The sequence below is a fragment of the Zymomonas mobilis genome, from assembly GCF_006715975.1.
In the GTDB taxonomy this organism is placed as follows: Bacteria; Pseudomonadota; Alphaproteobacteria; order Sphingomonadales; family Sphingomonadaceae; genus Zymomonas; species Zymomonas mobilis_B.
On the sequence record NZ_VFOF01000001.1, the window covers coordinates 67,672 to 125,342 of the forward strand.

Below are 57,671 nucleotides of genomic sequence, written 5' to 3' on the forward strand. Positions count from 1 at the left end.
CGCTTGGGGAGAGCCACTCGATTAGCAGGTGCAGCAACCAAGGGCGCATTATCGCTCTCTACAATCGTCTTCCGATATTCATACATGGTTTGTGTTCTCTTGAATTAGCCTGATGGAATATCTGCTTAGGACTAAGCATTGAAGGACGATTCCGGCCATACGGCCCCTTTCACTTACGCTACACAAGCAAAACTATTTCTTATTTTGCTTAAAAAAACGACTATATAATTCGTTACTCGACTATCTTTGATAGTAAGGAACGACCGAATTTAATAGCCCTGTTCATAGGGTATTTATGCACATTATGGCAAAAATTTCACAATCTGTTTACTATTCAGAAGAATTATTATGAAATGATGTGTTACTGCAATAGTCAGACATTACAGAACATTTTCCTACATCTTAGGCCATAGACAGAACCAAAATAGCAGCCCATAGAGGCTTCCATTCCTAAGCTGATTTTCGAGTTCACCGTAGTTTAAGGCAGTAATCTAAAGTGATAAACGATCTACTGTTTTTGGCAGCAACCCTTATTTTGAGCTTTATAATAGACCATTATACCCTACCCTACGGCAGAAGAAGCTGTTGTGGTCTAACTCTTCATACTGGAGTTATAACGGCAGTATATAGTTTCTTTCTACTTTTATCAGGTAATGCCTTATTATCTTCGATTATTACTTTATCCATACAATCAGCTCTAATGGCTATCTCCAATGCAAAATATAAAATGCTAGGAGAGCCTTTAATATTTTCAGATTTTCTTGTTTTAGTATCTGTAGTACGTCACCCACGTTTTTATTTAACTGCACTTTCTTCTTTAACATGCTGGTTATTAGCAACAGTAACGCCCACCCTTATTATATTTTTTGTTATTTTTAATAATAGAGAATTTTCTGCACATCTAAGAGGATTTCTATTCTTTGTCATAGATGCGCTCGTTCTTTTGCTGATTTTCAAAATTCCACCTTTTAGTAAATTAGCCCCAGAGCCAGCGTTAGAAAAAGATGTAAAAAAAATGGGAATGGTTGCTGTCTTATTTTTATATTGGCAGCGATGGAGAGAGAGCCCAGATCCCATGCCTCTATCGCTCCCTCCCATTATTGAAGAGAAGAGAGAATCTTCGAAAAAACCCGAAATCGTTATAGTTATTCAATGCGAATCTTTCATGGATCCAGCAGACCTTACCCATGAAGGAGAAAGAGCCCCTTTGCCAGCCTTACAAGAGGCTCGTAAATTAGCATGGAAGACAGGAAAATTGCATGTTAACGGGTTTGGCGCATATACAATGCGAACGGAATATGGTGTTTTATTCGGACGAGAAGAAAAGGATTTAGGGTTTAGACAATTTGACCCTTTCATGACGGCAAAAAAAGAAATCACCTACGCCTTATCTGCCCGTCTAAAGCATGATGGTTATCATGCAATTTTCGTTCACCCCCATGACATGCGTTTCTATAACCGTGACGATATTATGCCTTCCGCTGGATTTTCTCGATTAGTCGGATTGGATTATTTTTCATCACCTAAAAAAGGTCAGCGTTACGTAGATGATGTAACGTTAGGTAAAAAGTTAACAGGTTTCATAGAAGAAAGCCGACAACCTACTTTTATTTATACGGTAACGATGGAAAATCATGGACCATGGGATGCAGATGGGAAAGCGACACCAGAAGCGTTACTGGTTTCCTATATCCGCCATGCAGAAAGCAGCGACAAGATGCTGGGGGATCTGATCGACTATTTCAAAAAAGCGAAAAAACGGGCTATTTTAGCTTTTTTTGGAGATCATCGGCCAAGTATTCCTGCAATCAGTATACCTAGTCCTGAACGCCATACGCCTTATGTCTTCCTTTGTTTTGATGAAAAAGGCGTCATAACCGCATCACAAGAAAAGGAAGAGGATTTGGCGCCCGCTGGACTGCACAGGCTCATTTTTCAATATAGTCATGAGCTTCCAGACAGAGAGGCATAGCCGCTTCATCATAAAAGATTTCGTTTATAAGGCTGGGGCAGGATTCAAGACAGGACCATCGGTAATAAATTTATGACCTGGTTGACCGTACAAAAAGCCATTTGCAAAAGAAGGCATTTCGGGATGCAGACTGGCTAAAATATCAGTTGCTTCCTTTGCCTCAATTTGCCCAGCCAAACATTTTCTGAATAGCTCTGCTGTTGCAACCATATCTCCTGATTGCGGGGAAAGCCGGAAGCTATGAATACCAACCTGCTGTAATTCAGGAAGCGCCTGTATTAAATTACCACAACCATAAGTTAGCGTTTGCATACCATTAACAGTGAGAAACGGTTGTTTTTCCAAAGTACTGATGGTCAGCCCGTCTTTATGGCTAAGACAGGCGAAACGACAATTGTCCTTGCTCCGCCCTTTGGCGCGGGCATCAAAACAACGTGCCGAAATAGAAATAGGTAAGCGACCAAAAGCAATAACTTCTAAAGGAATAGCGCTTCGTAAAGCGAGTTCTTTTATTACCGTGGCCGGAAGCTCTGGATTAAGGCAGACTTTTTCAGCACCTAATCGCGTTAAAAAATCAAGAGCACCTTCGTTATAGATATTTACAAAAGGCCCTAAATGATGAGGTTTACCCTGTAGTAAACGAACTAAACTAACATCATTAGCTTCGATAACACTTTGGGTATTTTCGACTAGTTCTTCCATAGCATGCACTTCATCGGCAGTTCCGACTAATGCCATGGAAGAATAAATTATTTTTTTACCGCCCCTATGAAGGCGGTCGGTAATTTCAGATAAATAGCGTTTTAAGAAGGGAGAGCGCTTTGAACAAATTACTTCCCCCAAATAAACGCTATCAACATCACCTTCATCCGCAATACGAAAATAAAAATCGCGCAGAAATCTTGCTGGCCACGGGAACATGACCGGGCCCAAGGATAAATGGTCGTTTTTTGAGTTATTCATCGCCACCCCTTCCGGTATGCACCGCGGGTTTCTTCACCACCCTCGGCCAATTTACGTAATCTGTTAAGAACATCCGGCATGCTCTCAACAGATTTTCCTGAAGCTTCCGCATCCAACAAGGCCCGAAAACAGGAAACGACTTCAGTTGTATAAAAACGACTGCGCTGCCGCCCTTCGATTTTAAATGAAGTAACACCGGCTGCTCGCAAACTAGCAATATACTCGGCAGCATTCAGGCATTCCGGTTTTTCAAAAAGATAAGAGGCCTCGCCTCCCTCCGGGATGTAGCGCCCTTTGCAAAGAGTCGGATATCCAGCGGATTCACCTTCGTTAAAACGGTTGATCATAAAATCACCCAGTTGCGAGACCAGAACGCCATCTTGATTTTTATAACGAACATGTTCAGCTGGAGAGCAAACGCCACATAAATTAGGTGACCGCCCAGTCGCATATGCAGAAAGGGCGCAGCGACCTTCTGACATTGGAGAGAGGCTACCAAAAATAAAGGTTTCTATTTCGATCGGAGCTTTTTCTTTCAAGACCGCGATTTCATCAAGAGTAAACATTCTTGGCAAAACCATGCGGTTGATACCAAACATTTCATAATAGAACTGAATTGCGGCAGGAGTAGATGCCCCAGCTTGGACAGAGAGATGTCGAGACAAATCTGGATAATGCTGACTGGCATAAGATAGCAGCCCCATATCTGCCATAATCAAGGCATCAGCACCTAATTCAGCTGCGGTATCTATTGCTTTATACCATGAATCCATATGTCCGGCAGCAGCATAAGTATTAATAGCAACATGGACACGCCGCCCTCTTTCATGAGCGTATTCCAAGCCGGCTTTCAGATCATCTCGACTAAAATTTAATCCAGGATAATTCCGCGCATTTGTTTCATCGCGAAAGCCAAGATAGACAGCATCAGCTCCGGCATCAACTGCAGCCCTTAATGCGGCAGGTGTCCCTGCTGGTGCTAATAACTCTATGGCTTGTTTTGGAGTTGTCGCAACGTCAGGCGTATTTTTGAGATGATCTGCTGTTGCAAAGACAGGACTGTCGCTAACTGAGGCTGCTTCTTTTAGGGAAGCCTTTTGCTGCAAAATATCAATCTCAGCTTGCATCGCAGCTAGATGTTCTGCGAGCCTAGTCGTTTTTTTCAAGAAAGGATCAATAATACGATCAAGACATCGATTGGCGATCCCTCCTGCACGATTGAACAAATGACGGAATGGTTCAGGCAGAGAAAAGACATCGCGTAATAGATCTTCTCCTACCCCATCCATCGCGTTTCGAAGAGCGACAACAACAGACATATCCCCATCGACTTTTAGATCGCGAGAAAAGAAGAGAGCATCACCGTCGCTTTCGCCATGCAACAAACGAAAAAAACTTCGAGTGAAGCTTCTAAATGCGCATCGATATCATCTCTTGTTGAAAAAAATTCGGGAGATGTTGCTGTTAAATGAGGGTGTCCATTTGAGAAAGATAATAAGAATCCGACAGTCAAATCTTTCGGTTGGATAAAAACTTTTTTACCATCAAGAGGACGCAGCCGGTCTTTCAGACCAGGGATACGATGCTCAAGTCTAGCAATTATCATCCGACATAAAGGATTGATCATTGGCCGTGGTAAGGCCGTTAATGCCAATGAAAAGAATAAGTCCTGTCGTTCTGCCGACATAGCAAAAAACGGAGAGGGTCGTGCCGATAACGGCAAATGTCGAGAGAGCAAAGAAGAGGCATCCATAAATGCGAATTCAGCCTTTAAAAATATTGCTTAAATTATTCTACGAAAAGCGCTTTTAGGCAAGACAGTGCAAGAATAAATTATCAAAAACAGTTAGATGGCCCTGAATTGGTTTTAGAATGTGGTTTCCTAACCAAAATTTTGGATCAGAGTTACTCACATTTAAAGGATAAAAAAAGGCGGAGAAATCTCTTCCTCCGCCTTAATCAATTCATCACCATCGAATGGATCAAGGATGCAAAGCTGTTTGAGCCATTAAACGGTCGGCAAGATATTTATCTTCCGACGTAGGTTTAACATCAATATTACATTCCAGACAGCGTGCCTGCATGGTTGATGACTGTGCAATATGTCTCATAGCGGCAACCATTTGTATCAGTTTCGCTTGGCTACTACCGGCTAAAGAACCGAAGGCATCCATGTTAGGATTTTGAGCCACTATTTTGGCATCTGAAGACTGATGCTGGAAAACATTCTTCAATATCATTTCAAAGAAAGACGGTTCCTCATCAATAAACTGCATATGCGTATGTGATGGATCAAGATGTGCCCTTTTAGCTGCATCTGAAACAGCATCCTGTAAAGAGCCATACTGATCAATAAGACCAATTTTTTGGGCATCCACGCCTGACCAAACGCGCCCTTCAGCAATTTCCCGAACTCTAGTCAAAGGTAAATGTCTGGAGGTAGCAACAATCGACGTAAAATGATCGTAGACCGTATCCACGCCGAACTGCATCAGTTGGTCGAACTCAGTTGTGGTTCCTCGGAAGACATCGGGCTGACCAGATAAAGGTGTCGTTTTTACCCCATCAGCAGAAAGGCCAATTTTGTGGAGTGTCTGCTGAAATGTTGGAATAAGTGAAAAGACACCGATAGAGCCAGTAATCGTGGATGAGTCTGCAAAAATTTTATCAGCGGGTGTCGATATCCAATAGCCACCGGAAGCCGCAACCGATCCCATTGAAACAACAACAGGTAGGCCTTTGGTTTTTGCGGCCAAAATTGCTGAACGCATTTGTTCAGAAGCCGAGACTGAACCACCTGGAGAATCTACTCTGACAACCAAGGCTTTGATATCGCCTTTTGTTACAGCATCAAGAATAAGAGAGGATATAGTAGAACCACTCACCTGACCAGATCGAGTCTCTTCATCAACAATTTCACCGGAAACTGTAACAACACCGATTGCACTTCCTGTGGAAGATGGCGGGTTCGCTCCGATAAAAGACGAAAGAGAAACGGCTTTAAAGCTCCCAGGCTGCTTATCTTTACCGACAATCGCAGCAACACGATTCCCAAAATCAATCGAATTTCCGACATGATCAATAATACCTGCAGATTGGGCAAGCTCTGCAAAGCTGTGACCCGCCTTTAGAAAGCTGGTCGGGTTAAGAGCCCATTCTGAAATATGAGCCTTGGGTCGAGCATGGCTTATATCTTGTAAAGTTGTTTGCCATAAGGAATCAGCCAGTGCTTGGTTAGCGGCTTTTGCATCTGGAGACTGATCCGTACGGGTAAAGGGTTCAACAAAAGATTTAAAACGACCGACCCGATAAATCTTGGTTTCAACACCTAACTTATCCAGCAAACCTTTATAATAAAGCTGGTTACCACCAACGCCCAATAAGGCAACTTCACCCAGATTAGGTAACCATATTTCACTACCATGTGCCGCGATCCTATAACGGGCATCATTATAGAAGCCCGCAAAAGAAAGGACCGGCTTGCCAGCGGATCTTACCTTATCCAAAGCGTTATCAACGGAGTTTATAGCAGCACGGCCACCGCCTGAAAAATCAGATAAATCAAGAACAACCGCCTTAATCTTAGGATTATGGGCCGCTTGCTCTAAACCGTAGACAACTTCCCTCAGAAGGATTTCGTTTTGGCTACCCTTGTCTTGAACAAGATCTAGAAAACTGGTGCCCTCCGTTTTTTCGACCAAGTTTCCGGAAAAATCTATCAGTAGAGCGCCATCAGCCGCAGCAGAGGCCCCTAGGTTTCGGTTCGAAATAGCAATATTTTTGTTGGTTAAGCATAAACCTATAAAAATAGTACCAAAAAATAAAACTAGTAGAATGAGGGCAAGCACATCTTTTATGCCGACCAGCATTTTCCAGAACAGCCGCAAGAATTTCAACGTTTGGGCTCCTTAAATTCAGCATTGTATGCTTTGTTGAGCCTGAGCCATAAAAAAGAGTCAAGCTTGATGACCAAAAATTGCAAGGCAAAATTTATACAAGCCTAGTAATCAGCATTTTGAATCACACATCGTAGATACACAGAATGATAGAGATATCCTGATTTTCAGAATTTAAATATAGCTGAGCATATATTGCGGGAATTCGGTCAGAGATTTGAAATAGAAAATAGAGGAATAATTTTCCTAAATTTTTTTTCTGGCCGCTTGACGTTCATAAATACTACCCCATATGTGGGACATTGGCACTTCACAAGGGAGAGTGCCAGAAAGAATTCCCCATACTTTTCGCAAGGGAAAAGGTGAAAATATGAATTTTCGTCCGCTACATGATCGAGTTTTAGTCCGTCGCGTTGCTGCTGAAGAAAAAACAGCTGGCGGCATCATTATCCCCGATACGGCCAAGGAAAAACCACAGGAAGGCGAAGTTATCGCCGCCGGTACCGGTGTTCATAGCGAAGACGGTAAAGTTGTTCCTTTGGACGTCAAAGCGGGTGATCGGGTTCTGTTTGGCAAATGGTCAGGCACCGAAGTCCGGGTTGATGGTGAAGACCTCCTCATCATGAAGGAAAGCGATATTCTTGGCGTTATCAGCTAAGATTCTTTTCTGACATATAGCAGGGCGTCGTTTAACGCTTACTTACTATTATTAGTATTCTTGTCATTTTGTTATGCATAGAAAAACAAAATCAGGAACGCTTAAGCTGGAGAATTTAAATGGCTGCGAAAGACGTAAAATTTTCGCGTGATGCACGCGAACGGATTATGCGCGGTGTGGATATCCTTGCAGATGCCGTTAAAGTAACCTTGGGTCCTAAAGGACGTAACGTTGTTTTAGACAAAGCATTTGGTGCTCCTCGTATCACCAAAGACGGCGTGTCCGTTGCCAAAGAAATCGAACTAAAAGACAAGTTCGAAAATATGGGCGCACAGATGCTCCGCGAAGTTGCATCCAAAACCAACGATCTTGCTGGTGATGGTACGACAACCGCAACGGTTCTGGCTCAGGCTATTGTTCGCGAAGGTATGAAATCCGTCGCAGCTGGCATGAACCCAATGGATCTGAAACGCGGTATTGACCTGGCAGCAACCAAAGTTGTTGAAAGCCTCCGCAGCCGTTCGAAACCCGTTTCCGATTTCAATGAAGTTGCCCAGGTTGGTATTATTTCTGCCAATGGTGACGAAGAAGTTGGTCGTCGCATTGCAGAAGCAATGGAAAAAGTCGGTAAAGAAGGCGTTATCACGGTTGAAGAAGCCAAAGGCTTCGATTTCGAACTGGATGTCGTTGAAGGTATGCAGTTTGACCGCGGTTATCTGTCACCTTACTTCATTACCAACCCAGAAAAAATGGTCGCTGAACTGGCTGACCCTTACATTCTCATTTATGAGAAGAAGCTTTCTAATCTGCAGTCCATCCTGCCGATTTTGGAATCCGTTGTTCAGTCTGGTCGTCCGCTTTTGATCATTGCGGAAGACATTGAAGGCGAAGCTTTGGCAACTCTGGTTGTTAACAAGCTCCGTGGTGGTCTGAAAGTTGCTGCTGTTAAAGCACCTGGTTTTGGTGATCGTCGTAAAGCCATGCTGGAAGATATCGCTATCCTGACCAAGGGTGAGCTGATTTCTGAAGACCTCGGCATCAAGCTTGAAAACGTTACGCTGAACATGCTTGGTTCTGCAAAACGCGTTTCCATTACCAAAGAAAACACTACGATTGTTGATGGTGCTGGTGATCAGTCTGCTATCAAGGATCGCGTTGAAGCCATCCGTGCTCAGATTGAAGCCACTTCTTCTGATTACGATCGCGAAAAACTGCAAGAACGCGTCGCCAAATTGGCCGGCGGTGTTGCTGTGATTAAAGTCGGTGGCGCAACCGAAATCGAAGTTAAAGAACGCAAAGACCGCGTTGACGATGCTTTGCACGCTACTCGTGCAGCTGTACAGGAAGGCATTGTTCCTGGCGGTGGTACGGCTCTTCTTTATGCAACGAAGATCCTTGAAGGTCTGAATGGCATCAATGAAGACCAGCAGCGTGGTATCGATATCGTTCGCCGTGCTTTGCAGGCTCCGGTTCGTCAGATTGCTGAGAATGCTGGTTTTGACGGTGCAGTTGTTGCTGGCAAGCTGATTGATGGCAATGATGACAAAATCGGTTTCAACGCTCAGACTGAAAAGTATGAAGATTTGGCTGCAACCGGTGTTATTGACCCAACCAAGGTTGTTCGTACTGCTTTGCAAGACGCTGCTTCTGTAGCCGGTTTGCTTATCACAACCGAAGCTGCTGTTGGAGACCTTCCAGAAGATAAACCAGCCCCGGCTATGCCAGGTGGCATGGGTGGTATGGGCGGCATGGGTGGTATGGATTTCTAATCCAGACACTATGTCGAGATGGCCTTCGATTGTCAGGCCATCAAATAAAAAGCCCCTGCGTTTTGCAGGGGCTTTTTTTATATTACCTACTCTTTGAATTAGGCCACGTGATATGTGGAATACTCTGGATGCCAATAGTAATCTTTTATAAGACTCAAAAGCTCTTTGTCGTCTTTTTTCTCAGCAACGTTATCCTCTACCGCAGCCTTAGCCACAGCTAAAGCGATAACATAGCTCACATCTTCGATATCATCGAAAGAAGGTAGTATTGCGGTGCCTTCATTACGAGCTGATGGTGCAGTATCTGCTAATGCATAAGCCGCAGCAACCATCATATTATCGGTGACCCTTGTTGCTTTAGAAGCTAAAACACCAAGACCGATCCCAGGGAAAATATAGGCGTTATTACATTGAGCAATTGGGAAGCTATTCCCACTAATAACGACAGGAGCAAAAGGGCTACCCGTTGCGACTAAAGCTTTACCATTCGTCCATTTGAGAATGTCTTCGGGGGTCGCTTCCATATGAGAAGTCGGATTGGATAAAGGCATAACAAAAGGCGCTTCACAATGAGAGGCCAGTGTTTTGATAACTTCTTCTGTGAACAACCCTTTTTGGCCGGAAACACCGACAAGAACAGTCGCCTGACTCTGCCTTACGACTTCTAACAAAGAAAAGCCGTGTTCACTAACTTCCCAATTTTTTAACTTACTAAGAGGTTGTGCCAATTTTTTCTGGAAATCAGGGATATCCTGCATATCATCGGTGATAAGACCGTTACGATCAACCATGTAAATCTGACCACGAGCAGTTATCTCATCAAGCCCTTCGGCAACCATTGCCGAAACAATTTGCTCTGCAATACCGCATCCGGCAGAACCAGCACCAAGGAAAACAATGCGCTGATCTTTAATAGAAGTTTTGCGCGTTTTACAAGCGGAGTAAAGCGTCGCTAGAGCAACCGCAGAGGTTCCCTGAATATCATCGTTAAAGCAGCAATACTGATCGCGGTATTTTTTGAGTAAGGGTAACGCATTTTTCTGGGCAAAATCTTCAAAATGCAGAAATATATCTGGCCATTGCTGCATTACAGCTTGAACAAATTGATCAACAAAGCTGTAATATTCATCGCCCGTTATACGTTTATGATGCCATCCCATATAAAATGGATCATTGAGCAATTTTTCATTATTGGTGCCAACATCGAGAACAATTGGTAATACTGTTTCTGGATCGATTCCGCCACAGGCAGTGTAAAGCGCCAATTTGCCGATGGGAATCCCCATACCGCCAACCCCGAGATCACCTAATCCCAATATTCGTTCACCATCGGTAACGACGATGATTTTGACATTATCCTGTTCGGTTTGTTTAAGGATTTCACCTATCTTATCACGGTCAGGATAAGCAATGAAGAGACCACGATTTTTCTGAAAAAGATGAGAATATGTCTGACATGCACTACCCACTGTAGGAGTATAAAGAATGGGCATCATCTCGGTAATATGATGGGCGGCAAGATAAAAGAAAAGCGTTTCATTTTCATCTTGAAGCGCACGCAAGAAAATATAGCGATCTAAATCAGTTTGCTGTTCTTTATACTGCTGGTAACAACGATCAGCCTGAATTTCTATCGTCTCTACTTGAGCCGGTATCAAACCATTTAATTGAAATAGGTCTCTTTCTTTCTCAGAAAAAGCACTGCCTTTATTTAAAAGCGGGTTACGAATTAAGGAAACTCGGTTCTCTTTTATCGGTCTATTTTGCTTTGACGGATGGGGCATAAAAAATTTTCCTTACAATAAATATAATAAAAATACATATATTTATTATTTAATGACTAAATATGTCATCATATCCTAGGCTGTATAACCGCGATGAATATTGATAAACAAAACGAATTGTCCGCACGCATTCAATCCGAAGAATTTGTTATTACTTTAATGCCGTAATAGACGACGAGCTTGAGCTCGGGCCTCATCGGTCACTTCTGCCCCGGATAGCATCCGTGCAATTTCTTCTTGTCTTTCTTCCCAATTTAATGATTTCACTTCCGTGCGGGTAGAAAATGCATTCTTGGAAGATAGCTGAGAGTGATGTTTGCGAATAAGCCAATGCTGCGCAGCACGTGCAGCGACTTGCGGGCTGTGAGTAATAACGAGCAGCTGGGAATTTTCAGATAGCCGAGCCAACCGTTCACCAATAGCACTGGCAACGGCACCGCCTACGCCTTGGTCGATCTCATCGAAAATAATCGTTTCAGTGCCTTCGGCACCGGCTAGCACGACTTTTAATGCTAACATAAAACGGGAAAGCTCGCCTCCGCTGGCAATTTTCATTAAAGGTGCAAAATCAGCACCAGGGTTTGTTGAAATAGTAAACTCAACACGATCGCATCCATCTGCACCCCATTGAGAAGCTTCCAATTTTTCGATCCGCGTCTGAAATTTCGCAGCCTCCATTTTTAAAGGAGGCAATTCATCCATAACGGCTTTATCGAAAAGTTCTGCCGATTTTTGGCGGAGCAAATGCAATTTTTCAGCAGCCTGCTGATAGTTATCTCGAGCTGATTTATTTTCTGCAAGTAAGAGAGCAATACCCTGCTCACCAGATTCTATTTGATCAAGCTTATCCTGTAAGCCTTTTGTAAAAGCAGGAAGTTCGTCCGGTGCTATCCGATGTTTGCGAGCTAAAGCGCGTAAATCAAACAGCCGAGCCTCGATACCATCCAGTCGAACAGGATCATTATCTAGCATCATCGCGGTATGTCCAAGCTTTTCGCTGGCATCCCCAGCCTCATTCAAAGCTTTATCAAGGGATTCAAGCGCCTCAGCTAAAGTAGGATGCTCAAAAGAAATGCGTCCGAGTCTTCGCCCCGCTTGCCTTAAGAGCGTCAGCGCTCCATCGTGACCATCAAGCCATTGACCAATAGCTTCCATATCTTCGGCTAGTCGAGCTCCTTTTTGGAGTGTTGTGCGCTCATCAGCGAGCGCGGTTTCTTCGCCTTCTTGTGGAGCAAAAGCGATCAGTTCTTGCACTGCGTGCTCAAGCCATTCCTTATCTTGCTCACGCTCTTCTTTTAATGACAAAGCTTTCTCGAGCGCCTTCTCTGTTTCTTGCCAATAATGATAGGCTTTGGAAACAGGGCTGATATCGATATGCCCAAAATTGTCGAGTAAGAGACGATGACTTCGTGGATTAAGCAATCCTCTTTCGTCATGTTGACCATGTATTTCAATTAAATCGCTGGCAACTTCTCGCAGCAAAGAAACAGAAATAGGCTGATCATTTAATAATGCCCGACTGCCCCCATCAGCCTTAACGACCCTTCTGATAATCAAAGGCTCGCCTTCTTCGACAGTTAAAGCATTTTGCTGTAGATAACTGTAAAGGGCATGGCCAGTCGGTAATGAAAAGCAAGCCGTGACGATACCCTGTTTTGAATCAGGTCGAACAAGGCCACTATCCGCTCTAGCCCCTAGAGCTAGCCCTAAGGCATCAAGAAGAATCGATTTACCAGCCCCAGTCTCTCCGGTCAGGACTCCTAGCCCTTCGGAAAAATCAAGGTCGAGTGCATCAATCAGCACGATGTCACGAATGCTAAGCGAAATAAGCATAACGTCTTTATCTAAAGTATTTCTGGCTCGAATCCATCTGAAACAGAAAATTTTATCAGGAGCGTGGCTTTAGCCTTGGTGCCTGACCACTTTGTTCGCGTGCATGGATGATGCTGAGGTAACTATCGGCCAAAATCTGGTTTACATTATCCCAGCCACAATATTCGCTCATTTTATAGCCTCTATAACCAACTTCTTCGCGGAGATTTTTGTCTTCACAATATATTTGCAAGGCATCAGCAAAGTCTTTGATTGCGCCTGGTCGGATAAGACGTCCCATTGATGGATCATCAATCAGGCTTTCGCTTCCGGTCGCCTGCGCAGCAACTACGGCGCGCCCTGTGGCCATAGCTTCAAGTGTCACATTGCCGAAAGTTTCAGTTACCGATGGGTTGAAAAGAATATCGATTGAGGCCACCGCACGCGCTAAAGCTTGCCCTGTTTGGAAACCGGCAAAAATAGCTTGCGGCAGTCGGCGAGTGAACCACTCTCTGGCTGGGCCTTCTCCTATCACTAGAACTTTGTGGGGTATTTTTCTCCGTTCCAGCTCATCAATTGTATCGGAAAAAACGTCGAGTCCTTTTTCCATAACCAGCCGCCCGACAAAACCAATAATGACCTCATCTTCATTTATACCAAATTCACGGCGTAAATTAACATCGCGGGCCTCAGGGCGGAATAAGGTTCGGTCTACACCCCGTGACCAAATTCTGACATCGTAGCTCATACGTTGTTCCCGAAGAACTTGAGCCATGGATTCTGACGGTGCAAAGATGGCATCACATCGACGGTAAAGCCTTCTAAGTATTGCCTCGATGACAGGTTCCAAAAAAGGCATACCATAATATCGAGGATAAGTTTCAAAACGTGTATGGACAGAAGCAACGACTGGCAAATTCCATTTACGCGCCAAGGAAACAGCACGATGTCCAAGATATTCAGGGCTAGCAATATGAAAAATATTAGGCGAAAATTTCTTAATATCTCGACGGACACGAGACGTGAGAGAAATCGGGATACAGTATTCACTTCGCCCAGGAAAAGGGACTGCTGGAACAGAAACGACATCACCTACTGCGGGGAAAGCTGGATTTTCGCTAATGGGTGAATAAATACGCACCGAAGCGCCTTGTTTCAACAAATAGCCAACTAGTCGGTTAAGAGCCTGATTTGCACCATCACGAACATAATTGTAATTACCAGTGAATAGGGCAAGGCGAAGGTTACGAATATCCATATATTTCTTTAATAAAATAGAACGCAAAATGCGTTTAAAAAAAACTCATATGAGTTATTTTCTCACATAAAGGCTTCATCTGAATAGATGGTGACTTTTTGATCCAATTATTGGAAATTTTTAATATTTTACCATCTGCAATTCAAAATAAATCGCCTTATCAGAAAAATTATTATTTTTTAGAAGATTTATCTTTAGCTTTTTCCTGAACCACGGGAAAATTACAAACAGGCAAATTGAGCGTTTTGGTATCCTTACATTGGCGGATTTGTGCAGAGCCATCAGGTCCAAGAAAAACCGCAAAATCCTGAGAATGAGAGTTATCGTTTTGGCAACGAACGCTCCACATCGCTAAGTTATCATATCCCTCTTTATTGGGGGTAGCTGCGCTTACTCTACGGCAGAAAAAACCAGAATCGTTTAACGCCCCACGAAGAACTGCAAAGCGTTGTATCTCTGGTAGCTGCTGTAGCCTTTGGCTATATGCCAGTGAGGCCGCGACAGGTGCGGCCTGAACAGCGCAAAATGGAAGACAAAAAGACAAGACAGCGCCTGTCGATAACACAGCATTAAAGAAGCTTTTTCTAAACATGATTTGTCCTTTTGCCATCAACCTTAAGAATTTATTGGCGATGCTTTTCTATGGCTTGAGATAGAGCAGCGTAAAGCTTACCAATATCAGAAGACATAAGGGTGACACTTAAGGCAGTTCCGTCTCTATTATTGATTACCCGCCGTAACATAGCTTCAAAATCATGAATGTAATGATTTACGTGCTCACGGAAAGCGAGATTTTTTTCATATTCTCTCTGAATAACTTTTAATTCATTGTTATCGAGAAGACGGACAGCCCGCCGAGAGAAGACACCCCGATCACCTTTTAGATATGATAACCATGCCGTATCTGAAACATCGGCAGACATAAGGCGGGTAATGTCTATCGTCTTGGAACGCAGTGCATCAATGAGCCAAGCAACATGGCGGGTAAAGTTACCATCATCATGTGTTTCAATTTCTTCTTTGGCTTCGCTAATGCGCTTCTCAATGCCGGCCGTGATATTGGTAATAGTCAGCATTTGCTGCATCAGGCGTTCGGTTGCCTTACGAGCAGACTCAACACTCTTTTCTGCAACTGCATCAACAGAGGAAAGGCCACTTTTTACCTTTTCAACCAAAGTATGGTCGATAGCCTCAGTGATTTGCGTTTGTAGTGTTCTACTAAAATCTGCACCGAGAGATGCCATCAAAGCTTTCTCTTCTTTTCGTGTTTCAATGATTAACTTTTGTATACTCTCCATTTCAGATTTAAGCGCGGGCGTTGCCTTCGTTACCAAACCATGATTTTGTGTTTGGATATTCGCCATCAAATCACTTAATTGGCCGAGTTTCTGGATAAACCCACTTAATTGCGTATTGGCTGATTCAACTAATTGATCAAACGCCTCTTGATGTTGACCATAGCTTTTTTCAATTTCACCTATAAATGCCCGAATTTGATCCTGCCGATGATCCAAATCATTTTCAGTACTATCGACTAATTTGGCTAAATTGTCTTTTTGAGTCAGAAGATTCTGCCCAGCTACATCGATTTTCTGAGCTACGTTAGCTGCATGTTCTTCGATGGTAACAATTTTAGGCGCCAGTAAATCGGCAGCCCGAGTATTTTCATCAAATTGTTCGGCAATACGAGTCAAAGCCGCCGGCATATGGATATCCATAGCTTGTACAGCTTCCGCAACCTGTTCGGACAACCCTCGGGCACGTTCGGTGAGTTTAGAAATGCCCCAGTCGCTATTCATCAGCATCGCACCAGTTTCACTGATTTGATCTGATAAATGGCGAATATCTGTATAAAGAGATTTTAAATGAGCGCCGCCGCTATCTTGTAAGGTGTTAAAATTGACACCTGCGTTATCCGTCAGTTGATTAATCTGATCAAAAAGAGATTGAGCTTCTTCGCTATGTTTTGTCAAATAAGCGCGCATCCTATTCAGATGATCATTAGCCCCCTTTTCTTGTTCAGAAAGGGTGACATCTAATGTTTTACCCCAATCCTGAAGCATCATACGCGCTTGGTTATGTTCATTACTGAGTGTTTCGGTCAGTCGTGACAGGTTTCTATGAACAACTTCGAATTCGGCAGTTAAGGATTCTGCAAAATTGTCGCCCGTTTTAGCCAATTTATCCTGCCCAGTTTCAAGGTGATTTTCAAAATACTGGACAATGTCTTGAGTCTGTTTCTCGATAATTTCTAACCGTTGAATAAAGTCAGTCGTCATCTTCGAGGCTAATTGCTCGATCGAGGCATGATGTTTTTCTATATTTTGGTCAAAAATACGGCTGATATCATTCGTACGATCTTGAATATTATTTAAATTATTCTGAAATTGAGCAACAAAATATTCCGATATATCTTTGTAATCATGTTGACTATTCTGAACAGCATCTTTGATTTTTCCAGAAAGCTGAGCAGTTTGAGAATCTATACCCTGTATAGCCTGATAAAAATCATCAGACATCTGAGTGTAAAGCGCTGAAATAGTTGTTTGACTTGTCTGTATTTGGGTATCAAGCTTATCTGAAATACGGGTAGCGTATTCATTTACTTCACCCAGACGAGCCGTCATATTAAATGAAAGGTGACCTGCTAGCTCATCTAAAGCGGCGCGGCTTCCTCGGATTCTTTCATCCAGTTGATCTGCCATATTCGCAATATGCCGATCAGAATCTTGCATTTTTTCCGCAATCAACCGGACAATCTTATCTCCAAAAGCCGCAACAGCCTGCGCACTAGCAGCTAGACGCGCATCGATATTTTTATCCAAATGATCAAGATGCTGAATTTCTTTAGCCAGATTGTTAGTCGCCGCTGTTGTAATATTTTCTACTCGGGGAGCTAAATCTGATAATGTCTGAAGATGAGATGTTAACACTTTTGCTTGTTCTGAAGCTGAATGATGCGCATTATTCAACAGATTGATCAAACTCTCTGTTTCTTTGCGTGCATTAGGTAAAGAGTCGAGCAAGGGCCCAAGACTTTCGCGTGCTTTGTCCGTTGCTTCAGTCAAACGATCGGTATGGCGTTGAAGCCCTACAGCTTCAGCTCGCATATTCATGCCGATATCAGCTAATCTTTCTGAGGATTGCTCTCCTACTTTTAAAAGCTGATCGGCCTGTGCTGCCAAAATTTTCTGATTATCTTCAACCTTGGCGCTGAGCTGTTGTATAACTTCGTCAAGCGCATCCGTTTCTTTTCGGACAGAAGAAACCATCTGGCTAAATCGATGCGCTTCCTGCTGACTAAATGGTCGGAAGACCAGATAAAGAATACCTAAAAGCGAAAGAGGCCCACTAGCAAGGGGTAGATAATAGCGAAGAGCCGCCATAGAGACACTGTCTGTTTCGATAGCGGTAATAACAGCTGCTGCGATAATTATTCCAGCAACAGCTAAAGCAATGGCTGGAATAAGACTTTTCGGCTTTGGAACAGATAATGCGGTGGATGCCGTATTCGATGTAGCCAGAGGAGGAGGTGTCGTTGCTGGACGAACAGGCTCTTGTTCCTGCGGCTCTGTTTCTTTTTTCGCCTCGATACCGGCCAGTTCTGCCAGCTGCTGCTGTCGCCGATATATCTCCCGCAGCCTTGCTGCGCCATCAACCCCTATTGCCATAGGCAAGACAGTATCAATTTTAAATTAAGGCGAATAGCCCTATACTTATCCTTTCACAGATTAGTATATGAAAAACGCTTTTTTAGAGGGTGATTTGTTCATTTAGGAAGAGAAATAATCTAATTTACAGTTGTGGATTAGAATTCAACACTTAGATTTAAAAAAATATTTAATTCTGGCGGTATTATAGTGAATCTTGATAAAAAGCTTACTCTCGACAAAAAAAACGACCAGAATAATGCGTTTTCAACGTCCTGCGCCCTGATTAATGTTGGTCACCCGTCCCAAAGCCCAGACGTAGCTAATTTAGCTCTTTTCCCTGTCGCAGGGATGCCTTTGCTTGAATATCAAATCCGTATAGTCATAGAAACCGGTATTGATCATATTGTTTTATGGGTAGAAAATTCTTTTTCCGACTTTAGCGAGAATAACGCCTCAGTTTTAGAAAATGAGTCTGGTCTTAATTTTTACCTTGTCAGCATAGTGGATAAGCTTCGTCGAGAAGGTATCCAACTAACTTTGGCACATACTAATCAGGAAGTAGCTGCCGCTTTTTCAGCCGAACAACATATCCTTTTGATTCAAGAGGGATGCTTGCCGTCGCCTAATTTAATAGTGTCATTACTACAAATTTCGTCCCCAGCCATTCTAACCGTAAAAGACGTAGATTCATCTCAAAATTTCGAACGCATTGATGCATCAAATCGATGGGGTGGAATGGTTTTGATTGACGGCGATAGTGTGCAGTCAGTTCTTACTATTCCTGAGGAATGGGACTTGTTCTCGACGTTAATGCGCCAAGCTGTGCAATCTGGCTATAATCGAATTAAGGCTGATACGCCTTCAGGAATACAAAAAAGCTATCAAAATCTGGTTTTGAAAATTACTGGGCAAGAAAATCCAGATTCCATAACAAAAATTCTACTACAAATGCAAACTGGGGAAGAGAAAAGTAATCTTTTTGAAAAGCATGTTTTTCCTGCTTTTGAAAGTAGAGTTATACCTTGGCTTGCTAGACATAAAAAATCTGGTTTTGGATTATTTATAGCCACCTCTGCATTGGTGATTTTAGCACTACCTGCGGCATTGACAGGCATGACAGCACTGTCTGTATTGCTTCTTATCTTATCTGGCTTTTCGGGAGATAGTTGCAATAAACTGAATGAGCTTCAATTAAAGGCAGGAAGAAAAAGGTGCACACAACAAATTTACTACGGTCGCCGGATTATTGCAGGATTAAGCCTTACCCTAAGCTGCTATCCTGTTAGCAGGCAGATTGGATGGGGTGTATTACCTTTAGTTTTCCTTGTTATTTTTGCTAATATTGCAGCAGGCCAAGAAGAAAATTGTAGCAAGCGATGGGCTACAGGTCACAAGGAATATTACTATCTTTATTTCGAATATATTATTTGGATAATGGCACCGTTTTCTCTTCTATCATATTACAATTTACATTGTTGGATAGGAGGATTATGGCTTTTATCCTCTTTGTCTATTTTTAGTTACTGGAAATCTTCACAAAGGTTTAAAAAAATTAACGATAGCCTTTTTTTCTCGAAGTCATCTTAACCTAATTTTAGGTTTTCACCGCTAAAGTAGGATCAAGAATTATTTTTTCTTATTAGGAAGAAATAAAATCCTTTTTTGGCTGGCGATGATTATCTGTCGTTAACGGCCATCCGTTATGGTTGGCATTATGGTAGCAGAAAAATATCAAAAAGAAGTAAAATCCTCTCTGGTAGATTATGCCAGAGAAGCCTTACGCTACGAATGCAAAAGAAAAGAACAAATCTGTATAGATTTGCAGATACCCAGCTCGCTTCGTCTGACTGAAGTCGAGCGTTATCGCATTATGAAGCTGTTCGAACGTATTGCTATCGCAGCAGAGAATGAAATTAGATTGCATCTGATCGCTCTTCTTGAAGACTTTGCTCCCATGTCGCTTATTATGATTTTAAATGATCCAACCAAGCATTTGACCTTAAATTGGTTGCCGGAGAGTGCTCTACTACGCGATCCACATTTTGTTGAGATATTGATACGACGGGTACGCGAATACTTTTTGCAAAAGAACGCTCTGGAAATGCAAAATGCATCACTAAAAGAACCTGATGCATTAGATGATCTGATTAGCCAGAGCATTTCTGATGTAGCCTTACCCGCCATGGCATTATTGATTGCAGAAAATCGCCGCCTAGATCACTTTGAGGATCCAGTTTTATCAAGAACGGATTTACCAACAGAATTACAATATAAATTGCTATGGTGGGTTGCTGCCTGTTTACGCCCTTTTTTACTAGAGTCCCAAATTCAGGACGATCGAGTAGATGAAGCGCTTTCTTTCGCGGTAAGGCAGGTTTTAGCGCATTATGATGAAGGTGATACGCTAGAGGCAAGAGCATTAAAATTAGCTCATAATTTACATAAATATAAAAAACTTTCAGATGATTTTATTCTGCAATCGGCGTTGGGTGGACATATCGTCTTGGTAGTTGCAGCCTTGGCTATCAGATCCAGCGTTAGTCACCATCTCCTATGGAATATTGTATTAGATGGCGACGGCAGCCCGCTTTTATTGCTGTTAAAAGCGATAGGTATGGAACGGCAGACGTCGATAGCGCTCACAATTCAAGTTACAGAACATAGTCTTGATGAACATCTGTTAACCGAAAGAATCAACGCATTTGACTCTTTAAGTGAATTGGAAGCCGATAAGGCATTAGCTTTATGGCGATTGGATGAATGCTACCGCGAAGCTATCTATGAAATAGACATACAATACAACAAAGTCAGAGAAAAAAGACTTCGCGCTGCTAGCCCTGATTTTTTTCAGCAGGATTGCCTTTGATGACAATAAATACAGTCTCGAGCCAGACCGATTTGGACGAACAAAAAACAACAGCTATCATTGATAGCGAAGACAGGCTGGTCAAGGCTGATGAGCTGATTACTGATTTACATATCAGTAATGGCGGTAAGCCATACGGTTCTCTGACATTGACTGCATTAAATAGAGTTGTGCATTTAGCAAGACGATTACAGGCTCGAATATCCCGTCGCATTCTGTTCAAAAATAATGATAAAAACTATGATCTTTGGGTAGATGCTTTGCCGAAAGAGGATGGTACCGTTTTGATCGAAATAACGGGCTGGCAATCAAAGATTCAAGAAGACACGGCAAAGGACACGCTTAAATTTAAAAATCAAAGTGTTCCGAATGGACCTGAGCAAAACACTGACGGCATTCATCCATCTGATTTTACAGAAGAAGAGGAAATGCGTGGCTGGAAGTGGCAAGTTGATGCAGAATTAAATTTAACTAGCTTTCCTGATGCACTCATTGAGTTGGTGGGCATAGATCCAGACCTCTACCTAAAAAAGCCTTTTGCGCGTCTATTTAAGCTTGAGACGAATGAAGATGGTCATTTTCCGATAATGGAAGCTTTAGCAAACCATCATAATTTTTGCGCGCAATTTGCAAAAATTACCAGCGATGGCCCATCTGTATGGTTATCAGGTCAGCCTATTTTTGATACTTCCAAAAAGTTTAGAGGCTTTGAAGGTGGTATTACTTTAGCGACGAAGCCACAAATGCAAACTGTGAATCTACGATCACAAGATAAAGTCACCTTACATTTACCGGATAGAATTGATCATAGTTTCAAGCCGCCCCTTTATCGTATTATTGAAAATGCAGAGCGGATATCCTCGCGGAATGATGGCTATTTACATAGTAATTACGTTCGCTATGCCTCGGATATTACGGCAGCCAGTCAACATCTAATGATGCTGGTTGATGATCTTGCTGACTTACAGGAAATGGAAAATGCTGGCTTTCGGATTGAAGCTCAACCCGTTGATCTGAGCGAAATTGCAAAGCAAGCGATTGCATTGAACAGTTGGAAAATTCAAGGGCAAGATATAAAAATTGACACTCCAAAATTGGGTGAAAATGTTATTGCCCATGCGGATGCTCGTCGCGTTATGCAAATCCTGTTGAATTTGATTAGCAATGCTTTGCGCTACTCTCCCCCCAAAGCAAGCATCTGGATAAGGGTAGAGCAAGATCAGAATAAAGCTTATATTACTATCGCAGATCAGGGAAAAGGTATCGCAACCGAGGATCAGCAGCGTATTTTTGAAAAATTTGAGCGATTAAATCCGCAAGACGGTAGTGGCGCCGGTCTAGGGCTTTTTATCTCGCGGGAACTAGCTCGTGCGATGCAAGGTGATATTATGGTAGATAGCGCCCCCGGTCAGGGGGCACGCTTCACGCTAATGCTACCACTTTTGTAATTATCGGTTTTCTATATTCACATAATCCCGCGTAGATACACCCGTATATATTTGCCGTGGGCGGCCGATCTTTTGTTCGGGATCAGTTATCATCTCATTCCATTGTGCCATCCATCCAGCAGTTCTCGCTAAAGCGAAAAGGGCTGTAAACATGGAAGTTGGAAAGCCTATGGCCGAGAGAATAAGCCCCGAATAGAAATCAACATTAGGATAGAGTTGTCTTTCTATAAAATATGAATCTTTACGGGCAATTTCTTCGAGAGCCCGTGCCGTATCGAATATGGGATCGGTAACCCCTGTTTTATCTAAAATAGCGGCGGCCGTTTTTGCTAAGACACGCGCTCGTGGATCATAATTTTTATAAATACGATGCCCAAAACCCATAAGACGGAAAGGGTCATCACGATTTTTGGCACGCTCGATAAAGTGAGGAATATTTTCAGGCGTACCGATTTCTTTCAGCATCGCGAGAGTAGCTTCATTTGCACCCCCATGCGAAGGCCCCCATAAGCAAGCTATGCCAGCAGCAATACAGGCATAAGGATTAGCACCGGATGATCCCGCCAGTCGAACGGTAGAAGTCGAAGCATTTTGTTCATGATCAGCATGAAGAATAAAAATTTTATTCAATGCGGATTCAATCAAAGGATCAACGATGTAGGATTCTGCTGGAACACTAAAAGTCATTCGCAGAAAATTACCCACATAACTGAGACTATTATCCGGGTAGATAAATGGCTGTCCGACTGAATATTTATAAGCCATGGCTGCAATTGTCGGCAATTTAGCTAACAAGCGGTGGCAAGATGCCATTCTTTGTTTGGGATCATGGATATGGATTGCTTCAGGGTAAAAAGCAGAGAGCGCTCCGACAACACCACAAAGAACAGCCATGGGATGAGCATCACGTCGAAAACCTCTGTAGAAGGCTGAAAGCTGCTCATTCACCATAGTGTGGTGCGTAATGATATCTGAGAAAGACGCAAAATTATCTGTGTTTGGTAATTCACCATGCAGAAGTAGGTAGGCGACTTCTGGAAAAGTCGATTTTTCTGCTAATTGCTCAATGGGATATCCACGATAAAGTAAGATACCTTTTTCACCATCAACATAGGTAATTTGGGACTGGCAGCTGGCTGTTGACAAAAAGCCAGGATCATAAGTCAAAGCGCCACTTTGACTATGCAATTTGCGGATATCAATTCCTAATGTACCTGCCGTGCTTTCTCGCACAGGGAAACGATATTCCTCGTTATTCAGGCCAATAATTGCTTCATTAGGAGAATTCGTTATCCCGCTCATTTAACTGCTTATCCTGTTCTCTATGATCTTTTTATGCTCCTATTTTGAATAGGAATAAGAAAATAGACCTAAAAAGTATAATAATCCCCCTCATTCTTCCGAAAGCTATTATCCTGATTTCGAAAGGATGGGGAGAGTGTTTTCGCTTTTTAATTATGGGTTGGTGATAATGATAATTGATCATCCAAACGGACAAGGCTTTCTTCCCGACCTAAAAGAATCATAACATCAAAAATACCAGGAGATATCGTCCGCCCAGTTAAAGCCGCCCGTAAAGGCTGGGCAACTTTTCCCATTTTTAAATCTGCCTGCTCAGCTACATCATGCAACGCTTTTTCAAGGCTTTCTGCATCCCATTCTGGCAGATCACCAAGCGTTTTTCGTAAAATTGCAAGTAAGCTACCACTGGTATTTTCAAGCTGCTTTGCAGCTTTGTCTTCCAGCTTTAAAGGACGATTTTCAAAAAGGAAAAGGCTATTCTCAGCTAATTCATTTAAATTTTTAGCACGCGGTTTCAGGAATGGCATGGCCTGTAAAAGCAAAGCTTGTTCACTGGAAGAAAGGCTATGTCCAAGATTTTTTTCTACTCGAGGAAGAATCAAATCTGTCAATCGCTGGTCATCTGCTTCTCGAATATAATGGCCGTTGATATTTTCTAATTTTTTAAAGTCAAAACGGGAAGGTGAACGGCCAACAGCACCAAGATCAAACCATTCAACGGCCTGCTCACGGGAGATGATTTCATCATCACCATGTCCCCAGCCAAGGCGGAGTAGGTAATTGCTGATGGCTTCCGGTAAATAACCGAAGTCATCGCGATAAGCTTCAACGCCTAATGCGCCATGTCGTTTTGAAAGCTTTGCACCATCAGGTCCATGGATAAGAGGAATATGCGCATATTGCGGAGCTTCCCAGTTCATAGCCCGAATAATACCCAACTGACGGAACGTATTATTAAGATGGTCATCACCGCGGATAACATGGTTAACACCCATATCATGATCATCAACGACGACAGCCAGCATGTAGGTCGGCGTTCCATCGGAACGTAGCAGAATCATGTCGTCCAATTCTGCATTCTTTACAGTGACATCGCCCTGCACCAAATCATGAAGCGTAGTTTCACCTTCTTGTTCTGCTTTTAAACGCACAACATAAGGTGCGCCAGCAGGTGCCTCGGATGGATCGCGATCACGCCAGCGACCATCATAACGTTGTGGCTGTTTTTTAGCGCGTTGTTCAGCACGCATGGCTTCCAGTTCTTCTGGCGTCGCAAAACATTTATAGGCATTGCCTGCTTTCAGGAGAGCTTCGGCTACTTCTGCATGGCGAGGTGCCCGTTCAAACTGGTAGGTAATGTCACCATCCCAGTCGAGGCCAAGCCAGCGCATACCATCAATAATTGCGTCGATGGCTTCTTTCGTCGAACGAACGCGATCGGTGTCTTCAATTCTAAGCTGGAACTGGCCACCGTTGTGGCGAGCAAAAAGCCAGTTAAATAATGCGGTACGCGCCCCGCCGATATGTAAAAAGCCGGTCGGGGACGGCGCAAAGCGGGTAACAACGGATGGGTTTTTAGCTGGACCTGCGCTCATGCGCTTTACTCCTGAAATATATGAACCGGCTGCGTAAATAGCGGTTTTGATAAGAAAATTTAAATACCGACTGTCCGTAAAGCATTTAGGGTATTAACGGCAATATCTGCTTAAAGCTTTCTTTGATTTTAAGTGGGCTGTTTATGCCTCTTTAGCATGGATAAGAAAAGGAATGAAATTTCTTGGGTTCCAGTTTCCGAAATCAGCAAGGATAGATGCTGAGAAGATTAGGAAAAGGTTGTTCTCTTTTGGAGGATGGCTGGAACAGAAATTAGAACAAGAAGGTGACCAATTGCCTTTATGGTTACCGATCGCTTTTGGCGGCGGGATTCTTTTATGGTTTACGATTCCGAATAGCGATGGGTGGATAGGCTGCGGTTGTTTGCTGCTGGCCTTGGGATTGATGGCATGGCCATGGGCGGGAAAGAAAAGAGCCGCTAAAGCTATTTTGATTATGGTGATGGCAGGCTGTTTTGGGATGGCTGATATCTGGTTCAGAGCGTATTATGTCGCACCGATAGCGCCCCCAAATTTAGGCGTTTGTGAGGTTCGTGGACAAATCCTTCAAAGTGAGCAACAGCCATCCAGAAAGCGGATGCGTTTAGTGATTGCAGCGCCGCTCTACCTATCCTCTTTGGCAGCGATGGATGCGGCTGATGAAGAGCCAGCCTCAACAGATAAAAGTAAATTACATCAGGGTGGTCGTGGTCAGGTTTTTGGCCATCGCGAGGTAAGGTATAATCAAGACGAAGCTGCGGCAAAGAGGCTTTCTTTTGCTGAGCAAGGCGGAGACGCGGATAAAAATGAATTATCAGATAACGGATTAGTTTTTGCCAATAGAGTGGCGGCGTATCCTCAAGATAAGGATATAGCGAAGAGATCGTCTTTCATCCTGCAAGTTGCAAGCACCGATAAAAGTAAATCTTATCCAATAGAGGGCAGCCAGAGTTTTACCGATCGAGTGAGTAGATATCACCGAGATGGAGCGGTGGTGCGAGAAGATTCCTTCGCCGATCAAAGGGCAAATGCCGACATAGATAAATTACGCCAAGTAGGTAGCGGCTTTGCCTATCGGGAAGTGGGATATCATCAAAGTAAGGCTGTTACGGAGGGGAATGCCTTTCTCGAAAAGGACGCCGACAAGACAAATTTTAGACGGGTATCGGGCGGCTGGAAGGAAGAAGGCGATTTTTCTAGCACGGATCAAGGAAGCAAGACCGAAGACGATAGTGGCAAGAGACTGAATAGCGGTGATGTGGCCGAGATGGGGATATTCTGCCACGAAAAGAAGCTGCGTGGATGGAGACACTTTCCAAAAACAGAACAAGAGGCAAGTGAAGAAGACATAGATACGGGGGCAAGATTAAAGGCAGAGGATGCGGCAAAAATTGCTGCAATGACCGGAATAGTTCATTCAAGACCTAGAACGATTTTGGCCGAAGCGGAGGTAGATAGAGGAAAAAACGATAGCGCGTTTTCTGGCACAAAAGCACCCTTTCACAATTTGAGTGCAAGCGCATTAGGTAAGCCCGTTTCTCAACAGAGATGGGCTTCTTTTTTTAAAGAAACTGTAGCTGTTAAGAAGCCTCTATGGACGGTGGATTCTATAAAGGCGGCTGTTTCCGCTAAAAAAGCAGAAGATGGTTTTGCCCCTGAAAATCATTTCGATTTAGGGCAAGGAAGCCATTCAAAGCAGATAGAGCCGAGGATAGCATCCTTATTTCGGTTATGGCCTGCCTCTGAAAAACAAGGGCTCCATAAAGCATATCTCGCTTCTGTCCTTCCTGTGTCGATGCCTGTCTTATCAACTGACTTTTCAAGATTTCCATTTTCAGGATGGTTGGGGAAGAAAACAACGCCCTCCCCTCATCTAATCCATATCAGAATATCGGTTAGTGACCGTTTTGACTTTGCCGGATTGGAAGCGGGAGCAAAAATAGCGATAAAAGCGAAGTTGACGCCTCCCATGCCCGCCATAGTGCCAGCGGGCTATGATTATGCCGAAATAGCATGGTTTCAGGGTATTTCCGCCACGGGTCATGCCTTGGGACAACCCGTTATTCTTGCAAGGCCAGTCTTATCCGGTTTTTCTTTGGTCATGGCTTCCATCCATCAAAAGCTGACCCGCCATATCATCAAGAAAGTCGGAGAGAAATCAGGTGGTATCGAGGCGGCCTTTGTCACCAATGATGTCGGATCGATCAGCGAAAGCGATACTGTCGCGATGAGAAAAGCCGGATTGACGCATCTGTTATCGGTCGGTGGGATGCATATCGGTGTCGTGATTGCGGCAGTGATGTTTATCACGATCCGTTTATTGGCATTGTCGCCTTATCTGGCGCTTCATTTTCCGTTGCGTATGATCGCCGCTTGCAATGCAGCCTTAGCTGGAATGGTTTATACCTTTGTCGCCGGTTGCGAGATTCCGACGGTTCGGTCGATGCTGACGGCCTTCTTTATCCTTTTCGGCATGATGATTGGCCGGAAGGCTGTAAGTTTGAGGTTGGTCGCGGCGGCAGCGATGCTGATCTTGATGATCCAACCAGAGACCATTTTATCCCCCAGCTTTCAGTTGAGCTTTGCGGCTGTGGCTACTGTGATTGCTTTAGCCGAAGCACCTCTCATGGAGATTTTCGCGAACAGGCGTGAAGCCGGATGGTTGAAAAAAACGGCTCTGATTGTGGCTGAAATTATCATCGGCGGCGTGATGGTCGAAGCGGTGGTGTCGCCGATCACTTTATACCATTTTCACCAATCCGGTTTTTATGGCGCTTTAGCTAATATTTTAGCTATTCCGTTGACGACCTTTATCACCATACCGGCTGAAGCTTTGGCTTTGGTGACTGATCCGGTGGGATGTTCTGCGCCTTTCTGGTGGGTAACAGATCAATCCATCCGGTTATTGATTGCGATTGCCCATTATGTTGCTGCCTTGCCAATGGCTGGGTTTATGTTGCCGATGATCGGGGCTTGGCTGTGTTTGTTTATGATGGCGGGTTGGCTGTGGCTTGGGTTGTGGCAAACGTCATGGCGATTATGGGGCCTTGTGCCTTTGGTATTGGGTGTGATCGTTATCCTTTTGAACCCGAAGCCAGATTGGGTCATTAGTCGAGATGGGAAGACGATTGCTTTCAAGACCGACAATCCGAAACAGCCTTATAGTTTTGTCTGGCCCGATAAGGATAGTTACAGTCAGGATCAGATCGCTAATCTGATTGGTTTTGACCAAGAGGAAGAAAGCCGCCTTTTTGGCAGAAATCTCTGTCAGAAGGGATTGTGCAATATTGCGATCGATCATCAGCGTTATCATTTGCTGGCGATCAAAGGCAAAGTCGCAGGCTTATCGTCAGAGGAATGTGGCCGGAATGACTGGGTTGTGAGTTCGGGTAATCTGCCCGTTTCATGCAATCCCCAAATGATGAAAATAGACCGTCCTGTCTTGGCGAAAATGGGTGGCCTTGTTTTTTACGAGAAGTCGATTTTCCTAAGAAGGCCAAAGATGGTTACGGGGTATTCAGTGAATGATCGGCATCCTTGGATGGGTAATATTCGAGCGCAGAGTTAGTAGGGTTTCATCCCGTCACCAAGGCATACCATGCTGTAATCGCGAGAATAAGAAAAGGCGTCTTTGATCCTGTTATCCTCAGCAAGAGGACAGCAGCAGAAGAGCATATTAAAATTTGGAAGAGTTTCGAGGCAATAACCGAAGGGTAAACGACCATTTCGCCCAAGGATAAAAAGATCATTTGAAGCGCTATGGCGACGATTGAAGCGATGCCAAATTTCCATCCTCCCAAAGGAAGTGAAAATTCCAGTATTGAGAATTCTTTTCCTTCAATTAATCGGCCAATGGCAGACCATCGGGTAATATATAAGCCCCAAGCGACGAGTGATATTTTATCAGAAATGCTGTGACTGGTTAACAGTTGGGAAATCAGCAAAAGAATTGCGAAGAGAAATTGAGTTTTACCTTGGAAAAGTCGTGTAACTTGCCTTGATACGAGGATTATCCAACCTAAGACAAAAGAAACAGGCTTAAAACCGCAAGCTTTCTTTTGGAAAATTGCCGAATTAAAAGATGGCAAGGCATTTATTTTTAACACGAATTCTTTACTCCCAGCTAGCCATAGAATGAGCAACCAGAGAGAAGATCGTATAATTTGATAAAAAATATAACTTTTATCTAAGAAAAAATTATTAAAATCAAAGATAAACTCTGTTTTGTTTTTTAAAGACACAAATCCGATATTAATATTACTTTGATGAAATACTTTCAATATTGGGAATTTAATGCCTGAAATATCCCATCCTATCCCGTGGAGAGACACACCCATATAAGAAATCCACGCAATCCATAGAGCGACGACAAGGATAGAGCGCGTTTTGGCATCTTTTAAACCACAATATTCCTCTATCGAGACCACAGTAGAAGTCATAACAATAGAAGGGAAAGAGATAATAAAGCACAAAGATATGACGTATGGGATTTGATGAAGCGAAGTAATAGGTAGATTTTTTACGCTGCCAATCAACGCAATAAAAATTAAATGCATTGTTAAAATAAAAAATGATGCCAAAAAGCTACCAAAAAAAATATCTCTTTTCTGTATAGGAAAGGAGGAAAGTAAATTTTCCGGTATTGGTTTTTTTACTGTTAATTTGATTAATAAAAACCCGATTAGAGGGTATATCATAGAAAACATACTGCCTGTTATCACAGGGATAGCATCTTTATTATAAGCGATAATTTTATCTAAAACTGTAAATGTGGCATATCCATAGCTATTGTTAGGTTATGTTGACAAAGGGTATAATTTAAGATTTTTAGAGATAACTTGAGAACAAGTTTTGTAGGGCAGATAGGATGCGAGGAGATCTGACAGACGCGGAGTGGGAGATAATAGAGGGTCTTCTTCCAAGCGAACGAGGCCGCTGCGCGCGTCCCGCCAAAAGTAATCGGTTATTTCTCAATGGTATGCTTTATGTGCTTCGAACAGGCTGCCCGTGGCGAGATATGCATGAACGTTATGGGAAATGGAATTCGGTCTATGTTCGGTTTCGTAGGTGGGCAGAACAGGGTGTCTGGGACGCTCTTCTTGAAACCCTGGTTGACCTTGGCCTGACAGATGACTGGCAACATATGATAGATAGTACGATTATTCGCGCCCACAGCCAAGCGGCTGGCGCAAAAGGGGGACGTATAAGGAAGGCTTTGGTCGCAGCCGCGGAGGCTTTACGAGCAAGATCCACGCCCGTTCCGATGGTCAAGGCCGCCCTCTAGCTTTCGAACTTACAGGTGGTGAGGTCTCTGATTATTCTGGCGCTGATAGCTTGATAGATATCCCTGTCACAACACCCCACCGTTTTCTCGCTGATAAAGGATATGATAGCGATAGGTTACGCGAAAAACTGCTTTTTCGAGGCATCCTTCCTGTTATCCCGCCTCGTTCCAATCGGAAAAAGCCTATTCCTTATAATCTCCAGCACTACAAAGATCGTAATCGTATTGAGCGGATGTTCAATAAGTTGAAGCAGTTCAGACGTATTGCCACACGCTATGACAAAACCAGAAAATCTTTCCTCGCCTTCCTTCATATCGCGGCCGTAAAATTGTGGTTACCTTCCTTTGTCAACATAACCTAGTCGTCAGTCAAGCCAAGGCCAACCTGTTCGAAGCACAGAAAGCATGCTGTTAAATATAATCGGTTACTTTAGGACGAACGCGATCAGCAGCCTCGTTTACTCGGGAGAAAATCCTTTATAACTGTCCATTCCTTGTCCGTCAGGTCTCCACGTATCCAATCTGTATCCTAAAAAACTTGCTTTTGACTTATCTTTTCAAATTTTTATAAATATTTTGTAAACAGAACCTAGGCAAGATAAGCAATCCGCATATAATAGCGACAATGATATGTACAGCGAATGCCATAGGTTGCCTCAAGAGGCCAAGTATTACTATATGCGCATATTTTATTATTGCTTTTAAAGATAAGGAATTCATAGATCGAATCCCCCACCTTCATATTTTTTAAAATTAATCGGAGAGTCTATTTTTGATAATTGTCCGGCTGACATGACGACCACTTTATCAGCATATTTTAAGACAGATTTAATGTCGTGACTGGCGACGATTACAGAATGATTTTGCGCATAGTCTTTCAATCTTGACCATATTAGGTCTGATGCGGTGATATCGACTTCCGAGGTTGGTTCATCGAGAATAAGTAATTCGGGACTGCCCAATAGGGCTTGCGCAATCAGAAGTTTTCGAAGATTGCCGCCTGAAAAGTGATTTAATGCTGTGTTAGCGAGAGAATCTAACCCAACTATTTTTAAAACATGCGCGACCTCGGCCTCGGTTTGAGACGAATAAAGGCAACGCAAAATTGCGCAGGCCGAAAGAAATTCTATGGCAGATAAAGGAGAATATAGCCCCCTGCCTTGAGGCGCGTATCCGATCGAACGGCGATAATGATTTATTTGTTGATTGATGGGTTTGTTTTCCCAAAAGATACAATCATTACCTGTTTTCAGTGAAGATGAAAGACAACCGAGTAAGGTTGATTTACCAGAACCATTTCCTCCGATAATAGCAAGAATACCGTGAGACCATTCAAAATTTATATTTTGAAGTATTTCTTTATTCTTGACTGAAAAATTTAGATTTTTGACTAAAATCATAATTTAACTTCTTTTTTATATTGTTTAAAAAAGTCTCACTCAAACAAAGGAAATGATTTTTTATATTATAATATATAGTTTTTTACGCAGAAAAAATAACACATTATATTTTAAAAGATAAATTTTTTGATAATATCAATTTTATTACAGATTAATTTAAGGCTTATACTGAAACTAGATTTTTGTAATATATGGATACACAGCGATCTGCGGCAAAAATAAATATATCAGGTAAGGAATCGCAGTAATGCGGAGGCGGGAGTTTTTGGCGGCAGGGGCAGCGGGAACGGCTTTTCTTTTTCCGGCTGTATGGGCTGAGAAACCTGTCACGACTGAAGCCCCTACCACGATAGAAGAGATCGCGCGGGAATATGAGCGGGCGACAGGTGGTCATGCGGGTATCTATGCCCAAAATATAGCGACAGGTCAAAGTATCGCATGGCGAGCGAATGAGCGCTTTCTTATGTGCAGCACTTTCAAGGCTTCTCTTGTCGCCTTTACCCTGCTGCGTTGCGATCAAAGGCAAGAAAGTCTTAATCATTCGGTTGATTACAAGGCTGCCGATATCGGCGATTTATATGCGCCTTTTGCTAAAAGTAATCTTGGTCGGGGGAAGATGTCGGTTGCTGAACTTTGTCAGGGAGCGATTGAACAAAGCGACAATTTTTGTGCAAACAAACTTTTAGCGTGCAGTGGCGGGGCGTTGGCTCTGACAGAATTTTGGCGACAGATCGGCGACTATGAAAGTCGCTTGGACGCGATCGAACCCTTTTTAAATGAAACCCGTTATGGCGGGATAGAAAATACCACGACACCGGCTTCTATGGCGCGTAATTTACAGAAAGTTGTCTTAGGTGGTGTTTTATCGGAAACATCAAAACAACAGCTAGCCACTTGGCTCAAAGGATGTCGGACAGGTCAAAATCGTATCCGTGCCGGATTACCTGAAAACTGGGTTATCGGAGATAAAACAGGCACGAATGGCGCAAATGCAGCCGGAGATATTGCCGTCATTTGGCCAAGACCAGATAAAGCGATTACCCTTTCTATTTATGTTTGGGGTGGTTCCCCGACCGCAGATCAAATGACCGCGCTATTTTCAAAAGCAGCCCGTCTTGTAGCCAAGAATATTGCCTAAGCTTGCCAAGAAGGACGGCATAAAAGGCTCATTCATTCCTGCTTTTTATACAGCGACAGCGGATTAAATTGGAGACTACCAGCTATTCATCCGCGGGGTCTATACCCCGATTCTCTGGCGATCCGTCCTAAAATACCTTTTACAATAACGTCTAATAAATTATTCGGCTCATAATTCGCAGGTGCGACATAACTTGCCCGATCTTCTGCAATTAATTTTCCCATCTTATCTTGGTTTGGCTTATCAGGATCAAATACAGCGATAGCGCTTCCTCCTTGCATTCTGACCATTTTCATCGAAGGAATATCTGTATCCCCATCACCAATAAAAACCATTCTTTCAAATGGAATCGGTCTTTCTTGCATTGGTATCCATTTATTAATAGCGCTATTATCCCACGTATTTTCTATACCTTTATTAATCCGAAACAAAAATTGAGTTTTAGTTGTGTAGTTAATAGAAACAGAAGGCCACTCAGCAGCTTTTGAAGCTTCGTTATAAGCAAAGCTTGATGCAAATATCTTTTTAAAGTTGTTACTTATGGACGTGCCTTCAATCATTTCTCGAATACCCGATGAAATGACGTAGTGTTCTAGAATCAAATTCATTTTTTCTGCATATTTATTAATACGAGCAAACCATTCAACAACACCATCAAAGAATAAAATACTTTTTCCATGATTATAAAAGAAATTTTTATCTATTTTTATTCCCTTTGGCTGTGCCGATGTTAATATCTGCTGCATATATGTAAGAACTTCGTCTCCATCTCTCTTTTTGCATTCTTTTTTTACAATATCCCAAAAATCCTTAGGATTATTATAACCAATCGCTTTCAAGAGTGAGTATTCTTGCATTGATCCTGGAGAGAGTGTCCCATCAAAATCATACACAATTGCTGTTCTTTTTGGTTTCATAGTAATTCTCTTATTTTTTAAGAAAATTTAATTCATATTTTTAATAATTCAATATTTATTTTTTATATTAAAATCCATTTTATTAAAACATTGGCTCCCTGAATAGCTATCAGGTATAGAAAAAGGCGTATCCTGATTTTTCAGAAGCCCATCCTTGATCATTTATTTTAGGAAGAGAACCATATTTTTAGCTGATTTTTTGCAGCTTCACTTCCGTGATCAGCCGATTGTTTTAGCCAATAAGACGAATTGTTCTTATCGACCGTTACGCCTTCGCCATTATAATACATAATGCCCAAAGCGAGTTCGGCTTGTGCAAAACCGTGATTGGCCGCTTGTTGATACCAATAGACGGCTTTCCCCTTATCAACCGCGAGGCCATCCCCGTTATAATACAGATTACCAAGGTTATATTCAGCCTGTGCATTCCCCTGCTCGGCTGCCTTTTGATACCAATAAAGGGTTTTGGATTTATCAAGCGCGACGGTGTCGCCGCTCGCATACATAACGCCTAGATTTAATTGCGATTGCGGGTCATTTTGGTTGGCTGCTTGTTGATATAGATCCGCAGCTTTGGCTTTATCGACGGTAACTGCATCGCCGTTGTAATACATGTTGCCAAGAGCGACTTGGCCTTGGGCATCGCCATGATTAACCGCTTGCTGATACCAGTAAAGCGCCTTGGATTTATCAACCGCTACGCCGTCGCCATTATAATATAGCGTGCCGAGATTATATTCAGCGGGCGCAAAGCCTTTATTGGCGGCCTGCTGTATCAAGTTAAAGGCTTTGCCTTTATCGGCCGCGAGACCGTCACCATGAGCATATTTCAGGCCGAGCGTTAAGGCATCCTGTGGCGTTTTCGGGTTCGGTTTTTTTAGACTTAAAGCCCCCCAGAGGAGCAAAGCTCCCAATATTATGGCGGCTGAAATAAGAGCCGCTTTCCATCCTATTTTTTTCACTGTCCTTAATATCCCGCTGGTCTTCATCGATTATATTTTGTCCCTACGCCTCCCTTTATTTACGGAATATGACAGAAATGCCCCCTGCCTGATGTTTGCTATTGCGCCACAAAGTATTGATCAACAAATCACGCTTGCAATTGGGCGGCCGCTTTTAAGATCGAAGATATTAGGCGGGCGGGATTCCTTTTTTCTTTGCAAAAGATCAAGGAGATCAGGATAACAGCCAGATGAAATTCTATTCTATCGCCGAAACAAAGAAGATTTTGACCTATCCTGTCTTGGTTGAAGCTTTGAAGCAGACAATTCAGGCATATGATCGGGGTGATATTCATTGTCCCGAGCGGGTCACGACGATGGCTCCCGATAGATCAAGCCTGTTGATGGTCATGCCCGCGACCAGTCGGGAAATATTGGTCACCAAAATATTGACGATTTGCCCTGATAATGCGGCTTCTGAGCGGCCTGTCATCCAAGGGCAGATATCCTGTGCTGATGCCGAAAACGGCAAGATGCTGTTCGTTTTGGATGCCCCAACGGTCACCATGTTACGGACATCGGCTTTGTCTATGTTGGCGATCGAATTACTGGCAAAACAGCCGATAGAAAAGATTTTGATTATTGGGACGGGCGTGCAGGCCGTTGCCCATTGTGAGGCGCTGGCGGCGCTTTATCCTGATATTTCAGTTTCTATCAGAGGCCGTTCAATGGAACGGAGCCGTGCCTTTTGTCAGCGGCTATCATCCTTGCCTTTGCGATTGCAGCCAGACGAAAGAGACGGATCTGATTTCGATGTGGTGATTACGGTCACTTCCAGTCGTGAAGTTATCTATAATGAGCCAGCCTTGGCGGGACGATTGGTGATTGCGGTGGGTGCCTTTAGGCCGGAGATGATCGAGATTGCGCCCGAAATTGTGAGAAATAGCGTGGTCTATGTCGATGATTTGATTGGGGCGCCGAGTGAGGCAGGCGATATTATTCAGGCCGGTTTGGAATGGTCAAAAGTGCAGCCTTTGGCTTTAGCATTAGAGAGCAAGCCCCTTAAGGATCAGCCGATCTTGTTTAAATCGGTGGGTTGTGCCGCTTGGGATTTGGCAGCTTGTCAGGTCGTGTATGAGTTTGCCGGAAAGCGATGATGCTCGGACAGTCGGCTAGCGCGGTAGCCATAAGGCTGTACTGCAAAGCAAAAAAGTACATTAGAAAAAATTGAAAATCACTTTGATGGCATTGAGAAGAAAGAGGTATTTTCAGATGTAGCCTATAAATATCGTCCTATAATAATAACGTTGAATAGATATCTCGTTATTCATCGAATGCATTTTAACGTATCAAAATATCAATATTATATAATAAAATTTAATACATCTTAAATAGATATATGTGTTAATTTTATCTATATTTAAATAATATTTATTTTTTATTTTGCAGATAAAATATTTACCATTAGGTTGCCCCGAAATTTACATTATTTCATAAAAACAGGGGACTTCATGAAAATTAATCCATTTATTCTGGCTGCACTTATGGGCTGTTCTATGCCTGTTTTAGCAGAAACCCTTAACAATGAATCTGTCGTTACCTTGACCAATACGGGTTTGGGTGATGAAGCGATTGTTGCGAAGATCAAAAATTCGGATGCTAATTACGATCTTTCAACCGATCAGCTGATTGCTTTACGACGGCGTGGTGTATCCAGTCCGGTTTTGGCGGCGATGCTGGAGAAAAGCGCGCCTAAAGCTGCGGCGATGTCGATGGATTCGCCTGATCCGATGGTGCCTCATTCGCCTGGTGTTTATCTGTTTAATGCGCATTCCGTCCCGCCGAAGATGCGGTATATGGAGTCAACCGTCACCAATCAGGCCAAAACAGGGGGCGTCTGGGGCTATGCTTTGACGAGCGGTATTGCTTCCATGAGCATCAAAGCCTCTATCCAGAACGAACATGCGCTTAACCGGACGGATGATGAGCAGCCGGTTTTCTATTTTTTCTTTGATGAGGCCAATAACCAGCAGGCTGCAAGCACGTGGAGTGCTGGCACGCAGGCTACCGTTAATTCGCCGAATGCGTTTACTTTGATTAAGATGCAAAGCAAAAGCGGAAAGAATGGTCATCGTGAAATACGCGTCGGTAGTCGCAATATTGGCGGTGCAAAAAGCGGCGTTATGGATAAAGACCAGATACCGTTTGATTTCGAAATGGTCAGAGCCGGTGTTTATAAAGTAACGCCGAAATATGCCTTGAAGCCGGGTGAATATGGATTTTTATACGAGATGACCAGCAATGGCGCCAAAGGGGCTTTGAGTGGTCGTATTTTTGATTTTTCGGTAATGGCTGACCGCGATTTAGACAAAAATTAGGCTGTTTTTTCAGGGCTGTCCCTCGGGGGGTAATATTGGGGAAGACAGCCCTGAAAGATATTATTATATAATAATATAATAATTCGTTATTATTTACATAACCTCTATTAATAGAGAATTGTTACCAATAAATTACAGGAAACAGATAAAATATATAAACTAACATTTTAAATAATTATTTTTTTAAATGGGTTTTCTTTTGAATTTATCCGCATCTGTATTTTTTATTTTTTAATAAAAAGAAATGCTAATCTTTAACATATCAAATCTATATTTTTAAGGAAAACAGAATAATCAAAAATTTATTTATCCAATAGATATTACTGAAAATATTTATCCGATAACGACTGTTATCTTTTAGGCAGAAAATCTATATAGCCGCTGTTATAAGGGCTTTTTGTCCCAAAAGCTTGATCATCAAAGCAGATTTCTTATGACTTCCCCAAATCCAAAATCCGGCTTTTTGACGCCTGATCGCTATTTATTCCTGTTATCTTTGTTGGTGGCGGGCACCTCCTTTATGGAGAATTTGGACGGTAGTATTATCGTGACCGCCCTGCCCGCGATGAGCAAAAGTTTTTCAGTGCCTCCGATTGATTTGAATATCGGGGTGTCCGCTTATTTGATGACTTTGGGGATATTTATTCCAGTTAGCGGATGGATTGCCGACCGTTTTGGTATCAGGCGGATTTTCACCCTTGCGATTACGATATTTACCTTGGGATCCGTTCTTTGCGGGATGTCGAGCGGGCTGGTCGAATTCGTTCTGTTGCGGATTATGCAGGGTATCGGCGGGGCAATGATGATTCCGGTCGGAAGATTGGCTGTCTTGCGGAATTTGCCCAAAGAAAAGCTCGTTAAAACAATGGCGACCTTGATCTGGCCTGCTTTGGCCGCGCCAATGTTGGGCCCTGTTTTGGGTGGGTTGATTGTGACCCATACGACTTGGCGCTGGATATTCTATCTTAATCTGCCTTTGGGATTGATCGCGATTGTGTCGGCTTTGTTATTGGCACCGAAATCGGGCGAAGTCGAAGCTCCACCTTTTGATTGGCCGGGTTTTCTGCTGACTAGCTTTTCACTGTTTTTTGTCATGGCCGCGATCGAAATGGGCGCGCAGCCGGAACCGCAATGGGCCACAATTGGCGGAATGACGGCCTTTGGTGGGTTGTTGATGGCGTTGGGATATCGTCACCTTAATCAGGCTGCCTATCCGATGATTAACCTCAAAACTTTGGGGATACAGAGTTTTTCGGTCAGCATTTTTGGTGGCAGTATCTTCCGGATTTCAATCAGTGCGACGCCTTTTCTGTTGCCTTTGATGTTCCAAATCGGCTTTGGGCTTAGTCCGTTTTTATCCGGTTCATTGCTGACAGCCATTTTTGCCGGTAATCTGTTGATGAAGCCTTTCACGACCTATTTTATTGAGCGCTTCGGTTTTCGGCCTATTTTGATCTGGAATAACATCCTTTGTAGCCTGTCTATTTTGGCCTGTGTATTTCTGTCACCGCAATATCAATGGCTGATTATTTTTGTTCTGTTTACGAGCGGGGTGTTTCGTTCACTGCAATTCACTGCGATTGTGACGCTCGCTTATTCAGAAGTGCCAAAGGAATTAATGAGCACGGCGAATACCTTGTTCAGCACCTTGGTTCAGATATCTTTAGGTTTAGGGGTTACGGTTGGCGCTATTGCTTTGCGGTTGAGTCATGGTCTGGTTGGATGGTTTAATCTGGGTCAGCAACCCGACCTACCCTTCAGAATAGCTTTGGTTATGGTGACGATATTTTCCTGTTTCGGTTTGATAGACGCGATAAAGCTAAGCCCGACTGCTGGTCTGACCTTGTTAAAAGATAAGAAAAACCGTCGGAAGGCTTAAGAGGAAGATAGCGGTATTTTCAAGGAGAGACGGGTTTTAAAAATCCGAACCGGATAGCCTCTGAAACAGGAAGTCCAGTTCATCCATTGAACTGTAATCGAGGCTGATGGTACCGCTTTCACCATTATAGGCGATGGTCACGGGGACTTTCAGGGATTCCGTTAAGAGCTGTTGCAGCGCCAGAATATCCGCATCATCGCCATTGGCGGCCAAGGTTTGCCCTTTTTTCGCTTTACTGGGGGCTTCCGTGGTTTTGCCATTTTTGATTTCTTGCACCAGCTTTTCAGTGTCACGTACCGAAAGGCCTTTGTCGATGACCTTTTCAGCCAGTTTTTGCGGATCAGGGGAGGTAATCAAAGCGCGGGCATGTCCCATCGTCAATTGACGTGTGACCAGTGCATCCTGCACGCCTTCCGGCAGATCGAGCAAGCGCAGTAAATTCGTTATATGGCTTCGGGATTTACCCACCAGTTTTGACAGCGCTTCGGGAGTATGGCCGAATTGCTCTGCCAGTTTTTGATAGGCTCTGGCTTCTTCAATGGCGTTTAATTCTGCCCGCTGGATATTTTCAATAAGAGCGACTTCGAGCGTTTCAGATTCATCGAAATCACGGACAATAACCGGAATATCATGAAGCCTTGCCCGTTGAGCTGCCCGCCAGCGGCGCTCGCCAGCGACGATCTGCCAACCACTGCCTTTTGGACGGACAACGATTGGTTGCAGAACGCCTCTTTGGGCGATCGATTCCGTTAATTCTTTCAGCTTTGTTTCGTCGAAAATGCGGCGGGGCTGATCTGGATGAGGAAAAATGGCCGCCACAGGGAGGCTTCGCACCGCGCCGGAATTCTGGCTTTCGCGGCCTGAACCTTGGCTATCGGTCGCCGTTTCATCGGCTATTTCGCCTAATAAAGCAGAAAGACCACGACCAAGGCCGCCTTTACGTGGACGGTTTTTCTTATCCAAACTCATGCAGATACCTGTGACTGATAAAAGGTTTTCTTGCTGGAAAGTCGGTCGATGACTTCCCGTGCCAAGGCCATATAGGCTTCCGATCCGGCGCAGCGATGATCGTAAATCAAAGCAGGAATACCGTGGCTGGGTGCTTCGGAAAGCCGAACATTACGAGGAATAGTGGTATTAAAAACGACCCGTCCCAAAACAGCCCGCACATCATCTGCGACCTGATCTGAAAGGCGGTTACGGCGATCATACATCGTCAGCGCAACGCCCAGGATTGAAAGGGTCGGATTGAAACGCGAACGCACCCGTTCGATTGTGGTTAGAAGTTGGCTCAACCCTTCAAGGGCGAAAAATTCGCATTGCAGCGGCACCATCAGTTTATGCGCGGCAACAAGGGCATTAACGGTAAGCAAACCCAGAGAAGGAGGGCAATCAATCAGGCAAGCATCCCAACGGTCAGCGGGGGCTGTATCGAGAACATGCGCCAGCCGGTGGGTTCTTTCCCCGAGGCTTAAGAGGTCGATTTCAGCACCGGAGAGATCAACCGTTGCCGGAATAATTTCCAATCCAGGGACAGCGGTTTTCACCACGCCTTCGGTAAGGGCAGCTTCCCCCGTCAGTACCTGATAGGCAGAAATACGACGATTTTCGTGTTTTATACCAAGACCAGTCGAGGCATTGCCTTGGGGATCAAAATCAATAACTAAGACCCGCCAGCCGATAGCTGCCAAGGCCGTTGACAGGTTAATCGCGGAGGTTGTTTTTCCGACGCCGCCCTTTTGGTTGGCGATGGCGATTCTGATCACGTTTTTTTCCCCGTTTTATGTTTTTTGGGGTGGATATGGGTCGCGACAATAATCGCCGATTGTGGATCTGTGGCGCTCGCCTCTATCCTGATATCACCTTGCCATAATTTACGGGTCTCTTCCAGTTCCATACGTGCATTTTGCCCTTTGGGGAGGAGCCACAGGCTGTCCTTATGAGAAAAAGGCAGTGCCAATTTCCATAATTTATCCAGAGGGGCGAACGCCCGAGCTGTAATAATATCAAAGGGTTGTGGTTCGATATTTTCCAGCCTTTGCCCTAAAATTGTGACGGGTGTTTCAGCAGCTTCAGCGGCTTTTTGTAAAAATTCAACTCTTTTCCGGCGGGATTCAACCAAAGTAACCGCCATATCGGAAAGAATGGCGATGATAATGCCCGGGAAACCAGCCCCAGAACCGAGATCTAGCCAGTTTTCAGGTGAGCTTTTATGAAAGCTGGCTTCTTTCCGTGCCAAAGGGAGAAGTTGGGCAGAATCGATGATATGGCGACCCCATAAATCATCAACGGTAGAACGGGCGATCAGATTCTGCTGTGCCATTTCCACATGAAGGCAAGCAACAAAAGCATCAAGCTTTGCCACTGTTTCACGTGAAATACCGATATGTTGGTCTAGCCAGACCAGAGCTTCTTCCCGTGTCATAATGTCACTTTTTTTGCATGAATCCAGATGGCGGCCAAAGCGGCAGGGGTAACACCCCTGACCCGAGAGGCAGCCGCCATATCGGGTGGGCGGGCAGCAGAGAAACGTTCAACCATTTCATTAGAGAGACCCGCTATCGCCGCATAGTTGAGCTGATCAGGTAATGGCATATTATCGTTACCGGCCAAGCGTGCCAGCTCGGCATCTTGTCTTTCAAGATAGGGCGCGTAACGACCATCGTCGATCATTTCAGTTACGACAGCATCGGAAAGCTGCGTTAATTCTGGTATTAATTTTTCGAGATGTTCCCGCGTCACGGCCGGAAAGCGCAGCCATTCAAACAAGCTGTGCGAGGCACCTTCTGTGACATGAGCGCCGACATTTTGCATGTCGCGGCTGCTGGCGGTTTGTTGCAGCAGCTTTTGGCATTTTTCGCGTTCGGCCTGCCTTTTGGTTACAAAAGCCGTCATTTCTGCCCCCAAAGCACCGAAGGCTTTTGCCTGACCGGATAGTCGGGTGACGGCATTATCAGCACGAAGACCGAGGCGATATTCTGCTCTGGCGGTCAGCATACGATAAGGTTCGGTAACGCCTTGCAAGACCAGATCGTCGATCATGACCCCAATATAGCTGTTACGACGATCGAAAACAGGAGGTGTTTTGCCAGCGACAGAGCAAGCGGCGCTGATGCCGGCGACTAAGCCTTGCGCTGCGGCTTCTTCGTAACCGGTGGTGCCGTTGATTTGTCCAGCGCAGAAAACGCCCTTCATCGCCTTTAATTCGAGATGATGGGTAAGGCTGCGCGGATCAATAAATTCATATTCGACCGCATAGCCTGACTGAACGATTTCGGTTTTTTCGAGGCCTTCGATGCTGTTGATAAAAGCCTGCTGTACGTCTTCGGGTAAGGAAGTCGAAACCCCATTCGGATAAATCAGCGGAGTGTCGAGCCCTTCTGGTTCCAGAAAAATCTGATGCCCGTCGCGGTCACCAAATTTCATAATTTTATCTTCGATGGAAGGACAGTAGCGCGGCCCCCGCCCCTCTATCGCACCGCTAAACAGCGGAGAGCGATCTAAACCGGCGCGGATGATATCATGGGTTTGTTGATTGCTACGGGTCAAAGCGCAAGCGATTTGCGGAGCGACGCGCCCCGTTCCATAGCTGGCCATTGTCCATGGTTCTTCATCGGAAGGTTGGCGTTGCAATCTTGACCAGTCGATGGTTCGACCATCAAGCCGTGGCGGCGTGCCAGTTTTCAGCCTGCCCAGCGGTAAATCAAGGGCTTTCAACTGTTCGGCAAGACCAAGAGAAGGTTGTTCCCCAATGCGCCCACCGCGCCATTTTTTTTCGCCGCAGAACAACCAAGCATCAAGGAAAGTGCCAGTTGTAAGAACAACGCATTTCGTCGCAACCGAACGGCCATCAGCCAATAACACGCCCGCGATTTTGCCTGCATCCATTTGGAAGGATTCAGCCATGTCTTCGATAATTTGGAGGTTGGCTTGTTCAGAGAGAGCCGTCTGAATAGCTTTTCGGTAGCGATTGCGGTCGGCCTGAATTCTGGGACCTTGAACAGCGCTGCCTTTGCTACGGTTGAGCATTCGGTAGTGAATGGCCGCATAATCAGCCGCATGAGGCATCAAGCCATCCCATGCGTCGATTTCACGTACAAGATGTCCCTTGCCCAATCCACCAATGGCCGGATTACAGGACATTGCCCCGATCTGGTTGCTGTCCATCGTCACAAGGGCTGTTTTTGCCCCCATACGGGCGGCAACAGCCGCAGCTTCACAGCCGGCATGACCGCCGCCTATGACTACAATGTCGAAAAACTCGTTCATAACAGGGATAAAGATAATCCAGACGGGAAACACATAGAAACGCTATCAACCAGTTTTCGGGGCGAAAAACAATCATCAACCTTTTTAAAGTCTGAAAATAGGCTTTAATCTTATCAGGATGAGGCCTTTTTGTTTCACGTGGAACGGGGAGAAGCGCAGGAGAGCACAAAGCTATCAGGGAAAGTGCTATTCAAAGAGAGTAAATGAACGCGGCAGGGTTTCTATCCTTTGTTTGGAAAGAGGAGATCATCCGCTGGTTAGATATTTTTACAATATAGGGTGATCGTTCATTTTATAATTTTTATACAGCATTAAAGAACAAAAAAATCATTTAAAAAACATAATTGTCATTATATTGTAATTATATGCTTTTTACATTAGGTTATATTTTAATATAATAACCCTAAAAAGATAAATACATTATGAAAATATCAAAATTTTTACCGTTTGTTTTATTTGCTACATTGATAAGCCCTGCTTATGCCGAAAATAATACCTGCCCGCCACAAGCGCATGTTCCCTCTATTGATGAAGTAAAAGAAGCTTTGAAGCATAATCAAGATAGAGGTTTTCTTTGGAAAATCACAAAAGATGGCCATAGCTCATGGTTATATGGCACAATACATATCGCCAAAGAAAACTGGATGATGCCTGGGCCAACTGTGCTCAATGCTATTTCTAAAAGCGTAGCCGTTGGTGTTGAGCTAGATATCTTAAATCCAGAAAATATTAAGGCACTACAAGCCCCTGCAAATACCGAAACCCAAAAATGGTTAGACGAAAAAGGACTGCAGAAAAAAATAGAAGATGAAGAGCTGAAATTCTGCACACCGACAGCACAAGTCAAAGATATGCCCTTAGCAGCTCGCGTTACACGTATGACGGCGTCAGTTGGTAAATGGGAAGGCTATTACCCCGATTATGGAATTGATCTGGTTCTTTTGGGATTCGCAAAATCGACAATGCGACAAATTATAGAACTGGAAGATGCAGCAACACAGCGCACAATTTTAGCCGGGCATGATAAAAAGCAAACCGCCCAAAAAATAGAGAATTACTTAAACGAAATTGCAAATGGTAAAGCCCTTTCAACCACCAAAGAGCTGGCTGCTGTTTGGGAAAAAAGCGATCTCCCAGGGTTAGAGAAATTTGCAGCCGAATGCGACAAGACAGAATTGTGCAAAGCGACCAATGTCGAGATAGGCGAACGCAATAATGCGATGGCCAAAAAGCTGGATGATATACATGTGGGCGGTACATCTATTTTTACCGGTGTTGGTTTTCTTCATATGGTAGGCCCTAAAGGCTTACCTGAGTTGATGAAAAAGCGCGGTTATACAGTTGAACAGATACTTCCGTCCTCGAAAGCTTCACTTTAAGCTATTTTGGATAAAAGGTTATCTCTTCCCTCGCATTGCGCTTAATATTTTCAAGAGAAGAGATTTTTCCTTTTTTTCGATGAAAGGCTAGAGACGATATTTTTAGGAGACATCTTTTTATGTTTATCGTCAATCTTTCTTATAAAAAGCCCATCAGCGAAATAGAAAAATACATAGAAGCGCATCGGGGATTTTTGGATATTTACTATAAAGCCGGTTATTTTCTGGCATCTGGTGCAAAAAATCCAAGGAATGGCGGCATCATAATAGTGAATAGTCAATTGAGCCGCGAGGCTTTGGAAAAGATTTTGTTAGAAGACCCATTTCAGCAAAATGAAATAGCGGATTACGAAATCATTGAATTTATGCCGACAAAATATGCCCCCGCTCTGGCAGGCATATTCTAGTCAAAGCAAGGTTCATTTACCGATGCAAAAACGGCTGAAGAGATTATCCAGCATATTTTCAACGCCAGCTTTTCCGGTGAGTTGATCGTAGCAGCGGCAGGCTTGTCGAACGGCTTCAGCGACAATCAGCATATCTTCGGCTTCCATAACCAAAGAGAGACTGTCAGCGGCATCTTTCACTAACCGGTGTTGGCGGCGGTTAAGGGTTACTTCGTCTTCTTTCGGCAAAGCTTTTTTACCCAGTTCGACCAATTTTTCCTGTAATAAATCAACACCTTGTCCAGTTTTAGCCGATAAAGCGATGTCGATTTTTTCCGGTATTGGGAGCCGATCGGGCAGATCTATCTGTGGATAAAGGACAAGGACTTCGCCTTCAGTATCGGGCGCGTCGTCGGCATCGCCTAGCCATAACAGGATATCGGCTTCGGCAATCGCTTTTCGGGCGCGGATGATGCCCGCCTGTTCGAGGATATCATCAGATTCATGAAGCCCCGCCGTATCGGAAAAGCGCATCGGGATGCCTTTTAGGGCAAAGCTGACTTCGATAACGTCACGGGTTGTTCCAGCGATTGGCGCAGTAATCGCAATATCCTGCCCCGTTAGAGCGTTAATTAAGGTCGATTTTCCAGCATTAGGACGACCAGCCAAAACCACCCGCAAGCCGTCCCGCAATCTTTCCATTGTGGGGCGTTGTTCAAAAGCACGATGTTCCGCAATCAGGATAGCGATCTTTTCTCTGATCGCTTCAAGATATTGGCGGCTTTCATTTTCGTCTTCTTCAATATCTTCAGAGAAGTCGAAACCGGCCTCTATTTGACCAGAGATTGTCAATAATCGGTCTTGCCATGAGGCGATTTGCCGCCCTAAAGCGCCCCCGCTCATCATCAAAGCGGCGCGTCTTTGGCTGGCAGTTTCGGCGCTTAATAAATCGCCAAGGCCTTCTGCTTCGTGAAGGCTGATGATGCCGTTGAGAAAAGCTCGACGGGTAAATTCTCCGGCTTCGGCTGGCCGTAAATCAGGCTGTTTTTCTAAGACTGAGAGCACCGCATCGACAACTGCCCTGCCCCCATGAACATGGAGTTCGAGCAGATCTTCGCCGGTGACTGTTTTGGGTGCCGGAAACCAGATAACCAAAGCCTGATCGAGTTGTTCGTTGGTATCGGGATCGTAAAGATTTCTTAAAACAGCGCGGCGGGAATCCGGTAGGGATTTTTGGGTTAGAAGACGCGCAGTTTTGGCCGCAGCAGAACCGCTGATCCGGATCACTGCAATACCTGCCGGTGGACGACCTGAAGATAAGGCAAAGATAGTTTTCATAGCGGAAAAGCCCTGTTGATCGCGGATGGCCTGCGGGCGGCCTTGGGAATATCGGGATGCTTTTACCTTGATCGCTTTAGTCTGTCACCCGCTATGGGGCAGGAAAATCATTGGAGACTTGGAGGCGCGAATTCTGCTTTCTATTTTGAAAAGCCTCTGGCAGATTGTTTTATCTGGCAAGTTTGCCGATTTTTTATAACATCCCGATCAGGGGACAGAAATTTATGCCCCAGCTTTATTATCCTACCGTGATAGGCCTGTTTTCAATTCGTGCTTCGGAAGAATATCTGGAGCAGGTATCAATTTTGTCCGATCTCTCCGTGAAAGAAGAGCAAAATTCGGCATCTGTTTTGGCCAATTCACCGTTGTTGCAGGAAACTGTGCGGCAGATTGAGGCCTATCTTGCAGGAAAGCTTTTCCGCTTTGATTTGCCTTTACAGCCGAGCAAAAGCCCGAGAGGGGAAGCGCTAAGGCAGGCTTTATGTCAGGTGCCCTATGGCGAAACTCCAAGCTATCGCCAATTGGCGATAATCGCGGATTCAGGCCCGAGAGCGATCGGGCAAGCTTGTGCCAGAAATCCTTTGGCGGTGATTGTGCCTTGCCACCGGATTATTAAAGCAGATGGTTCTTTGGGGCAGTATTCTTCCGGAAAAGGGGTTGAGACCAAGCAATGGTTGATTGACCATGAAAAGCGTTATCGCAAGCAGGCTTCGCGCTAGATTTTGACCTCGCCTTTCGGTCTGTTTGACTTGTTTTGTGAAGATGCTTTGTCAGGATAGCTTTCTATCTGTCAAAGCCTTCTTATTTCGAAAGCAACGGATGGCTTTCGGAAGGACAAAATATTGGGTCAGAAAATAACTATCCCTTCTGTGGATAAAAATCGCAGAATTTCAGCCTATCAAGCTGCCCCCGAACATAAGCCGAAAGCGGTTATTGTCGTTATTCCTGAAATTTTCGGAATAAATGAGGGTATCCGCTTGCGGGTCGATCGCTGGGCTAAGGCTGGATATTGGGCCATTGCGGCCGATATTTTCTGGAATATTGCCCCTGATGTCGAGCTGGATCCCGATATTCCAGAACAAATGCAGCAGGCGATGGCATATTATCAAAAGCTGGAAAATAAAGAGGCTTTAATGACGATCGAGGCGGCTATCGCCTATGCCCGATCGCAACAGCCGGACAGCAAGATTGCGACGGTAGGTTATTATCTCGGCGGATTTTTATCCTTTCTTTTGGCAGCTGAAGAAAAAGTCGAGGCGGCTGTTTGCTATTATGGTGTCGATATTGACCAAAATTTGTCTGCCATGAAGGCAAATCATCCGCCCATTATGCTGCATTTTGGCGATCAGGATAATTTTGTTTCGGAAGCAGCTATCAAAGTTATCCATTCAGCTTTTCAAAACCAGCCGGATGCGCTGTTTTATCTTTATTCTGATGCCGGTCATGGTTTCGCGACCGAAAAAGGAAAGCGGCGCGCTGAAAAAGCGGCTAGACTGGCAGACCAGCGCAGTTTCGATTTTATTGAAAGGGTTCTATCATGAGTGAAGCTTATGCCATTGTTGCAGAAAGAGCCGGTGGCCCTGAAGTTTTAGTCAAAAAGCCGATTGATCTTCAAAATTTGAAACCCGAAGCCGGTCAGGTTTTATTAAAGCATCAAGCCATTGGTGTTAATTTTATTGATGTTTATCATCGGTCAGGTTTGTATCGGCAGAATTTTCCAGCCGCATTGGGTTGTGAAGCTGCAGGCGTTATTGAAGCCGTCGGTACGGATGTTAAAGGCTTTAAAGTTGGCGATCGGGTAGCAATTTTTACGTCGAAACCCGGCGCCTATGCGACCCATCGGATTGTTGAAGCCCGCGAATTAGTCGCTTTACCTGATGATATTTCAGCAGAAACCGCAGCGGCCGTTTTGTTAAAGGGCATGACCAGCTGGATGCTCGCTGAAAAATGTCTGGCACATGCAGCGATCGCAGGCGAAGCACCGAAAATATTGGTTTTAGCCGCAGCCGGTGGTGTGGGTAGCCTGTTGGTGCCTTGGCTGAAATATTTAGGTGCAACTGTTTTTGCGCATACCAGCACGGCTGAAAAAGCTGAAAAAGTAAAAGCCAATGGTGCCGATTATACGACCACCCTGCCCTATGCTGAATTACCGCAATGGATTAAGCAGCAGAATAATGGCGAAGGCGTTCATGCGGTCTTGGATAGTGTCGGAGCGGATAGCTGGAAAAGCTCGCTGGCTTCGTTAAGAAAAAAAGGTTTGTGGGTTGTTTTCGGAAATGCCAGTGGCCCCGTTCCGCCATTATCACCGTTAGAATTGGCAGGAGCCGGATCGGTTTATATGACCCGACCACGCCTTGTGGATTATGTGGATAACTCTGTGGATTTAACCACAGCAAGCCAGAAGTTGTTCGATTTACTAAGAAAAAATGTTTTGAAAGCAGAGATTAACCAGCGTTTTTCTTTAGCTGATGTCGCAAAAGCCCATAGCTTGCTCGAAAGCCGGAAAACCACCGGATCTACGGTACTTATTCCCTAAAATCGCTGCTTTTTTGATAGAAAAAAACAACGTTATTTTTTCAAATTCGGCTGATTCAGAAATGGGTCAGCCGTTTTTTTTCAAGAATACAAAACTATTGAACAAAATAGTCCACAGCCTGTGGATAACTTTGTGGATTAAACAAAAGATAAAAGGTTATCCAAGGATAGGTGACCAGTCTTCCCGATAGAATGAGAAGAAAAACAAGGCCCTCTTTCCGATTTGGAAAGAAGGCTTTTTACTGGTTAGCTGCTTTTTCTTGTCATGAAAAAGTAACGATTATGTTTTATTCTAGTGATTCATTGACGCGAAGAAGTCTTCGTTCGTTTTGGAATCTTTCATCTTGTCGAGCAAGAATTCCATCGCATCGACCGTACCCATCTGCATCAGGATACGACGCAGCACCCACATTTTGGAAAGGGTGTCTTTGTCGACCAGCAATTCTTCCTTACGGGTACCTGATTTACCAACATCCATCGCTGGGAAGATACGCTTGTCAGCGACCTTACGATCAAGCACGACTTCGGAGTTACCGGTACCTTTGAATTCTTCAAAGATGACTTCATCCATACGGCTGCCGGTATCGATAAGGGCGGTGGCAATGATCGAAAGCGAACCGCCTTCTTCGATATTACGCGCCGCACCGAAAAAGCGTTTCGGACGCTGAAGCGCGTTGGCATCGACACCACCAGTTAAAACCTTACCGGAGGAAGGCACAACCGTATTATAGGCGCGACCAAGGCGAGTGACGGAATCGAGCAGAATGACAACGTCTTTTTTATGCTCGACTAGTCTTTTCGCCTTTTCAATCACCATTTCGGCGACCTGAACATGGCGCTGTGCTGGTTCATCAAAAGTAGAAGAAATAACTTCGCCTTTGACGGAGCGCTGCATATCCGTAACTTCTTCCGGACGTTCGTCAATCAGAAGAACAATCAGGAAGACTTCGGGGTGATTTTCCGAAATGGCGCGAGCGATATTCTGAAGTAAAACCGTCTTACCCACCCGAGGCGGTGCCACGATCAAAGAACGTTGGCCTTTACCCTGTGGAGCAACAATATCAATAACCCGTGCCGATTTGTCTTTATTCGTCGGATCGCTGATATCGAGATTAAGCTTTTCGGAAGGATAAAGCGGCGTCAGATTGTCGAAATTGACGCGATGGCGGACATTATCAGGGTTATCAAAATTGACCGAAATAAGCTTGGTCAGAGCAAAATAGCGTTCGCTGTCTTTGGGTCCGCGAATTTCACCTTCAACCGTGTCACCGGTTCTTAAACCAAATTTTCTGACCTGATTGGGTGAAACGTAAATATCATCAGGACCCGCGAGATAATTAGCTTCTGGGCTACGTAAAAAACCGAATCCGTCGGGTAAAACCTCGATCGTCCCCAATCCCATGATCTGATCGCCTCTTTCGGCCTGAACCTTGAGAATGGCAAAGAGAAGGTCTTGCTTGCGTAATGTTGAAGCCCCCTCGATTCCGAGTTCTTCCGCCATTTTGACGAGTTCAGAGGGCGATTTTTGTTTGAGATCTTTTAGATGCATGTCGGGGAGTCCCGTAGGGGCAAAATTGAATTTATTGCCCGAAAAATGAAGAGAGGATCAAAATAAGATGTGAAAGAGATTACCCTTTGGATAATAAAGCGGGCACCGTTGGGAAACCCGCTTAAAGATATTATCCATTAGAGTCAAGATCAGGAACAAAGACTCTGACTTTTGGAGTAATCTTTCGTCAGAAGGGTTTGATGATCGCCAAGATGACCGCAACGGCGGCGATAATGCCGGGCACTTCGTTCATCAATCGAAGACCACGTTCGCTGGACGGACGGAAGCCACGTGCCAGTTTTTTGGCATAAGCCACTGACCAGCCATGATAAACCGTGAGGATAATAACGGCGAGTAATTTGACGTGGAACCAATGGCCGACATCGAAAGCCCCCACATGCACCGCCAGCAATAAACCGAAGACCCATGACAAAATCAGAGAAGGCGTCAGGATGATATGACGTAATCTTGTTTCACGATTTTGCCATTTTAAATCTTCGACAGAGCCGGGAACAGTCTGGCTGTGATAAATACAATAACGCGGTAAGGTGAAAAGCCCCGCCATCCAGAAAATAACAAAGATAACATGGGCAGATTTGACCCAAGGGTACAGATTGTCAAGAAAACCCATCCATTCAATCACAGGCTACTCCTCAATTATTTGCATTTTATTTGTCTCTTTCTTGCCAAAATGGGCATGATGAAATCGACAATCGTCAGTGCTGCCGTTTTTTTAGGTTAACCCCGTATTTTTTCCAGAAGCTGACTGACATGGGTGAGCGGTGTTTGGGGAAGAATCCCGTGACCGAGATTGAAGATATGCGGTCTTTCGGAAAAGGCGTCAAGAATAGTCGTGATAGATTGATCCAAAGCATCGCCACCCGATAACAGCACTAAAGGATCCAAATTACCCTGCACCGGAAAGCCCGCGGGTAGATATTGGTCAGCCCAATAAGGATCGATAGTTTCATCCAAGCCGATAGCCGTGACTTTGGTGTCCGCGATATAGGCTTTTATCCGGCTGGCAGCCCCTTTTGGGAAGCCGATGATCGGAATATCGGGGTGCTTTTCCCTTAACTTCGACACCAGACGCGCGGTTGGGTCGATAACCCAACGTTCGAATTGTTGTGGCGAGAGCGTTCCCGCCCAACTGTCGAAAAGTTGAACCGCATCAACGCCAGCTTCGATCTGACCCGAGAGATAGTCGAGCGTTTGATCAATAATCGCGTCAATAATTTCAGAAAAAGCCTGTGGATCGCGATAGGCCATAGCCCGTGTCACGGCTTGGTCACGGCTGCCCTCGCCTGCCACCATATAGGTCGCAACCGTCCATGGGCTGCCTGAAAAGCCAAGAAAAGTGGTTTTAGGGGATAAGGTAGCCGCTACCTTGCGAACGGTTTCATAGACAGGGTTTAGGCGGTTGGGGGTTTTTTCCAAAAGGCGAAGATTATGATCGACCAAGGTCGGGGTCAGCTTTGGTCCTTCTCCTTTGACGAAAGCTAAATCCTGTCCAAGGGCATAGGGAATAACCAAAATATCAGAAAAGAGGATAGCTGCGTCGAAACCAAACCGATGAATGGGCTGTAAAGTCGCTTCAGCAGCAGCTTTGGAATCTTCCACAAGCGGAAGAAAACCGGCCTTCTGCTCTCTCAGCTTTCGGTATTCTGGCAAATAGCGTCCTGCCTGTCGCATCAGCCATACCGGAGGCCTCGTTTGTTTTTGGCCTGCGAGAACCTTTAACAGGGGTGCTTCAGGTTTTTTTCGCTGTTTACCCATAACTATCCTTAAGAATCTTTAAAATGGTTGTTGATGTTGTTGGGACTGTGGATAATGGGGATAACATTTTTATCCACTGAGTTATCCACAATTTAGGGTTATGACGACTCATTGAGTCTTACGGAGTCGTGTGAGTTATACACATAATAGATTATCTTGAAATAAAATGGCTTACCCTGTGGATAACTCAGTGGAAGGAATGTGGATAGTTTGAATAACTTTGTGGATAACTGGGGTCTATGTAGTTATCCACAATTTTATCCCATAGTTATCCACAGGCTTATCCACAGAATTTAGGTCAAAAAAACAGAGCTTTATCTCGTCTAAAAATGGGCGGGAAAAAGCAGCTGAAAAGCGGTTTTAGGGCGGATATTGCGGGTCAATGAGAGTGAACGAATCGAGTATTTTTCGAGTCGCGAATCAATATAGAGGGTCAAAAAACGAAGGTGAAAGAAGCGATACTATAGGGGTCGAAGGCTTTTAAAAAAGAGCCGTATTTTTGATTGGGAAAAGTCATTTTTCCATGGCTTTATTCTCTTGGAAAAGCACCGAAACGGTCAAAATAGATAGTCTGCTTTCCAGTCGATTGAGATCGTCTATTGATAAAGTCATCATTTGAGCCTGTCGCCTCTGCCTGTCTATTTTGACGTAATTTATGGGTATCTTTGACCTTCAAAAAATGAATTTTTCTCTGCTATCCCAAAAGGCACCCATCCATTCTGATAAAAAAGATCGGCTTTTTGGGGAAAGAGGCTATGTCTATGGCTGTGACACCCTATAATTTTTTCGGATTTCAGCTTGCGCTGAAATCTGTTCTGGAAGGCTTTTATGGCGCTTATTCTTGCTTCTTCATCGAAAATAAGATCGGCATTATTGTCGGCGGCAGCGGTACCTTTTACCGTTAAGACGGCCGAAGTGGACGAAACGCCGATTAAGCAGGAATGGCAGGCTGAAAAGCGAGATAATGGCCAATTAGCTTTGGTTTTAGCCGAAGCTAAGGCCAAGGCAGTGGCCGCAGATTATCCAGAGGATTTGGTTTTAGGATGTGATTCAACGGTGATGACCGATGATGGCGCGTTGTTAAGTAAGCCAGTCAGCCGCGAAGATGCTGCTAATCATTTGCGTTTATTGGCTGGAAAATCGCATATTTTGACCAGTGCGGTTGCGATTATCGAAAACGGCCAGACGGTATTTCGTTATCACGACCGTGCGGTTTTGACGATCCGGGATTTTTCCGAAAGCTTTTTAGCACATTATCTAGATCAGGAATGGCCAGAAATCGGATATTGTGTCGGTGGTTACCGTCTTGAGGGCCCTGGTATTCAGTTATTTGATCGTATTGAGGGCGATCATTTTACGATTATGGGGCTTCCTTTGCTTCCTTTGCTTGCCTATTTGCGCAAACGCTCAATAGTAGAGGCATGAGCAATATCGAAAATAAACGCCCCGCCCCAGCGACCGCCGGTGTAATCGGTTGGCCGATCGCCCATAGCCAATCGCCAGCACTCCATCGTTTTTGGTTGGAGGCTTGCCAGATCAATGGTGATTATAGCCGCTTTCCTGTGCATCCCGATCATTTAGCGCAAGCAATTAAAGCCTTGCCAGCCTTGGGTATGCGGGGGGTCAATGTGACCGTTCCCCATAAAGAAGCGGTTATTTCTTTACTGGATGAAATTGATCCGCTGGCGAAAAAAGCGGGTGCTGTTAACATTGTCCGAGTAGATGAAAATGGCCGTTTAAAAGGCTATAATAGTGACATTCCTGGTTTTATGGAGGCTTTGCAGCCTGCGATAAAAGCGCAAGGGGAAGGTTTGAGAAAAGCCTTTATTGTGGGGGCTGGTGGTGCCGCCCGTGCGGTGGCTTTGGGGCTGACCGAAGCGGGATTTACCTGCCAGATTGTTAACCGTAATTTTGAAAAGGCCAGAGCCTTGGCCAGAGATATTGGTGCTTTACGTGGCGATATTGAATTTCATAGTTTGGAAGATAATCGCGCGCCTGAATTTCAGCTTCAGGATGGTGAATTAGGGGTGGTCGTTAATGCCACAACTTTGGGCATGACGGGGCAGCCTCCGCTTGATCTTAGCCTTGAGAATGTTGATCCCCGCAGTTTGGTCTATGATGTCGTTTATGCCCCGTTAGAAACGCCTTTGTTGAAAGACGCCAAGGCACGCGGGATGCAGACTATTGACGGTTTGTCGATGTTGATTGGTCAGGCAGCGGTTGCCTTTGAATTATTTTATGACCGTAAACCGCCCCGCGACCAAGATCAGGCTTTACGCGATTTATTGACGAAAAAGTCCTAAATTTAGCGGGTTTTCGGGGAATAAAAATGATTATTTTAGGCCTGACCGGCTCTATCGCGATGGGGAAATCAACGGTTGCCCGTCTTTTTTCTAGAATGCGGTTGCCTGTCTTTGACGCGGATAAAGTAGTGCATCAACTGCAAGCCCCTAATGGGCAGTTGTTACCCGCCATCGGTCAGGCCTTCCCCGGAGTGATTGATGAAAAAGGCGTCAATCGGCAAAAGTTGGGCGCTTTGCTTCTTCAAAATCCGGCGGGCTTTCGCCTTTTAGAGGCGATTATCCATCCGGCCGTGGTTGAAGAATTACAGCTGTTTTTACGAAAAAATCGCAGCCAGCCTTTGGTTATTGTCGATATTCCCTTGTTATTTGAAGCCGGTTTTGATCGGTCGGTTGATTATATTGCTGTCGTTTCTGCACCCCATTGGATCCAAAAAAGGCGGGCTTTAGCGCGTCCAAATATGACCGAATCGCGTTTTTATGGCTTGTTAGCGCGCCAATGGCCTGACCGTAAAAAAAGACAGCATGCCGATTTTATTATTGAAAATGGCCGCAATATTATCGCTCTTGCTGCCCAAGTCAGGCAGATCACCGGTTGCCTTGTCGGGCAAGGTAGCAGATAGTGCTATTATGCGCGAAATTGTCTTTGATACCGAAACAACTGGTCTGAGTCCCATTGATGGCGATCGTCTGGTTGAAATCGGTTGTGTCGAGCTGATCAACAAGGTTGAAACAGGTAAGAGCTTCCACTGCTATTTTAATCCCCAGCGTCCTATGAACGCCGTTGCGGAATCTATTCATGGTTTATCCGATGAATTTTTAGCCGATAAACCGCTTTTTGTCGAAAAAGCGCAGGAATTGCTTTCCTTTATCAAGCTTTCCCCATTGGTGGCGCATAACGCAGCCTTCGATTTTGGTTTTCTTAATCATGAATTGGGGAAATGTGGTCTGCCGACGATTTGTATGACCCGTATGGTCGATACTTTGGCGATTGCCCGCAGCAAGCATCCCGGTGCCAAGCATACATTGGATGCGTTATGCACCCGCTATGGCATTGATCGCAGCCACCGTGTCAAACATGGGGCTTTGTTGGATGCCGAATTGTTAGCCCAGCTTTATGTCGAATTGAGCGGTGGGCGGCAGATCGGTATGGCTTTGGATGACAATAATGGTCAATCCGACGGACGGGCTTCTGTGCCAAATACGGTTTCAGGCCTGCCGAGAAATAAAAAAGTCAAAAGGCCGCCACGGCAGCATGAGGCAAGCCCGCAGGAATTGTTACGCCATGGTGCTTTTATTGATAAAATTTCCAATCCTGTCTGGCGTCGGGCGTGAAACTAAAACGACCTGTTTTGCGTTAATATAGATGGGTGTCATCGTGTTCTCTTTTTGAGAGATTTGGGGCTTATAGGTTATAAAGTTTTTTTAGTGCATGGAGGGAGTCAAGATGGATATCCGTATTGCCGGCCATCAGATTGATACGGGCGCTGCTTTAAGACAGTACGTTAATGATCATCTGGTTCAGATCGTCAGCAAATATTTCCCGCAATGCCTACGCGCTTCTGTCACTTTCGGCAGCCGACGCCATGCCATTATTTCTTGTGATATTATTATCCATGCCATGCGGGATATTATCCTGAAAGCTGGCGGAATGGATAAGGATGCCCATGCTGCTTTCGATCAGGCTGCCGCCAAAATCGAAAAACAGTTACGACGACATCATCGCCGTTTACAGACCAAAATCCAGCAAAATACCCCGTCCATCGGGGAAGCCGCCGCTGTGTTGGCCGCAGAAACGGCAAAAGCCGATGAGGATAACGCCCATTATACCGTCTTTGATATTGAAGAAGACGAAAAAGAATTGGGCGAGCATCCGCCGGTTGTAGCCGAAATGCAGGTTGATATTCCGACCGCCAGCGTTTCCGATGCGGTTTTGATGCTTGATCTTAGAAATACGACAGCCTTGCTTTTTGTGAATAGCAAGTCGGGTAACCATAATATGGTGTATCGTCGTATGGATGGCACCATTGGATGGGTCGAACCCCAATAGTCGTAAAATATTCAGATATACGGAGATAACAAACGGGATAAAGGCTGACCTTCAATAGGGCAGTCTTTATCCATGTTTCCGGAAGGAATATTGATAAAATCTTGGCTTTTTTTCTGACGGGCATCGTTCTGTCAGGAAATGTCTGATGCTGCGATCTTTGCAATCGTGGGCATATAAAGGCGAAAAATAATGAATGAACTGGCCGATATAATCGCGCCGGATAGGATTGAGACGAACTTTAATCCTTCTAATAAAAAAACGCTGTTCCAGCAGGTCGCCCAATGGGCCGGCCGTGAGTTTTTGATTAATCCCAAGGTGATCGTTGAGCGCCTGCATGAAAGAGAACATCTGGGCTCGACCGGTTTTGGTCATGGCGTGGCTATTCCGCATGGCAAGCTGGACAGTTTGGAAAAAGTGAGCGTCTTTTTTGTTCGCTTGAAAGAACCTATCGAATTCGATGCGGTCGATAAATTGCCGGTCGATTTGCTGTTTTTCCTGTTCTCGCCAACCGATGCGGGTATCGACCATCTGAGAAGTTTGGCCTGTATTAGCCGTCGGATGCGGGATGAAAATCTGCGTGCCAAATTGCGGGGTGCAGGTTCTAGTGACGCGCTTTATGCTTTGTTACTTGATGATAGCGTGCATTCATAATGACTGAACCGCGTTTAGTAACCCATATTTTGGTCAAGGCTTTGTTACGGCAGATGGATTCTGCCGGACAATCGATGATGGTTTTGAAAAAAGGGGATGCCGAAGCCGGTGGTCTGATCTTGGTTATAACCGAGCAAGGCCGACCACTCCATCTATTGGAACGGGTCTTCTTGCCGGAAGGCCATTATGGCTGGGGCCGTTCGGTGCCGAGTGAAGGCGCAAATGAAGAAGGATTTACCCGATATCTGGAAAAACGTCAGCGTTTTGACCCTGATATCTGGATTATCGAGCTGGAAGGGCTTCAAAGTGAAGCCCTTGCCCTGTCTCTTCTTCGTTAAAGATTAACGCGGCAACATCGGGCCGACGACCTGCTTTGGTGCGGCGGGCTGTGCTGTATCCAGAATTTTAAGAATAGCCGCAGAACGACCGTCCTGTCCGGCGTAATCTATCGCTGAACGTCCGGCAATATGGTCTTTAATTCTCGGATCAGCATGGTTGTCGATCAGTAATCTCACCATTTGTATATTA

General features: G+C 44.5%; 48 protein-coding genes and 1 pseudogene (2 of these 49 only partly in view). 24 read left to right on the forward strand and 25 right to left on the reverse strand.

Going from position 1 to position 57,671, the window contains the following annotated elements:
• A protein-coding gene (locus FBY58_RS00330; protein ID WP_141918830.1) for a capsule biosynthesis protein crosses the window boundary here: on the reverse strand, positions 1-86 show its beginning. 1,312 nt of this gene lie to the left of the window's left edge; only the first 86 of its 1,398 coding nucleotides appear in the window; its start codon is at positions 84-86; its stop codon lies off the left edge, out of view.
• 410 nt (positions 87-496) lie between these two features.
• On the opposite strand from FBY58_RS00330, the gene FBY58_RS00335 reads away from it, so the two are divergent.
• The gene (locus FBY58_RS00335) at positions 497-1,972 is read left to right on the forward strand and encodes an LTA synthase family protein (protein ID WP_141918832.1); all 1,476 of its coding nucleotides are present in this window, start codon (positions 497-499) and stop codon (positions 1,970-1,972) included.
• Between the two features lie 24 nt (positions 1,973-1,996).
• Here the strand turns inward: FBY58_RS00335 and FBY58_RS00340 are convergent, their stop codons facing one another.
• The 4 genes from FBY58_RS00340 to sppA all read right to left on the reverse strand — a co-directional run bounded on the left by FBY58_RS00340 (position 1,997) and on the right by sppA (position 6,804).
• Positions 1,997-2,935, reverse strand: a complete 939-nt coding sequence (locus FBY58_RS00340; RefSeq protein WP_141918834.1) for a U32 family peptidase — start codon at positions 2,933-2,935, stop codon at positions 1,997-1,999.
• Positions 2,932-4,320, reverse strand: a complete 1,389-nt coding sequence (locus FBY58_RS00345; protein ID WP_311768039.1) for a U32 family peptidase — start codon at positions 4,318-4,320, stop codon at positions 2,932-2,934. The genes FBY58_RS00340 and FBY58_RS00345 overlap by 4 nt, the downstream gene beginning before the upstream one ends.
• Positions 4,269-4,688 (reverse strand): hypothetical protein, encoded by a 420-nt coding sequence (locus FBY58_RS09410; RefSeq protein WP_260431984.1) that lies wholly within the window; start codon positions 4,686-4,688, stop codon positions 4,269-4,271. Before FBY58_RS09410 ends, FBY58_RS00345 begins: the two co-directional genes overlap by 52 nt.
• A gap of 229 nt (positions 4,689-4,917) precedes the next feature.
• Complete coding sequence (gene sppA, locus FBY58_RS00350) at positions 4,918-6,804, reverse strand: signal peptide peptidase SppA (protein WP_260432170.1); 1,887 nt, start codon at positions 6,802-6,804, stop codon at positions 4,918-4,920.
• A 397-nt stretch (positions 6,805-7,201) separates the two neighbouring features.
• Here sppA and groES point away from each other — a divergent pair, with 397 nt between their 5' ends.
• Together groES and groL are read left to right on the forward strand one after the other, a co-directional pair.
• Complete coding sequence (gene groES / locus FBY58_RS00355; RefSeq protein ID WP_141918838.1) at positions 7,202-7,489, forward strand: co-chaperone GroES; 288 nt, start codon at positions 7,202-7,204, stop codon at positions 7,487-7,489.
• A 119-nt stretch (positions 7,490-7,608) separates the two neighbouring features.
• Positions 7,609-9,258 (forward strand): chaperonin GroEL, encoded by a 1,650-nt coding sequence (gene groL, locus FBY58_RS00360; protein WP_141918841.1) that lies wholly within the window; start codon positions 7,609-7,611, stop codon positions 9,256-9,258.
• A 98-nt stretch (positions 9,259-9,356) separates the two neighbouring features.
• Here groL and FBY58_RS00365 read toward each other — a convergent pair whose 3' ends face one another.
• From FBY58_RS00365 to FBY58_RS00385, 5 genes are all read right to left on the reverse strand, one after another.
• Positions 9,357-11,042, reverse strand: coding sequence for an NAD-dependent malic enzyme (locus FBY58_RS00365; RefSeq protein WP_141918843.1), 1,686 nt, complete (start codon positions 11,040-11,042; stop codon positions 9,357-9,359).
• A gap of 156 nt (positions 11,043-11,198) precedes the next feature.
• A complete protein-coding gene (gene recN, locus FBY58_RS00370; RefSeq protein WP_141918845.1) occupies positions 11,199-12,875 on the reverse strand; it encodes a DNA repair protein RecN in 1,677 nt (558 codons plus the stop codon).
• Positions 12,876-12,930: 55 nt separating this feature from the next.
• Entirely contained in the window at positions 12,931-14,112 is a 1,182-nt protein-coding gene (locus FBY58_RS00375) for a glycosyltransferase family 1 protein (protein ID WP_141918849.1), read from the reverse strand.
• Positions 14,113-14,284: 172 nt separating this feature from the next.
• Positions 14,285-14,704: a hypothetical protein gene (locus FBY58_RS00380; protein WP_260431986.1), complete on the reverse strand. Its 420-nt coding sequence runs from the start codon at positions 14,702-14,704 to the stop codon at positions 14,285-14,287.
• A gap of 31 nt (positions 14,705-14,735) precedes the next feature.
• Positions 14,736-17,783 carry a hypothetical protein gene (locus FBY58_RS00385; protein ID WP_141918852.1) on the reverse strand — a complete coding sequence of 1,016 codons (3,048 nt, stop codon included), beginning with the start codon at positions 17,781-17,783 and terminating at the stop codon, positions 14,736-14,738.
• Positions 17,784-17,972: 189 nt separating this feature from the next.
• Between FBY58_RS00385 and FBY58_RS00390 the strand changes: the two genes are divergently transcribed.
• The 3 genes from FBY58_RS00390 to FBY58_RS00400 all read left to right on the forward strand — a co-directional run bounded on the left by FBY58_RS00390 (position 17,973) and on the right by FBY58_RS00400 (position 22,079).
• On the forward strand, positions 17,973-19,352 hold the full coding sequence (locus tag FBY58_RS00390; RefSeq protein WP_141918854.1) for a hypothetical protein: 1,380 nt from the start codon (positions 17,973-17,975) through the stop codon (positions 19,350-19,352).
• A 127-nt stretch (positions 19,353-19,479) separates the two neighbouring features.
• Positions 19,480-20,631 (forward strand): DUF2336 domain-containing protein, encoded by a 1,152-nt coding sequence (locus tag FBY58_RS00395; protein WP_141918857.1) that lies wholly within the window; start codon positions 19,480-19,482, stop codon positions 20,629-20,631.
• Positions 20,631-22,079, forward strand: coding sequence for a sensor histidine kinase KdpD (locus tag FBY58_RS00400; protein ID WP_141918859.1), 1,449 nt, complete (start codon positions 20,631-20,633; stop codon positions 22,077-22,079). Before FBY58_RS00395 ends, FBY58_RS00400 begins: the two co-directional genes overlap by 1 nt.
• Here FBY58_RS00400 and FBY58_RS00405 read toward each other — a convergent pair whose 3' ends face one another.
• Both FBY58_RS00405 and gltX read right to left on the reverse strand, forming a co-directional pair.
• Positions 22,080-23,381 (reverse strand): citrate synthase, encoded by a 1,302-nt coding sequence (locus tag FBY58_RS00405; protein WP_141918861.1) that lies wholly within the window; start codon positions 23,379-23,381, stop codon positions 22,080-22,082.
• Positions 23,382-23,530: 149 nt separating this feature from the next.
• Positions 23,531-24,976 carry a glutamate--tRNA ligase gene (gene gltX, locus FBY58_RS00410; protein WP_141918863.1) on the reverse strand — a complete coding sequence of 482 codons (1,446 nt, stop codon included), beginning with the start codon at positions 24,974-24,976 and terminating at the stop codon, positions 23,531-23,533.
• A 172-nt stretch (positions 24,977-25,148) separates the two neighbouring features.
• On the opposite strand from gltX, the gene FBY58_RS09415 reads away from it, so the two are divergent.
• Positions 25,149-28,541: a ComEC/Rec2 family competence protein gene (locus tag FBY58_RS09415; RefSeq protein ID WP_311768040.1), complete on the forward strand. Its 3,393-nt coding sequence runs from the start codon at positions 25,149-25,151 to the stop codon at positions 28,539-28,541.
• A 7-nt stretch (positions 28,542-28,548) separates the two neighbouring features.
• On the opposite strand, the gene FBY58_RS00420 is transcribed toward FBY58_RS09415, so the two are convergent.
• A complete protein-coding gene (locus FBY58_RS00420) occupies positions 28,549-29,694 on the reverse strand; it encodes a hypothetical protein (RefSeq protein WP_185738158.1) in 1,146 nt (381 codons plus the stop codon).
• Positions 29,695-29,840: 146 nt separating this feature from the next.
• Here FBY58_RS00420 and FBY58_RS00425 point away from each other — a divergent pair.
• Positions 29,841-30,619 (forward strand): annotated as a pseudogene (locus tag FBY58_RS00425) (IS5 family transposase).
• 354 nt (positions 30,620-30,973) lie between these two features.
• On the opposite strand, the gene FBY58_RS00430 reads toward FBY58_RS00425, so the two are convergent.
• Complete coding sequence (locus FBY58_RS00430) at positions 30,974-31,657, reverse strand: ATP-binding cassette domain-containing protein (protein WP_141918868.1); 684 nt, start codon at positions 31,655-31,657, stop codon at positions 30,974-30,976.
• A gap of 247 nt (positions 31,658-31,904) precedes the next feature.
• Here FBY58_RS00430 and bla point away from each other — a divergent pair, with 247 nt between their 5' ends.
• Positions 31,905-32,795, forward strand: a complete 891-nt coding sequence (bla, locus tag FBY58_RS00435) for a class A beta-lactamase (protein WP_141918870.1) — start codon at positions 31,905-31,907, stop codon at positions 32,793-32,795.
• 86 nt (positions 32,796-32,881) lie between these two features.
• On the opposite strand, the gene FBY58_RS00440 is transcribed toward bla, so the two are convergent.
• Positions 32,882-33,712, reverse strand: a complete 831-nt coding sequence (locus FBY58_RS00440) for an HAD family hydrolase (RefSeq protein WP_185738159.1) — start codon at positions 33,710-33,712, stop codon at positions 32,882-32,884.
• Positions 33,713-33,879: 167 nt separating this feature from the next.
• Entirely contained in the window at positions 33,880-34,674 is a 795-nt protein-coding gene (locus FBY58_RS00445; protein WP_141918876.1) for a tetratricopeptide repeat protein, read from the reverse strand.
• Between the two features lie 230 nt (positions 34,675-34,904).
• Here FBY58_RS00445 and FBY58_RS00450 point away from each other — a divergent pair, with 230 nt between their 5' ends.
• The 3 genes from FBY58_RS00450 (at position 34,905) to FBY58_RS00460 (ending at position 38,910) form a co-directional block, all read left to right on the forward strand.
• On the forward strand, positions 34,905-35,810 hold the full coding sequence (locus FBY58_RS00450; protein ID WP_141918878.1) for a delta(1)-pyrroline-2-carboxylate reductase family protein: 906 nt from the start codon (positions 34,905-34,907) through the stop codon (positions 35,808-35,810).
• A 354-nt stretch (positions 35,811-36,164) separates the two neighbouring features.
• Positions 36,165-37,031 (forward strand): hypothetical protein, encoded by an 867-nt coding sequence (locus tag FBY58_RS00455; protein ID WP_141918880.1) that lies wholly within the window; start codon positions 36,165-36,167, stop codon positions 37,029-37,031.
• Positions 37,032-37,464: 433 nt separating this feature from the next.
• Positions 37,465-38,910, forward strand: coding sequence for an MFS transporter (locus tag FBY58_RS00460; protein ID WP_141918882.1), 1,446 nt, complete (start codon positions 37,465-37,467; stop codon positions 38,908-38,910).
• Between the two features lie 36 nt (positions 38,911-38,946).
• On the opposite strand, the gene FBY58_RS00465 is transcribed toward FBY58_RS00460, so the two are convergent.
• Genes FBY58_RS00465 through mnmG form a run of 4 tightly spaced genes read right to left on the reverse strand, consistent with a single transcriptional unit; the run spans position 38,947 to position 43,197 of the window.
• Positions 38,947-39,879: a ParB/RepB/Spo0J family partition protein gene (locus FBY58_RS00465; RefSeq protein WP_141918884.1), complete on the reverse strand. Its 933-nt coding sequence runs from the start codon at positions 39,877-39,879 to the stop codon at positions 38,947-38,949.
• Positions 39,876-40,676 carry a ParA family protein gene (locus FBY58_RS00470; protein ID WP_141918886.1) on the reverse strand — a complete coding sequence of 267 codons (801 nt, stop codon included), beginning with the start codon at positions 40,674-40,676 and terminating at the stop codon, positions 39,876-39,878. The genes FBY58_RS00465 and FBY58_RS00470 overlap by 4 nt, the downstream gene beginning before the upstream one ends.
• Positions 40,673-41,335 (reverse strand): 16S rRNA (guanine(527)-N(7))-methyltransferase RsmG, encoded by a 663-nt coding sequence (gene rsmG, locus FBY58_RS00475; RefSeq protein WP_141918888.1) that lies wholly within the window; start codon positions 41,333-41,335, stop codon positions 40,673-40,675. Before rsmG ends, FBY58_RS00470 begins: the two co-directional genes overlap by 4 nt.
• The gene (gene mnmG, locus FBY58_RS00480) at positions 41,332-43,197 is read right to left on the reverse strand and encodes a tRNA uridine-5-carboxymethylaminomethyl(34) synthesis enzyme MnmG (RefSeq protein ID WP_141920569.1); all 1,866 of its coding nucleotides are present in this window, start codon (positions 43,195-43,197) and stop codon (positions 41,332-41,334) included. Before mnmG ends, rsmG begins: the two co-directional genes overlap by 4 nt.
• Positions 43,198-43,601: 404 nt before the next feature.
• Here mnmG and FBY58_RS00485 point away from each other — a divergent pair, with 404 nt between their 5' ends.
• Together FBY58_RS00485 and FBY58_RS00490 are read left to right on the forward strand one after the other, a co-directional pair.
• Positions 43,602-44,558, forward strand: coding sequence for a TraB/GumN family protein (locus FBY58_RS00485; RefSeq protein ID WP_141918890.1), 957 nt, complete (start codon positions 43,602-43,604; stop codon positions 44,556-44,558).
• 119 nt (positions 44,559-44,677) lie between these two features.
• Complete coding sequence (locus FBY58_RS00490; protein ID WP_141918892.1) at positions 44,678-44,965, forward strand: YciI family protein; 288 nt, start codon at positions 44,678-44,680, stop codon at positions 44,963-44,965.
• A gap of 12 nt (positions 44,966-44,977) precedes the next feature.
• Here the strand turns inward: FBY58_RS00490 and mnmE are convergent, their stop codons facing one another.
• Positions 44,978-46,282 (reverse strand): tRNA uridine-5-carboxymethylaminomethyl(34) synthesis GTPase MnmE, encoded by a 1,305-nt coding sequence (mnmE, locus tag FBY58_RS00495; RefSeq protein WP_141918894.1) that lies wholly within the window; start codon positions 46,280-46,282, stop codon positions 44,978-44,980.
• A gap of 224 nt (positions 46,283-46,506) precedes the next feature.
• Here mnmE and FBY58_RS00500 point away from each other — a divergent pair, with 224 nt between their 5' ends.
• The 3 genes from FBY58_RS00500 (at position 46,507) to FBY58_RS00510 (ending at position 48,818) form a co-directional block, all read left to right on the forward strand.
• Positions 46,507-47,001: a methylated-DNA--[protein]-cysteine S-methyltransferase gene (locus FBY58_RS00500; protein WP_141918896.1), complete on the forward strand. Its 495-nt coding sequence runs from the start codon at positions 46,507-46,509 to the stop codon at positions 46,999-47,001.
• A 123-nt stretch (positions 47,002-47,124) separates the two neighbouring features.
• Positions 47,125-47,823, forward strand: coding sequence for a dienelactone hydrolase family protein (locus tag FBY58_RS00505; protein ID WP_141918898.1), 699 nt, complete (start codon positions 47,125-47,127; stop codon positions 47,821-47,823).
• Positions 47,820-48,818 carry a quinone oxidoreductase gene (locus FBY58_RS00510; RefSeq protein ID WP_141918900.1) on the forward strand — a complete coding sequence of 333 codons (999 nt, stop codon included), beginning with the start codon at positions 47,820-47,822 and terminating at the stop codon, positions 48,816-48,818. The genes FBY58_RS00505 and FBY58_RS00510 overlap by 4 nt, the downstream gene beginning before the upstream one ends.
• 291 nt (positions 48,819-49,109) lie before the next feature.
• On the opposite strand, the gene rho is transcribed toward FBY58_RS00510, so the two are convergent.
• The 3 genes from rho to hemE all read right to left on the reverse strand — a co-directional run bounded on the left by rho (position 49,110) and on the right by hemE (position 52,142).
• Entirely contained in the window at positions 49,110-50,366 is a 1,257-nt protein-coding gene (gene rho, locus FBY58_RS00515) for a transcription termination factor Rho (protein WP_141918902.1), read from the reverse strand.
• 187 nt (positions 50,367-50,553) lie between these two features.
• Entirely contained in the window at positions 50,554-51,009 is a 456-nt protein-coding gene (locus FBY58_RS00520) for a CopD family protein (RefSeq protein ID WP_141918904.1), read from the reverse strand.
• 95 nt (positions 51,010-51,104) lie between these two features.
• Positions 51,105-52,142, reverse strand: coding sequence for a uroporphyrinogen decarboxylase (gene hemE, locus FBY58_RS00525; RefSeq protein WP_141918906.1), 1,038 nt, complete (start codon positions 52,140-52,142; stop codon positions 51,105-51,107).
• An 828-nt stretch (positions 52,143-52,970) separates the two neighbouring features.
• Here hemE and FBY58_RS00530 point away from each other — a divergent pair.
• The 7 genes from FBY58_RS00530 (at position 52,971) to FBY58_RS00560 (ending at position 57,481) form a co-directional block, all read left to right on the forward strand.
• Complete coding sequence (locus FBY58_RS00530; protein WP_141918908.1) at positions 52,971-53,567, forward strand: nucleoside triphosphate pyrophosphatase; 597 nt, start codon at positions 52,971-52,973, stop codon at positions 53,565-53,567.
• Positions 53,564-54,445, forward strand: coding sequence for a shikimate dehydrogenase (aroE, locus tag FBY58_RS00535; RefSeq protein WP_141918910.1), 882 nt, complete (start codon positions 53,564-53,566; stop codon positions 54,443-54,445). The genes FBY58_RS00530 and aroE overlap by 4 nt, the downstream gene beginning before the upstream one ends.
• Positions 54,446-54,471: 26 nt before the next feature.
• Positions 54,472-55,065 carry a dephospho-CoA kinase gene (gene coaE, locus FBY58_RS00540; RefSeq protein ID WP_141918912.1) on the forward strand — a complete coding sequence of 198 codons (594 nt, stop codon included), beginning with the start codon at positions 54,472-54,474 and terminating at the stop codon, positions 55,063-55,065.
• A 7-nt stretch (positions 55,066-55,072) separates the two neighbouring features.
• Positions 55,073-55,777 (forward strand): DNA polymerase III subunit epsilon, encoded by a 705-nt coding sequence (gene dnaQ, locus FBY58_RS00545; RefSeq protein ID WP_141920570.1) that lies wholly within the window; start codon positions 55,073-55,075, stop codon positions 55,775-55,777.
• A gap of 112 nt (positions 55,778-55,889) precedes the next feature.
• Positions 55,890-56,492 (forward strand): ribosome hibernation-promoting factor, HPF/YfiA family, encoded by a 603-nt coding sequence (gene hpf, locus FBY58_RS00550; protein WP_141918914.1) that lies wholly within the window; start codon positions 55,890-55,892, stop codon positions 56,490-56,492.
• A 189-nt stretch (positions 56,493-56,681) separates the two neighbouring features.
• Positions 56,682-57,143: a PTS sugar transporter subunit IIA gene (locus FBY58_RS00555; RefSeq protein WP_141918916.1), complete on the forward strand. Its 462-nt coding sequence runs from the start codon at positions 56,682-56,684 to the stop codon at positions 57,141-57,143.
• The gene (locus tag FBY58_RS00560; RefSeq protein ID WP_141918918.1) at positions 57,143-57,481 is read left to right on the forward strand and encodes a DUF1491 family protein; all 339 of its coding nucleotides are present in this window, start codon (positions 57,143-57,145) and stop codon (positions 57,479-57,481) included. Before FBY58_RS00555 ends, FBY58_RS00560 begins: the two co-directional genes overlap by 1 nt.
• A gap of 3 nt (positions 57,482-57,484) precedes the next feature.
• Here the strand turns inward: FBY58_RS00560 and FBY58_RS00565 are convergent, their stop codons facing one another.
• A protein-coding gene (locus FBY58_RS00565) for an ankyrin repeat domain-containing protein (protein ID WP_141918921.1) crosses the window boundary here: on the reverse strand, positions 57,485-57,671 show its end. 416 nt of this gene lie beyond the right edge of the window; the window shows 187 of its 603 coding nt (coding positions 417-603); its start codon lies beyond the right edge, outside the window; the stop codon is at positions 57,485-57,487.

What these genes read in the sequence shown, in the direction of transcription:
- FBY58_RS09415 (WP_311768040.1), top strand. Translation starts at nt 25,149, where the DNA reads ATGAAATTTCTTGGGTTCCAGTTTCCGAAATCAGCAAGGATAGATGCT.
- FBY58_RS00490 (WP_141918892.1), top strand. Translation starts at nt 44,678, where the DNA reads ATGTTTATCGTCAATCTTTCTTATAAAAAGCCCATCAGCGAAATAGAA.
- FBY58_RS00530 (WP_141918908.1), top strand. Translation starts at nt 52,971, where the DNA reads ATGGCGCTTATTCTTGCTTCTTCATCGAAAATAAGATCGGCATTATTG.
- FBY58_RS00440 (WP_185738159.1), bottom strand. Translation starts at nt 33,712, where the DNA reads ATGAAACCAAAAAGAACAGCAATTGTGTATGATTTTGATGGGACACTC.
- FBY58_RS09410 (WP_260431984.1), bottom strand. Translation starts at nt 4,688, where the DNA reads ATGGATGCCTCTTCTTTGCTCTCTCGACATTTGCCGTTATCGGCACGA.
- FBY58_RS00465 (WP_141918884.1), bottom strand. Translation starts at nt 39,879, where the DNA reads ATGAGTTTGGATAAGAAAAACCGTCCACGTAAAGGCGGCCTTGGTCGT.
- FBY58_RS00365 (WP_141918843.1), bottom strand. Translation starts at nt 11,042, where the DNA reads ATGCCCCATCCGTCAAAGCAAAATAGACCGATAAAAGAGAACCGAGTT.
- FBY58_RS00385 (WP_141918852.1), bottom strand. Translation starts at nt 17,783, where the DNA reads ATGGCAATAGGGGTTGATGGCGCAGCAAGGCTGCGGGAGATATATCGG.
- recN (WP_141918845.1), bottom strand. Translation starts at nt 12,875, where the DNA reads ATGCTTATTTCGCTTAGCATTCGTGACATCGTGCTGATTGATGCACTC.
- FBY58_RS00500 (WP_141918896.1), top strand. Translation starts at nt 46,507, where the DNA reads ATGCCCCAGCTTTATTATCCTACCGTGATAGGCCTGTTTTCAATTCGT.
- FBY58_RS00555 (WP_141918916.1), top strand. Translation starts at nt 56,682, where the DNA reads ATGAATGAACTGGCCGATATAATCGCGCCGGATAGGATTGAGACGAAC.
- sppA (WP_260432170.1), bottom strand. Translation starts at nt 6,804, where the DNA reads ATGCTGGTCGGCATAAAAGATGTGCTTGCCCTCATTCTACTAGTTTTA.
- hemE (WP_141918906.1), bottom strand. Translation starts at nt 52,142, where the DNA reads ATGGGTAAACAGCGAAAAAAACCTGAAGCACCCCTGTTAAAGGTTCTC.
- FBY58_RS00455 (WP_141918880.1), top strand. Translation starts at nt 36,165, where the DNA reads ATGAAAATTAATCCATTTATTCTGGCTGCACTTATGGGCTGTTCTATG.
- FBY58_RS00395 (WP_141918857.1), top strand. Translation starts at nt 19,480, where the DNA reads ATGGTAGCAGAAAAATATCAAAAAGAAGTAAAATCCTCTCTGGTAGAT.
- hpf (WP_141918914.1), top strand. Translation starts at nt 55,890, where the DNA reads ATGGATATCCGTATTGCCGGCCATCAGATTGATACGGGCGCTGCTTTA.
- rho (WP_141918902.1), bottom strand. Translation starts at nt 50,366, where the DNA reads ATGCATCTAAAAGATCTCAAACAAAAATCGCCCTCTGAACTCGTCAAA.
- groES (WP_141918838.1), top strand. Translation starts at nt 7,202, where the DNA reads ATGAATTTTCGTCCGCTACATGATCGAGTTTTAGTCCGTCGCGTTGCT.
- FBY58_RS00460 (WP_141918882.1), top strand. Translation starts at nt 37,465, where the DNA reads ATGACTTCCCCAAATCCAAAATCCGGCTTTTTGACGCCTGATCGCTAT.
- FBY58_RS00560 (WP_141918918.1), top strand. Translation starts at nt 57,143, where the DNA reads ATGACTGAACCGCGTTTAGTAACCCATATTTTGGTCAAGGCTTTGTTA.
- coaE (WP_141918912.1), top strand. Translation starts at nt 54,472, where the DNA reads ATGATTATTTTAGGCCTGACCGGCTCTATCGCGATGGGGAAATCAACG.
- rsmG (WP_141918888.1), bottom strand. Translation starts at nt 41,335, where the DNA reads ATGACACGGGAAGAAGCTCTGGTCTGGCTAGACCAACATATCGGTATT.
- bla (WP_141918870.1), top strand. Translation starts at nt 31,905, where the DNA reads ATGCGGAGGCGGGAGTTTTTGGCGGCAGGGGCAGCGGGAACGGCTTTT.
- FBY58_RS00400 (WP_141918859.1), top strand. Translation starts at nt 20,631, where the DNA reads ATGACAATAAATACAGTCTCGAGCCAGACCGATTTGGACGAACAAAAA.
- FBY58_RS00375 (WP_141918849.1), bottom strand. Translation starts at nt 14,112, where the DNA reads ATGGATATTCGTAACCTTCGCCTTGCCCTATTCACTGGTAATTACAAT.
- mnmE (WP_141918894.1), bottom strand. Translation starts at nt 46,282, where the DNA reads ATGAAAACTATCTTTGCCTTATCTTCAGGTCGTCCACCGGCAGGTATT.
- FBY58_RS00510 (WP_141918900.1), top strand. Translation starts at nt 47,820, where the DNA reads ATGAGTGAAGCTTATGCCATTGTTGCAGAAAGAGCCGGTGGCCCTGAA.
- FBY58_RS00340 (WP_141918834.1), bottom strand. Translation starts at nt 2,935, where the DNA reads ATGAATAACTCAAAAAACGACCATTTATCCTTGGGCCCGGTCATGTTC.
- FBY58_RS00405 (WP_141918861.1), bottom strand. Translation starts at nt 23,381, where the DNA reads ATGAGCGGGATAACGAATTCTCCTAATGAAGCAATTATTGGCCTGAAT.
- FBY58_RS00485 (WP_141918890.1), top strand. Translation starts at nt 43,602, where the DNA reads ATGAAAATATCAAAATTTTTACCGTTTGTTTTATTTGCTACATTGATA.
- FBY58_RS00380 (WP_260431986.1), bottom strand. Translation starts at nt 14,704, where the DNA reads ATGTTTAGAAAAAGCTTCTTTAATGCTGTGTTATCGACAGGCGCTGTC.
- gltX (WP_141918863.1), bottom strand. Translation starts at nt 24,976, where the DNA reads ATGAGCGCAGGTCCAGCTAAAAACCCATCCGTTGTTACCCGCTTTGCG.
- FBY58_RS00450 (WP_141918878.1), top strand. Translation starts at nt 34,905, where the DNA reads ATGAAATTCTATTCTATCGCCGAAACAAAGAAGATTTTGACCTATCCT.
- dnaQ (WP_141920570.1), top strand. Translation starts at nt 55,073, where the DNA reads ATGCGCGAAATTGTCTTTGATACCGAAACAACTGGTCTGAGTCCCATT.
- groL (WP_141918841.1), top strand. Translation starts at nt 7,609, where the DNA reads ATGGCTGCGAAAGACGTAAAATTTTCGCGTGATGCACGCGAACGGATT.
- FBY58_RS00430 (WP_141918868.1), bottom strand. Translation starts at nt 31,657, where the DNA reads ATGATTTTAGTCAAAAATCTAAATTTTTCAGTCAAGAATAAAGAAATA.
- aroE (WP_141918910.1), top strand. Translation starts at nt 53,564, where the DNA reads ATGAGCAATATCGAAAATAAACGCCCCGCCCCAGCGACCGCCGGTGTA.